The organism is Pseudooceanicola aestuarii, from assembly GCF_010614805.1.
Taxonomy (GTDB): Bacteria; Pseudomonadota; Alphaproteobacteria; order Rhodobacterales; family Rhodobacteraceae; genus Pseudooceanicola; species Pseudooceanicola aestuarii.
In genome coordinates this window covers 453,000-510,397 of record NZ_JAAFZC010000002.1, presented here as the reverse complement: position 1 = coordinate 510,397, position 57,398 = coordinate 453,000, and the positions used below count along the sequence as shown (strand labels likewise).

General features: G+C 66.0%; 50 protein-coding genes (2 of these 50 cut by a window edge). 26 read left to right on the top strand and 24 right to left on the bottom strand.

Annotated features, from left to right (window positions below):
• The 3 genes from G5A46_RS15320 to G5A46_RS15310 form a co-directional block, all read right to left on the bottom strand.
• A protein-coding gene (locus G5A46_RS15320) for a glycosyltransferase (protein ID WP_163850760.1) crosses the window boundary here: on the bottom strand, positions 1–18 show its 5' portion. Its footprint begins 1,140 nt before the window's first position; the window shows 18 of its 1,158 coding nt (coding positions 1–18); the start codon lies at positions 16–18; its stop codon lies off the left edge, out of view.
• A gap of 1 nt (position 19) precedes the next feature.
• Positions 20–2,410: a GumC family protein gene (locus tag G5A46_RS15315; RefSeq protein WP_163850758.1), complete on the bottom strand. Its 2,391-nt coding sequence runs from the start codon at positions 2,408–2,410 to the stop codon at positions 20–22.
• A 267-nt stretch (positions 2,411–2,677) separates the two neighbouring features.
• Entirely contained in the window at positions 2,678–4,114 is a 1,437-nt protein-coding gene (locus tag G5A46_RS15310) for a hypothetical protein (RefSeq protein ID WP_163850756.1), read from the bottom strand.
• A 203-nt stretch (positions 4,115–4,317) separates the two neighbouring features.
• Here G5A46_RS15310 and G5A46_RS15305 point away from each other — a divergent pair, with 203 nt between their 5' ends.
• A complete protein-coding gene (locus G5A46_RS15305; RefSeq protein WP_163850754.1) occupies positions 4,318–6,090 on the top strand; it encodes a hypothetical protein in 1,773 nt (590 codons plus the stop codon).
• On the opposite strand, the gene G5A46_RS15300 is transcribed toward G5A46_RS15305, so the two are convergent.
• Positions 6,053–7,306: a polysaccharide pyruvyl transferase family protein gene (locus G5A46_RS15300; RefSeq protein WP_163850752.1), complete on the bottom strand. Its 1,254-nt coding sequence runs from the start codon at positions 7,304–7,306 to the stop codon at positions 6,053–6,055. The genes G5A46_RS15305 and G5A46_RS15300 overlap by 38 nt on opposite strands.
• 64 nt (positions 7,307–7,370) lie before the next feature.
• A complete protein-coding gene (locus G5A46_RS15295; protein WP_163850750.1) occupies positions 7,371–8,237 on the bottom strand; it encodes a MurR/RpiR family transcriptional regulator in 867 nt (288 codons plus the stop codon).
• Positions 8,238–8,321: 84 nt separating this feature from the next.
• On the opposite strand from G5A46_RS15295, the gene G5A46_RS15290 reads away from it, so the two are divergent.
• The 7 genes from G5A46_RS15290 (at position 8,322) to G5A46_RS15260 (ending at position 16,424) form a co-directional block, all read left to right on the top strand.
• The gene (locus G5A46_RS15290; RefSeq protein ID WP_239520969.1) at positions 8,322–9,119 is read left to right on the top strand and encodes an N-formylglutamate amidohydrolase; all 798 of its coding nucleotides are present in this window, start codon (positions 8,322–8,324) and stop codon (positions 9,117–9,119) included.
• Positions 9,116–9,661 (top strand): TRAP transporter small permease subunit, encoded by a 546-nt coding sequence (locus G5A46_RS15285; RefSeq protein WP_163850748.1) that lies wholly within the window; start codon positions 9,116–9,118, stop codon positions 9,659–9,661. The genes G5A46_RS15290 and G5A46_RS15285 overlap by 4 nt, the downstream gene beginning before the upstream one ends.
• On the top strand, positions 9,651–10,979 hold the full coding sequence (locus G5A46_RS15280) for a TRAP transporter large permease (RefSeq protein ID WP_163850746.1): 1,329 nt from the start codon (positions 9,651–9,653) through the stop codon (positions 10,977–10,979). The genes G5A46_RS15285 and G5A46_RS15280 overlap by 11 nt, the downstream gene beginning before the upstream one ends.
• 68 nt (positions 10,980–11,047) lie before the next feature.
• A complete protein-coding gene (locus G5A46_RS15275; protein WP_163850744.1) occupies positions 11,048–12,085 on the top strand; it encodes a TRAP transporter substrate-binding protein in 1,038 nt (345 codons plus the stop codon).
• Between the two features lie 75 nt (positions 12,086–12,160).
• Positions 12,161–13,525: a glutamine synthetase family protein gene (locus G5A46_RS15270; protein WP_163850742.1), complete on the top strand. Its 1,365-nt coding sequence runs from the start codon at positions 12,161–12,163 to the stop codon at positions 13,523–13,525.
• Between the two features lie 374 nt (positions 13,526–13,899).
• On the top strand, positions 13,900–15,282 hold the full coding sequence (locus G5A46_RS15265; protein ID WP_163850740.1) for an aldehyde dehydrogenase family protein: 1,383 nt from the start codon (positions 13,900–13,902) through the stop codon (positions 15,280–15,282).
• The gene (locus tag G5A46_RS15260) at positions 15,279–16,424 is read left to right on the top strand and encodes an iron-containing alcohol dehydrogenase (protein WP_163850737.1); all 1,146 of its coding nucleotides are present in this window, start codon (positions 15,279–15,281) and stop codon (positions 16,422–16,424) included. The genes G5A46_RS15265 and G5A46_RS15260 overlap by 4 nt, the downstream gene beginning before the upstream one ends.
• A 71-nt stretch (positions 16,425–16,495) precedes the next feature.
• Here the strand turns inward: G5A46_RS15260 and G5A46_RS15255 are convergent, their stop codons facing one another.
• Positions 16,496–18,139 (bottom strand): FAD-binding dehydrogenase, encoded by a 1,644-nt coding sequence (locus G5A46_RS15255; RefSeq protein WP_163850735.1) that lies wholly within the window; start codon positions 18,137–18,139, stop codon positions 16,496–16,498.
• A gap of 153 nt (positions 18,140–18,292) precedes the next feature.
• Between G5A46_RS15255 and G5A46_RS15250 the strand changes: the two genes are divergently transcribed.
• From G5A46_RS15250 to G5A46_RS15215, 8 genes are all read left to right on the top strand, one after another.
• On the top strand, positions 18,293–19,189 hold the full coding sequence (locus G5A46_RS15250; RefSeq protein ID WP_163850733.1) for a LysR family transcriptional regulator: 897 nt from the start codon (positions 18,293–18,295) through the stop codon (positions 19,187–19,189).
• Between the two features lie 79 nt (positions 19,190–19,268).
• A complete protein-coding gene (locus tag G5A46_RS15245) occupies positions 19,269–19,745 on the top strand; it encodes a formate dehydrogenase subunit gamma (protein ID WP_163850731.1) in 477 nt (158 codons plus the stop codon).
• Between the two features lie 14 nt (positions 19,746–19,759).
• Entirely contained in the window at positions 19,760–21,277 is a 1,518-nt protein-coding gene (locus tag G5A46_RS15240) for a formate dehydrogenase beta subunit (RefSeq protein WP_163851190.1), read from the top strand.
• Between the two features lie 31 nt (positions 21,278–21,308).
• Positions 21,309–24,224: a formate dehydrogenase subunit alpha gene (gene fdhF / locus G5A46_RS15235; RefSeq protein ID WP_163850729.1), complete on the top strand. Its 2,916-nt coding sequence runs from the start codon at positions 21,309–21,311 to the stop codon at positions 24,222–24,224.
• Position 24,225: 1 nt separating this feature from the next.
• A complete protein-coding gene (gene fdhD, locus G5A46_RS15230) occupies positions 24,226–25,047 on the top strand; it encodes a formate dehydrogenase accessory sulfurtransferase FdhD (protein ID WP_163850727.1) in 822 nt (273 codons plus the stop codon).
• Entirely contained in the window at positions 25,037–25,240 is a 204-nt protein-coding gene (locus G5A46_RS15225; protein ID WP_163850725.1) for a formate dehydrogenase subunit delta, read from the top strand. Before fdhD ends, G5A46_RS15225 begins: the two co-directional genes overlap by 11 nt.
• 124 nt (positions 25,241–25,364) lie before the next feature.
• A complete protein-coding gene (locus G5A46_RS15220) occupies positions 25,365–25,871 on the top strand; it encodes a peptidylprolyl isomerase (protein ID WP_163850723.1) in 507 nt (168 codons plus the stop codon).
• Positions 25,864–26,418 (top strand): peptidylprolyl isomerase, encoded by a 555-nt coding sequence (locus G5A46_RS15215; RefSeq protein ID WP_163850721.1) that lies wholly within the window; start codon positions 25,864–25,866, stop codon positions 26,416–26,418. The genes G5A46_RS15220 and G5A46_RS15215 overlap by 8 nt, the downstream gene beginning before the upstream one ends.
• Positions 26,419–26,554: 136 nt before the next feature.
• On the opposite strand, the gene G5A46_RS15210 is transcribed toward G5A46_RS15215, so the two are convergent.
• Together G5A46_RS15210 and G5A46_RS15205 are read right to left on the bottom strand one after the other, a co-directional pair.
• Positions 26,555–27,370, bottom strand: a complete 816-nt coding sequence (locus G5A46_RS15210) for an isocitrate lyase/PEP mutase family protein (protein WP_163850719.1) — start codon at positions 27,368–27,370, stop codon at positions 26,555–26,557.
• A gap of 138 nt (positions 27,371–27,508) precedes the next feature.
• Positions 27,509–27,850, bottom strand: a complete 342-nt coding sequence (locus tag G5A46_RS15205; protein WP_163850717.1) for an MmcQ/YjbR family DNA-binding protein — start codon at positions 27,848–27,850, stop codon at positions 27,509–27,511.
• A gap of 202 nt (positions 27,851–28,052) precedes the next feature.
• On the opposite strand from G5A46_RS15205, the gene cysS reads away from it, so the two are divergent.
• The 4 genes from cysS (at position 28,053) to G5A46_RS15185 (ending at position 33,192) form a co-directional block, all read left to right on the top strand.
• On the top strand, positions 28,053–29,417 hold the full coding sequence (gene cysS / locus G5A46_RS15200) for a cysteine--tRNA ligase (RefSeq protein WP_163850715.1): 1,365 nt from the start codon (positions 28,053–28,055) through the stop codon (positions 29,415–29,417).
• A gap of 69 nt (positions 29,418–29,486) precedes the next feature.
• Entirely contained in the window at positions 29,487–31,112 is a 1,626-nt protein-coding gene (gene cimA, locus G5A46_RS15195; protein WP_163850713.1) for a citramalate synthase, read from the top strand.
• Between the two features lie 327 nt (positions 31,113–31,439).
• Entirely contained in the window at positions 31,440–32,417 is a 978-nt protein-coding gene (locus G5A46_RS15190; RefSeq protein ID WP_163850711.1) for an alpha/beta hydrolase, read from the top strand.
• A complete protein-coding gene (locus G5A46_RS15185; protein WP_163850709.1) occupies positions 32,407–33,192 on the top strand; it encodes a squalene/phytoene synthase family protein in 786 nt (261 codons plus the stop codon). The genes G5A46_RS15190 and G5A46_RS15185 overlap by 11 nt, the downstream gene beginning before the upstream one ends.
• Positions 33,193–33,254: 62 nt before the next feature.
• On the opposite strand, the gene G5A46_RS15180 is transcribed toward G5A46_RS15185, so the two are convergent.
• Genes G5A46_RS15180 through cobA form a run of 3 tightly spaced genes read right to left on the bottom strand, consistent with a single transcriptional unit; the run spans position 33,255 to position 36,694 of the window.
• A complete protein-coding gene (locus G5A46_RS15180) occupies positions 33,255–34,481 on the bottom strand; it encodes an MFS transporter (protein WP_163850707.1) in 1,227 nt (408 codons plus the stop codon).
• A gap of 57 nt (positions 34,482–34,538) precedes the next feature.
• Positions 34,539–35,849, bottom strand: coding sequence for a cobyrinic acid a,c-diamide synthase CobB (locus tag G5A46_RS15175; protein WP_163850705.1), 1,311 nt, complete (start codon positions 35,847–35,849; stop codon positions 34,539–34,541).
• Entirely contained in the window at positions 35,846–36,694 is an 849-nt protein-coding gene (cobA, locus tag G5A46_RS15170) for a uroporphyrinogen-III C-methyltransferase (RefSeq protein WP_163850703.1), read from the bottom strand. The genes G5A46_RS15175 and cobA overlap by 4 nt, the downstream gene beginning before the upstream one ends.
• 251 nt (positions 36,695–36,945) lie before the next feature.
• Between cobA and G5A46_RS15165 the strand changes: the two genes are divergently transcribed.
• Genes G5A46_RS15165 through G5A46_RS15150 form a run of 4 tightly spaced genes read left to right on the top strand, consistent with a single transcriptional unit; the run spans position 36,946 to position 40,028 of the window.
• Positions 36,946–38,001, top strand: coding sequence for a cobalt-precorrin-5B (C(1))-methyltransferase (locus tag G5A46_RS15165; protein ID WP_163850701.1), 1,056 nt, complete (start codon positions 36,946–36,948; stop codon positions 37,999–38,001).
• On the top strand, positions 37,998–38,747 hold the full coding sequence (locus G5A46_RS15160; RefSeq protein ID WP_163850699.1) for a cobalt-precorrin-6A reductase: 750 nt from the start codon (positions 37,998–38,000) through the stop codon (positions 38,745–38,747). Before G5A46_RS15165 ends, G5A46_RS15160 begins: the two co-directional genes overlap by 4 nt.
• A complete protein-coding gene (locus tag G5A46_RS15155) occupies positions 38,740–39,366 on the top strand; it encodes a DNA-3-methyladenine glycosylase family protein (protein WP_163850697.1) in 627 nt (208 codons plus the stop codon). Before G5A46_RS15160 ends, G5A46_RS15155 begins: the two co-directional genes overlap by 8 nt.
• Positions 39,363–40,028 (top strand): alpha/beta hydrolase, encoded by a 666-nt coding sequence (locus tag G5A46_RS15150; protein ID WP_163850695.1) that lies wholly within the window; start codon positions 39,363–39,365, stop codon positions 40,026–40,028. Before G5A46_RS15155 ends, G5A46_RS15150 begins: the two co-directional genes overlap by 4 nt.
• Before the next feature lie 65 nt (positions 40,029–40,093).
• Here the strand turns inward: G5A46_RS15150 and G5A46_RS15145 are convergent, their stop codons facing one another.
• A complete protein-coding gene (locus tag G5A46_RS15145; RefSeq protein ID WP_163850694.1) occupies positions 40,094–40,537 on the bottom strand; it encodes a VOC family protein in 444 nt (147 codons plus the stop codon).
• 230 nt (positions 40,538–40,767) lie between these two features.
• On the opposite strand from G5A46_RS15145, the gene G5A46_RS15140 reads away from it, so the two are divergent.
• A complete protein-coding gene (locus G5A46_RS15140; RefSeq protein ID WP_163850692.1) occupies positions 40,768–41,352 on the top strand; it encodes an HNH endonuclease in 585 nt (194 codons plus the stop codon).
• A gap of 251 nt (positions 41,353–41,603) precedes the next feature.
• On the opposite strand, the gene G5A46_RS15135 is transcribed toward G5A46_RS15140, so the two are convergent.
• From G5A46_RS15135 to G5A46_RS15120, 4 genes are all read right to left on the bottom strand, one after another.
• Positions 41,604–42,110 (bottom strand): bactofilin family protein, encoded by a 507-nt coding sequence (locus G5A46_RS15135; protein ID WP_163850689.1) that lies wholly within the window; start codon positions 42,108–42,110, stop codon positions 41,604–41,606.
• Positions 42,100–43,464, bottom strand: coding sequence for a M23 family metallopeptidase (locus tag G5A46_RS15130; protein WP_204318767.1), 1,365 nt, complete (start codon positions 43,462–43,464; stop codon positions 42,100–42,102). The genes G5A46_RS15135 and G5A46_RS15130 overlap by 11 nt, the downstream gene beginning before the upstream one ends.
• 258 nt (positions 43,465–43,722) lie before the next feature.
• Positions 43,723–44,535: a ferritin-like domain-containing protein gene (locus G5A46_RS15125; RefSeq protein ID WP_163850688.1), complete on the bottom strand. Its 813-nt coding sequence runs from the start codon at positions 44,533–44,535 to the stop codon at positions 43,723–43,725.
• 44 nt (positions 44,536–44,579) lie between these two features.
• Positions 44,580–45,056 (bottom strand): peroxiredoxin, encoded by a 477-nt coding sequence (locus G5A46_RS15120; protein ID WP_239520967.1) that lies wholly within the window; start codon positions 45,054–45,056, stop codon positions 44,580–44,582.
• 108 nt (positions 45,057–45,164) lie between these two features.
• Here G5A46_RS15120 and G5A46_RS15115 point away from each other — a divergent pair, with 108 nt between their 5' ends.
• The gene (locus G5A46_RS15115; RefSeq protein WP_163850686.1) at positions 45,165–48,593 is read left to right on the top strand and encodes an AsmA-like C-terminal region-containing protein; all 3,429 of its coding nucleotides are present in this window, start codon (positions 45,165–45,167) and stop codon (positions 48,591–48,593) included.
• 11 nt (positions 48,594–48,604) lie between these two features.
• On the opposite strand, the gene sctU is transcribed toward G5A46_RS15115, so the two are convergent.
• The 8 genes from sctU to G5A46_RS15075 all read right to left on the bottom strand — a co-directional run.
• Complete coding sequence (gene sctU / locus G5A46_RS15110) at positions 48,605–49,735, bottom strand: type III secretion system export apparatus subunit SctU (RefSeq protein ID WP_163850684.1); 1,131 nt, start codon at positions 49,733–49,735, stop codon at positions 48,605–48,607.
• A 71-nt stretch (positions 49,736–49,806) separates the two neighbouring features.
• A complete protein-coding gene (locus G5A46_RS15105) occupies positions 49,807–51,129 on the bottom strand; it encodes a hypothetical protein (RefSeq protein ID WP_163850682.1) in 1,323 nt (440 codons plus the stop codon).
• A 21-nt stretch (positions 51,130–51,150) separates the two neighbouring features.
• Entirely contained in the window at positions 51,151–51,606 is a 456-nt protein-coding gene (locus tag G5A46_RS15100) for a type III secretion system chaperone (protein WP_163850681.1), read from the bottom strand.
• 60 nt (positions 51,607–51,666) lie between these two features.
• The gene (locus G5A46_RS15095; RefSeq protein WP_163850679.1) at positions 51,667–52,116 is read right to left on the bottom strand and encodes a type III secretion system chaperone; all 450 of its coding nucleotides are present in this window, start codon (positions 52,114–52,116) and stop codon (positions 51,667–51,669) included.
• A 16-nt stretch (positions 52,117–52,132) separates the two neighbouring features.
• The gene (locus G5A46_RS15090) at positions 52,133–53,767 is read right to left on the bottom strand and encodes a hypothetical protein (protein WP_163850677.1); all 1,635 of its coding nucleotides are present in this window, start codon (positions 53,765–53,767) and stop codon (positions 52,133–52,135) included.
• 3 nt (positions 53,768–53,770) lie between these two features.
• Positions 53,771–55,651: a hypothetical protein gene (locus G5A46_RS15085; protein WP_163850675.1), complete on the bottom strand. Its 1,881-nt coding sequence runs from the start codon at positions 55,649–55,651 to the stop codon at positions 53,771–53,773.
• An 11-nt stretch (positions 55,652–55,662) separates the two neighbouring features.
• Positions 55,663–56,271, bottom strand: coding sequence for a hypothetical protein (locus G5A46_RS15080; RefSeq protein WP_163850673.1), 609 nt, complete (start codon positions 56,269–56,271; stop codon positions 55,663–55,665).
• A 5-nt stretch (positions 56,272–56,276) separates the two neighbouring features.
• Positions 56,277–57,398, bottom strand: partial view of a hypothetical protein gene (locus G5A46_RS15075; RefSeq protein WP_163850671.1) — the 3' portion only. The gene runs 30 nt beyond the window's last position; the window shows 1,122 of its 1,152 coding nt (coding positions 31–1,152); the start codon falls outside the window, past its right edge — the gene reads right to left on this strand; the stop codon is at positions 56,277–56,279.

The window sequence follows — 57,398 nt, the reverse complement described above, 5'->3', positions numbered from 1 at the left end:
GATCGGGGTTTGCAACATGTCAGCGTGCCTCCTGAAGCGGGCTGCCGTAATCATAGAGATAGGTGTCGCGCAGGGTCAGCGGATCGACCTGGGTCAGGACGATGCCGTCCAGGTCCAGCCCGTTGCCCGACAGCCGTTGCAGGCAACGCGCGACCGCCTGGCGGGGGGTGTGGTCGTGCTGGACCACGAAGACGCGGCGATCGACGGCGCGGGCGATCACCATCGCCTCGGCGGCGGGCAGCATGGCGGGGGCATTGACCAGCACGAGGTCGTAGTAATCCTTCAGCTCGTCCAGGGTGCGGCGCAGCCAGCCGGTGGACAGCATGTCTGCTGCGCCCGTCTCCGCGTTGCGCGCGGCCAGCAGGTCAAAGCCCAGCCCGGTTTCGGTGAAGACCGCTTCCAACAGATCGCATTTGCCCCGGATCAGGTCCGGCAGGTCATAGCCGATTGGGAATTGGAACTGGCCCTGGATCGAGGATTGTCGCAGGTCGCAATCCACCACGCAGACCAGTTTGTCGGAGGCTTCAGCCATGCGGGCCAACAGGGCGGTGGTGGTGGTCTTGCCCTCCCCCGGCAGGGCCGACAGGAACGCCAGGCTTTGCGGCGCCGCGCCGTCATCGCCCAGATCCAGCGCGGTGCGGATACCGCGCATCGCCTCTGCGATCTCCCCTCGCGGTTGCAGTGCCAGTTCGCGCATCGCCTGTACCGGGCTGGACCAGTTGCGGGCGGGCACCACCGACAGGACCGGGCGGCCCGTTTCGGCCTCCAGATCGGCGACGTTGCGATAGGTGGTGGGGGTCAATTCGCGCAAAAGCACCAGCGCGGCCCCGACCGTCATGCCAAAGAGCAGCCCCAGCAGGGTCATCAACTTGGGCCGCGGAGCGGAGGGCGCACCGGGAATCGTGGCGCGTTCGATGATCCGCGCATCGGCCTGTTGCAGGTTCTCCTGGGTTCGGGTCTCGGCAAAGCGGGACAGCAGATCCTCGTAGGCGGTGCGGGCCGCGCCGGCTTCCCTCTCCAGCTGGCGCAGACCGATATTGGCGCGGGAGACCGACAGGAATTCCTGCTCCACCTCGTCCAGGCTTTGCCGCAGGGTACGTTCGCCGATACGGGCGATCTCCAGCTCGTTGCGCTGCGCGTCCAGCTCCCGTCCGAATTCGAAACGCAGGGCGCGGTTGACCTCGTCCAGCTCTCCGCGCAGGCGCTGCCGCCGGGGATTCGTCTCATCGAACCCCTGGGCCCATTGCGCATCCTCGCCCAGCAGGGCGATACGGCGGGTGTTCAGTTCCTCGATCGTGTCCGAGTTCAGCATGTTGCCCAGGGCCTCGAACCCGCCGTTGTCGATCAGGCGGGCCATCTCGGTGATCCGGGCCTCGCCGGCGACGCGGGTGACACGGGCCTGAACCAGCTGCTCATTCAGGGAAACCATGCGCTGCTGGATGATCGCCATGGACGATCCGTTGTCGACCAGCGAACGGGCGCGATAATCCTCTACCGCGTCTTCCGCCTGTTCGACCTGGCGGCGCAGATCGTCGATGCGCTGTTCGATCCAGCGGGTCGCCTGACTGGCCGATTGCCGCCGTCCGGACAGCTGTTCGCCGATATAGGTCTCGGCGATGGTACCGGCCAGCGCGGCGGACAGGGCGGGATCTTCGGTTTCGGCGGCGATGGAGATGACATAGCTGTCGCCGTCGCGCCAGATATCAACCACGCGGCGGATCGCCCAGGTCAGCCGCTCCACCCGATACCGCGCCTGCGCTTCGGGGTCTGTCGGCGTTTGGTCGTCGGCGCCCAGCAGCTCCTTGATCGCCGTCTTCGCACGGTCGGGCAGGGAGGGCGCTTGCGCCGCGCTGTCCAGAGGGTCCAGCAGGCCGGGGCGGGTGCTGTCCAACTGCGCGATCACGGCGGCGATCAGCACGTTGGAGCGCAGGATCGACATCTCGCTGGCAACCACCTGGTCGTTCAATTTCAGATCCGAGACGACCTGTTCGTCGGTCAGGATCCGCCGCTCGCGCGGATCCAGCAGCACTTGCGACAGCGCGGAATAGCGAGGCGTGACTTGCGATACCAGGACAAAGGCCAGCCCGGCGCACAGCAGCGCGGCGCCCAGCACCGTCCGCCGCCCGCGCCACAACGCCGCCAGCAGCGCGCGCGGATCGACGGCATCGGCATCCGCCACGGCACCGGGAGCGCCCCGGGGCCGGCGACCCATGGGTCCGCGTTCGAATGGCGTGGCAAGCTCCGCTTTCATACGGCTGAAAAGATCCCCGGTCCGATGTTTCGACGGTGCGACAGGCCCGGTGGAATGCAGGGAATGGCGCGCCAAGGGCACGGCGCGCAGGCTCTGCCACAGGCTGCGGGCAGACCTTCCAAGCTGCGCCGAACGCGGCGCATTTTCCAACAATCCCATGGGACGGCCCCCTGGCCCTTCGGCGAAACCGAAGGTGATACGTCCCCACCCGCTGGCACTATCTGGCGGGGCGCTGTGGGCGGTCAAGCAAAGGCCAATCTTTTGCCCGATTTGCGCTTTATTGCCGCCGCAAAGGCGACAGTCGCGCGGCGCGCGGGAAATTGTTGATGACTGACGCGCCTTGACGACAGGTCCGTAGATGCGCCTTGGCGGCAGAAGGCGGGGCCAGGGCGCGGGCGGCGGAGGGTGGCGTGGAATGGCGTCGTTTCAGGGGGATGGGCCGATTTGCGTGGCCGGAATGACGGGCGTTGCCCGTCCGGGTGCCCCATGTGTGACGCCGCCCCGCGTCAGGCCCGCAGCCAACCCGGCAAAGGCAAAGAAGGCGAGCCCCAGATCCGGTGTCGCCTGGGTCAGCATCGCCGACAAAAGCAGCGCCAGACAGGCCGCGCGCAGGGACCGGACCACCACGGCGCGCTGCGGGTCGCCGCCCTGTTCGACCGGACCGGTCAGTACCCCGGCCAGCAATCGCAGGTAGAGCACGGCGCCCACAACTCCCAGGCTGGCCAGCACCGCCACGCCCCAGGACGAGGCGCGCACCGATCCCAGCCCGGCGCCCAGCCCCAGCGTGTCGACGAAATTGTGCCAGGCCTGGGCGTTCCAACTCATCCGTTCCACGCCGGAGGCGCCCGCCAGCTTGTTGAACAATGCCCGGTCCAGAAAGGCCTGCACCGGCTGCACCAGCTCGTAGGCTGCGAACAGCCCCAGCAAGGCCAGCCACCCCGTCAGCAATGCCGCCACCGCGATCGCCGCGCCGCGCCGGGCCACGCGGGCCCGCAGGCGCAGCACCAGCGTGACCAGCCCGAAGGTCACCAGAAACGCCGCCAGCGCCACATAGGCGGCGGAGGAGGTCGACCGCAGCACCGCGATACCGGACAGCACCAGCATCCACCGCGCCATCCGCGACCCCGGCGTGCCGATCCAGAATTGCAGCCAGAACGCGAACAGCCCGATCGCGTAATAGCCGAATGCGCTGGCTTCGGGAAATCCGCCGATCATCCGTTTCAGCCCGGCCATGCGGACCTCCGACAGGATGGCGTAGTTGGCGCTGCGCAGCGGCTCCAGCAACCCGGACAGGCCAGCCGCCGCCGCACCGACGTCCAGCCAGCCCAAGGCGACGTTGATCCCCGTGGCGGCGGCGATGGCGCGCTGCACCGTCGCGGCCTCGGGGCGCAGGCGGAACACGGTGGCCAGCGCCAGGAAGGTCGCGGCGCCCAGGATCATGCGAAACAGCTGTGTCAGGTTGCCGGTGCCGGGGCGCAGCGGAACGGTCACGATGCCGGTTTCGTTGGCGCGGCGGGCAATGGCAAAGACCTCGGTCTGGCCGCGAAAAACGGTGGGAAACAGCAACGTCGCGGCCACCGACCACAGCAGCAGCAGCAACATCCAGTACCCCGGCTGCCCGTGCCGCATCGTGCCCGCCATCATCCGCACCCCGCCGGGATGCAACAGCACCAACCCGCACATCGCCAGCGCGGTGACATCCGCCACCAGGATGGAGGCCCCGCCCGCCGCCGGCAGGTTCACCGCCGCCGCCGCTCCCAGCGGCGTCGTCGCCAGGAACACCCAGAGCCCCCGAAAAGGCCCCTTGACCAGAAGCGCCGCCACCACGAGCAGCGCCAGAAAGGAACTGGCGACGATCTCCATCCCTTGGTGATGACAGAGCCCCCGACAGGGTCAAGCGCCCTGTGCCGCGCCCCGGCCATCGTGCCCCGCGCGGCGACAAAACGCGGCGCGCCGGGGCATCGTTTCCGTCGGACGCGGCAATGGCTTGGCGCAGGCGGGCGGTGGGGCAGGGGACTTGCCAGCGCGGGCGCGGCGGCGGCAAGGTCGGGTGAAAGGGGGGCGCCATGGGACGCGCATTTTCCATCCGCACGATGAGGGCGGCCAGCTTCGTTCTGATCTGTACCGCGCTGCCCGGCACCGCGTTTCTGGGCGCGGGGGGCGTCTTGTTGGCGGGGGCGGCTGCCGGGGCGGCCGACCTGCCGGACGGCCCGGTGCCATCGAAGGTTGCGGCGACGGCGCTGCCACAGCGGGGCCCGGCGCTGGCGGCGGCCTCGAATTTCGGGCAGGGCATGCAGGCCGGGATGATGGGTGCCGCGCTGGCGCTGCCGGTGCGCGATTTCCGCGATGCGGTCTATTGGGCGCTGGTGGCCCGCGACGGGGCCGTGCGTTTCGACACCGCGCGCAGCACCTGGCCGGATCTGCTGTCGCCCGACGGCGCGGCGGCCAGCCTGACGGTGAACAACGGCCATCCCGATCACGACAACGGTGCCACGCCGCATTCGCCCGCCGCCATCCGCGCCTTTGGTCGCCATGCCGCGGAGATCGCGGCGCGCTTTCCCGCGGTGGAGGCGATCGAGGTCGGCAATGAGTTCAACAGCGCCAATTTCGTCAGCGGCCCCCTGCGCGATCTGGACGACGCGGGACGGGCGCGGGGCTATGCGGCGTTGCTGTCGTCGGTCGTGGAACAGGTACGGGCGGTGCGCCCCTCGGTACGGATCGTCGGAGGCGGGGTGCATTCGGTGCCCACCGGCTACCTGGCCAAGCTGGCGGCAACGGGCGTGGTGGAGCGAATGGATGCGCTGGCACTGCATCCTTATGACACCGCGCCGGAACAGCTGGCCCGCCAGATCGCGGTGCTGCGCCGTCAGCCCGCCTGGGCGCGAATGCCGATCGAGCTGACGGAGATCGGCACCCGTGACAGTGCCGCCGCGCCGGGGCTGTTGCTGCGCATGTATTGCCAGGCGGCGCTGTCGGGGGTGACGCGGCTGGCGTGGTATCCGCTGAACCCGCGCGGCGATGGCTATGCGCCGCTGATCGGGGCGGATCTTCAGGTGGCGCCGGTGGGTCGGGCGTTTCGCCGCCTGGGCGCCCTGGCCGAGGGGAGGGCGGTGCGCGACATTGGCCGGGATGCGCAAACCTATGGCTGCCTGTTCGGTGATCGGATGGCGGTGCTTTGGGGGATGCCTCGCGGCTTGCGGGTGGCGCCGCATGTGGTGGTGCGCGATGCGCTGGGCGCCGTGCAGACGGGCGGGGCACTGGCTCTGTCCGAAACCGCGCCCCTGACGCTGGAGGCACCGGGCCTGTCTCCGGCCGATTGGCGTCTGGCCCCGCAGCGGGTGCTGGCCGACAGTCGCCATGGCTATGCCTATCCGGGCGGTATTCCGGGCAATGCCGGAGAAACGGACAGCGGGTTTTCCCGGTTGGCGCGGCGGGGCGGGCGCGACGTGGCGCTGATCACCCGGCCGGGGCAATCGGGGTCGGTCACCCCCTGGGTGCCCTGGCTGGGACTTCCCGACGATCCGGGCCCGCGCCTGTTGCCCGATCTTCTGGTGCCGGGAGCGGGGGTGGAGATCCTGCACCGTTTCACCGCGCCTCAGGCGATGCAGGTGCAGCTGCGGGCGCGCGTGCAGGTGGCAGCGCGCAGCACAGATGGCGTGGCGGTCACGGTGCAGGCCGGGGACAGGCGCCTTGCGCATTGGCAGGGGCATGGCCCCTGGCGGCTGGATCGCACGGTGACGCTGGCGGCGGGCCAGGTGCTGGAGATCGCCATCGGTGCCAATGGCAGTGCCAGGGGCGATGTCACGGAATTCCGGCTGACGGTTCTGTCCCTGTCCTGAAGGGCGCAGGCCCGGCGCCGACCTGGGCCAGCGTAGCGGCCAGCGCGGTGCGGGCGGCGTTGGCCAGGGGGGCGGGGTCGGGGCGCGTGCGCAAGGCGGCCTCCAGCCGGGGGGCAATGCTGGCGCCGGTGGCGCCGGCCTCCGTCACCAGATGATCGCCCGCGCCCGCCTGGTCCAGGAATCCCGCCAGCTTCTTGTCCCAGCTCAGGCCGAGGACGGGCAAGCCGTAGGAATGCGCCACGATGCAGGCATGCAGACGATGCGCCACCACCGCGTCACAGCGGGCGATCAGATGGGCCAGTGCGCGGGGCGTCGTGGGTTGGTTCGGCACGGCCAGGCGCCCGTCGCGCAATGGCCCTGCCAGTCCGGGAAGCGCCGCGACGCGGGTCAGCAGGGCGGTATCCTCGGCCGCGCCATTGCTGAACAGGGTCACGCGGTGGCCCAAATCCAGCGCGGCATCGACGACCCCGGCGTAGAACGGCTCTGCCCCCGTGCGCTGGCCGGTGACAGGGCTGTCGGCATGGTGGCGCAGCAGGGCGAAATCGGTGACGCACAGCCCGATCCCGCCAGAGCGCCGGCCAGCCGTGCCGTCGGGGGCGCAGTCGGGGGGGCTGTCGGGCAGACCGTAGCATTCCGCAGCCAACAGGCCCGGATCGGGGCAGAGCACGGGGGCAGGCGCGTTCGGCATCTGCGCGGTCCAGGCGGCCATGGACCCGGCATCGCGCAGCCCCACCCGCCGCAGGTCACAGCGCAGCATCCCGGCGAACAGCGCCGTGCCCGCGCGCGACCAATTGGCCGATGCGCCAGCGCCATGGATCACCGACGGCACACCGGCCTGCGCGATCAGCGCGGCGGCGCGGGCCAGCTTGACAGGGAAGTTCAGATTGGCATCCGACAGGATCTGCCCGCCGCCGATCAACGCAAGGTCGGCCCCGGCCAGCGCGGCGCGCCATTCCTCGGCCACGCCGTCGATGACGCGATTCAGCTTCCACCGGGCAAGGGGCTGGCGCAGCGATCGGGGCAACCGGTCCAGCATCGCCAGCAGCGCAGCGCGATGCGCGATGGTCACCGCACCCCGGTGCCGGCGCCCGGCCAGGTCGATGCACAGCACCTGCGCGCCGGGATGCAGTTCGCGCAGCCCGTGGGCGAGGCAATCGGCTATGATCCCGTCGCCAAGGTTGGGGGAATGGCACAGGCCGAACTGGACGATCTTCACCGGCACCTCCGGGTTGGGTGACCCACCATGGCCGCGCGGGGGAGCGCGGGAAAGGGGGCCTTGATCAATTGCCGCGAAAGATCCGCGATTCCCCGATCATCTGCTCCAGCGCGTCGATCCGTTCGGCGCTGGACGCGCTGCTGCGGCTTTGCACCTCGGCGACCAGCGCCTCCACCATCAGGTTGATCGCAAGGGTGCTGTCCCAACTGGAAGGGACCTCCACCATAGCGCGAAAGGTACAGGTGGCGTGGCGTTCGATGGGCGATCCCCAGGCGTCGGTGAACAGAACGATATCCACCCCCTGCGCCACCGCCAGCCGGGCGAGCTTTTCCAGCTCCTTCTCGTAGCGGCGGATGTCGAACACCACCAGCGTGGCGCGGTGATCCATGTCCAGCAGCGATTGCGGCCAGACGGAGGGGGAGCTGTCGAGCAGGAACACCTGTGGCCGGATGATCTGCAAATGGTTGAAGAAGTAATGCGCGTTGGACCGGGTGATCCGCCCGCCCAGCAGGTAAAGCCGCCGGTCGGGGTCGGACAGCAGCCCGGCGGCGCGGTCGAATTCGTCCAGGTCCAGCCGGTCCAGCGTGCGGTTGATGTTCTCCGAGACCGCCTCCACGAAACGGGAGACGATGTGATCACGGGGCGCGTCGGGGCGCCCTGTCTCCAGCTTGGCCAGCGGTTGCTTCATCCGGGCGGCGACCTCCTCGCGGATGGCGTTTTGCAGAGCGGAATAGCCGTCGAACCCCAATTTGCGCGCCAGTCGGATGATCGTCGGGGTGGAGACCTGCGCATTCTCCGCCAGTCGGGTGATGGATTGCAGCCCGGCCACAAGTGAATCGTCCAGCAACACGGCACTGAGCTTGCGTTCGGCGGCGGTCAGCTCGGCCTGCCGTTCGCGCAAAAGATCCCGGATCAGGGGGGTGTCGTCCACGAAACGTTCCTTTTGCTACAAACCCGGCGGTGATGAACTAAAGATTACAGAAACAAACTTGACATGCCACAAAAACCTGTAGTGATGATGACACCGAAAGGAACGGGTGACGACGTGACGCCAGACGGCTGGACATCGACAGAGATCGCGGGTGGCACGGGGCAGGGTGGCGCCGTTTTGGTATGCGAACATGCGGGTGCCGAAATTCCGACGGATTTGCAGGGGCTTGGATTGGAAGCTGCCGCCAGAACGTCGCATGCGGCCTGGGATATCGGGGCGCGGGACATGGCGGTTGAACTGGCGCGGTTGATGAATGCCCCGCTGGTGGCGGGGCGCCTGTCGCGGCTGGTTTATGACCTGAACCGCCCGCTGGAAGCCGCCGATTGCATCCCCGCCCGCAGCGAGGTGCACGAGGTTCCCGGCAATCGCGACCTGTCGCAGACGCAGCGCCGCGCGCGGTTTGACCGGGTGCACACACCGTTTCACGACGCCCTGACCGAGGTGATCGACCGCGCCGCGCCCTCGGCCTTGATCACGCTGCACAGTTTTACCCCGATCTACAACGGCGCGCGCCGCGCAGTGGAAATCGGCTACCTCTATCATTCCGACGCTGCGCTGGCCTGCGCTGCGCTGGCGGTCGAAGCGGCGCGCGGCCGGTACCGCTGTGCCCTGAACGAACCCTATGCGGCCAGCGATGGCGTGACCTATACGCTACGCCGCCATGGCGAGGCGCGTGGCCTGCCCGCGGTGATGGTGGAGGTGCGCAACGACCTGATCGACACCCTGCAGAGCGCACGGGCCATGGCAACGCATCTGCATGGGGTCCTGACCGAGGCGCTGGCGGAACTGGACGCAGCGGACCGGGCGGAGTCGGCGCGATGAACGCGCTGCGCCGCTTTTCCCAGGTGGTGGACCGGTTCAACTATCGGCTGGGCCGGTTGATGATGTTCGGCATTTTCGTCCTGATGGGCGTGCTGATGTGGTCCACGATCTCCAAGGTGGCGTTCTCCCCCTCCATGTGGACGCTGGAAATGGCGCAGTTCATCATGGTGGGCTATTACATCCTGGGCGGCCCCTACGCGATGCAGATGGGGGCCAACGTGCGGATGGACCTGTTCTACGGCGAATTCACACCGCGCAAGAAGGCCTGGTTCGATTGCTTCACCGTGGCCTTCCTGCTGGTCTACCTGGGAATTCTGCTGTGGGGCGGGATCGAGTCGACGAATTATGCCTTCAAATACGGCGGTGAGCGCAGCCCCTCTGTCTGGCGCCCCTATATCTGGCCGATCAAGGTGGTGATGTGCATCGGGATCTTCCTGATGCTGCTTCAGGCGCTGAGCGAGCTGGCCAAGGATATCCTGTTCCTGAAAACCGGCGCACCGCGTCGCGACGACACCCAGCAGGAGCCCGGCGATGCCCTATGAACTGATCGCGATCCTGATGTTCTCCACCATGATGGTGATGCTGTTCACGGGGCAACGGGTGTTCGGCGCCATCGGTTTTGTCGCGGTGATCGCGGCGGTTCTGCTGTGGGGAGACAGGGGTGGCTACGACATCGGGTTTTCCGCCGCGATCAAGCTGATGCGCTGGTACCCGCTGCTGACCCTGCCGATGTTCATCTTCATGGGCTACGTGATGTCGGAGTCCAAGATTGCCGACGATCTTTACAAGATGTTCCATGTCTGGATGGGCGGGCTGTCCGGCGGGCTGGCGATCGGCACCATCGGGCTGATGGTCCTGATCTCGGCGATGAACGGGCTGTCGGTGGCGGGCATGGCCATCGGGGCCACCATCGCGCTGCCCGAACTGCTGAAACGCAATTACGACAAGATCATGGTGACCGGGGTGATCCAGGCGGGGTCGTCCCTGGGGATCCTGGTGCCGCCCTCGGTGGTGCTGGTCCTTTATGCGATGATCGCGCGGCAGCCGGTGGGGCAGCTTTGGCTGGCCGGTGCGGTGCCGGGGCTGATGATGGCCGTGCTGTTCATCATCTACATCGCGCTGCGCTGTCGGATGAACCCGGCGCTGGGCCCGGCCCTCCCGCAAGAGGAGTTGGCCCAATACACCCGTGCCGAGAAGATGCGCCTGCTGCGCGCCGGCATCCTGCCGCTGGTGATCTTCGCGGTGATGATGGTCCCTTTCGTCAAGGGCTGGACGTCGCTGGTGGAAAGCTCCGCAGTGGGGGCCTTGGCGGCCTTCCTGGCGGCGGTGCTGAAGGGGCGGATGACGCGACAGGTGTTCGAAACCTGCCTGCGCCAGACCCTGGGCATCACTTGCATGTTCATGTGGATCATCCTGGCGGCGCTGGCCTTTGGCGCGGTGTTCGACGGGCTGGGCGCGGTGAAGGCGATCGAGAATCTGTTTACCGAGCGGCTGGGCCTGAACCCCTGGGTGATCCTGATCCTGATGCAGCTGTCGTTCCTGGTGATGGGCACATTTCTGGATGATACGGCCATGCTGGTCATCGTCGCGCCACTTTACGTGCCGCTGGTGGGCGAACTTGGCTTTGACCTGGTGTGGTATGGCGTGCTCTACACGATCACCTGCCAGATCGCCTACATGACGCCGCCCTTCGGCTATAACCTGTTCCTGATGCGCGCCATGGCGCCGCCGGAAATCGGGCTGCGCGATATCTATGTCTCCATCATTCCGTTCGTCGGTGTCATGGTGGTGGCGCTGATGCTGGTGATGATCTTCCCGCAGATCGCGCTGTGGCTGCCCGACCTGATCTACAACAGATGACTTCCGAAATCGCGAACAGAGGCCGGACAAACCGGCCCGAGACCCCAACCAACAGGAGAGAGAGTAAGATGACAACCAGACGCGGATTTATCAAAGGGGCGGCCCTGGCGGCCCCCGCGGCGCTGGCCACCCCGGCCATCGTCAAGGCGCAGGACACGATCAAGTGGCGGTTCCAGACCTATGCCGGCGCGGCCCTGGGCGAACAGGTGACCAAACCGATCATCGACTATATCAACAAGGCCGCCAACGGTCAGTTGGAGATCGAATTGTTCTACGCCGACCAGATCGTCCCAACCGGGGAGCTGTTCCAGGCGTTGCAGCGCGGCACCATCGATGGCGTGCATTCCGATGACGATTCCATGGCTTCCCCCACGCCGCTGCGCATGTTCGGCGGCTATTTCCCCTTTGCGACCAAGCATATCCTGGACGTGCCGGTGCTGTTCAACCAATACGGCCTGGCCGAGATCTGGGACGAGGAATACGCCAAGGTCGGGGTCAAATGGTTGTCGGCCGCGGGCCAGGATCCCTGTAACTTCAACACCACCAAGGAAATCAAGTCGGTCGACGATCTGGACGGGCTGAAGCTCTATACCTTCCCGACAGCCGGACGGTTCCTGTCGCAATTCGGCGTCGTACCGGTGAACATCCCCTACGAGGATGCGGAAGTCGCCGTGCAGACCGGCGAACTGGACGGCATGGCCTGGTCCGGCATCACCGAGGATTACACCGTCGGCTGGGCCAACGTCACCGACTACTTCCTGACCAACAACATCTCCGGCGCCTGGATCGGCTCCTTCTTCGTCAACCAGGAACGTTGGGCGGAACTGCCGGAGCATCTGCAATCGCTGGTCATGGCCGCGATCGAGGCCGGGCACACCTATCGCAACCAGTGGTACTGGGGCGGCGAGGCGCGCCTGCGCGCCACCGGCGACAAGTTGGCGCTGCGCACCGTTCCGGCCGATGAATGGGCTCAGGTCGAAGAGGCGGCAGTGAAATTCTGGGACGAAATCGCCGAGGAAGGCGAAGTCCACCAGAAGATCGTCGACATCTTCCGCGATTACAACCAGACCATCAATCGCGCAGGCCCGCCCTACACCAACGGGTGATCTGCCACGCAACACGAACCGGGTGGCCCGCATCGCCGGGCCATCCCCAGATTTGGCCACCACCGGGAGGGCACAATGCCGGGCAACCTGTCTCTGGACGAATTGAAGAAACTGGCCGCCAGCGGCGAGGTCGATACCGTGCTGGTCGCGTTGGTGGACATGCAGGGCCGCCTGATGGGAAAGCGGTTCCACGTCTCCAACTTCCTCGATCATTCGGTGAAGGAAACCCATTGCTGCAACTACCTGCTGGCCACCGACCTGGTGATGTCCACGCCGGAGGGGTACAAGGCCACCTCCTGGGAGCAGGGCTACGGCGATTACGTGCTGCGCCCCGACCTGTCGACCCTGCGCCGGGTGCCCTGGCTGGAGGGCACGGTGCTGGTGCTGGGCGACGTGCTGGACCACCACACCCACGCGCCGGTGCCCCATTCCCCGCGCCAGATGCTGCAAGGTCAGATCGCCCGGCTGGCGGCGATGGGCTACCAGGCGATGATGGCGACGGAGCTGGAATTCTTCGTTTTCGAGAAGGATTATCGCAGTCTTCAGAAGGAAGGGTATCGCAACCTCGTCACGCTGAATGGCCATAACGAGGATTACAACCTCTTCCAGACCACCAAGGAAGAGCCCTTTCTCCGGCCGTTGCGCAACCACCTGATCGGTGCCGGCATTCCGGTGGAAAACACCAAGGGCGAGGCAGAGCTGGGCCAGCAGGAGCTGAACATCCGCTATGCCGAGGCTCTCGATTGCGCCGATCACCACACGATCGCCAAGCATGCGACCAAGGAAATCGCCTGGGCCCAAGGGGTTGCGGCAAGTTTCCTGCCCAAGTGGTCATCCTCCATGGTGGGGTCTTCCTCGCATGTGCACATGTCGCTGTGGCAGGATGGCGAAGCGGCGTTCTTCGACGCTTCCGACGATCTGGGCATGTCGCAGGTGATGAAGCACTTTACCGCCGGGATCATCAAATATGCCCGCGATTACACCGTGTTCCTCGCGCCTTACGTGAATTCCTACAAGCGTTTCGCCAAAGGCACCTTTGCCCCCACACGCATGGTGTGGTCGGTGGACAACCGCACAGCCGCCTTTCGCCTGTGCGGAGACGGGACCAGGGGCGTGCGCATCGAATGCCGCATCGGCGGATCCGACATGAACCCCTACCTGGCGCAGGCCGCGCTGCTGGCCGCCGGTATCAAGGGGATCGAGGATCAGCTTGACCTTCAGCCTGCCACCCGGGGTGACGCCTACGAAACCGCCGACACGCCCGAAATTCCCGGCACCCTGCGGGAGGCGACGCAGACCCTGACAACCTCCGCCATGCTGCGGCAGGCTTTCGGGGAGGAGGTGATCGACCATTACACCCGCGCCGCCACCTGGGAGCAGGAGGAGTTTGACAAGGCCGTCACGGATTGGGAGATCGCCCGCGGGTTCGAACAGGCCTGACCCGCACCGGTTCCGCCCGCCAGGCCCGATGCCTGGCGCCGGGGTGTGGCGCCTGAGGGCCCGCGCTTGCCCGGTAAACCCGCGCTGCCGGGCTGGGCCAGGGCGGCGCGGGAAATCTGCGCATTCGGCGGTGGCCGCACCCCTTGGCGCATTCCCCCCTTGTCGCGTGCGGCACCGTTGCCGGCCGCGCGGCAGGACCGGCGGGGCCTTCCGGCGGGGGGTGCGCAACCCTCTGGACAGGGGGGCGCGCCAATGACATCTGCCTGGTCGCGGCCCGCACCGCGTCAGGCTTGATCCGCCAGGGAACGCCCGCCGCGACGTTCCCGTTCCGAGTTGACCCGGGCGCCGCCCGGACAGGTACCGAAGGCACAGACATGACCAGGACACTCAATTGCATTTCTCCCATCGACGGGTCGATTTTTGCCAGCCGGCCCGTACTGCCCCTGGAAGAGTCCCGCGCCGCCGTGGCCAGCGCGCGCGCGGCCCAGGCGGCATGGGCCGCGCGCCCGCTTGCTGAGCGGATCGATCTGGTCCGACAAGGTATCGCCGCCGTTGGTGCAATGAATGACGATATCGTGCCGGAACTTGCCCGCATGATGGGCCGGCCTGTTCGTTACGGCGGGGAATTCGGCGGGTTCAACGAGCGCGGCAGCCATATGGCGGACATCGCCGCCGACGCGCTTGCCGATATCGTGGTGGGCGAAGACGAGTCATTCCGCCGCTATATCCGTCGGGTACCCTGGGGTGTGGTCTACGTGGTGGCGCCATGGAATTATCCTTATATGACAGCGATCAACACCGTTGCGCCGGCACTGATCGCTGGAAATGCCGTGATGCTCAAACATGCCACGCAAACCTTGCTGGTTGGTGAACGACTGGCCGAAGCCTTCCATTCTGTCGGAATTCCCGAAGATATTTTTCAGAACATTTTTCTGGATCACGAGACCTCCGACAGGTTGATTCAGGAAAAGTCGTTCGATTTCATAAACTTCACGGGATCCGTCGGGGGCGGTCAGGCGATGGAGCGTGCGGCGGCCGGCACTTTTGTTCCGGTTTCCACCGAATTGGGCGGCAAGGATCCGGGCTATGTCATGGAAGACGCCGATATCGACGCGGCAGTGGCCACGCTGATGGACGGGGCGCTGTTCAACTCCGGGCAATGCTGCTGCGGCATCGAACGTATCTACGTGCAGCAAAGCCGGTTTGACGAATTCCTGGAAAAGGCCATCGCCTTTGCCAATGATCTGAAACTCGGCAACCCGCTGGACCCTGACACCAGCATGGGTCCGATGGCGCATGCGCGTTTCGCAAAAGTGGTGCGCGATCAAATAGATGCTGCCGTGGCCGCCGGTGCCACGGCGCATATTCCCATTGATCCCGCCGATGATGGCGGGGCCTATCTGGGCCCGCAGATTCTGACCGGCGTCACCCATGAGATGGAGGTGATGCGCGAGGAGAGCTTTGGCCCCGTCGTCGGCATCATGCCTGTGAAGGATGACGACGAAGCCCTGCGCCTGATGAATGACAGCCGCTTCGGACTGACCGCCTCTCTCTGGACACGGGACGTGGACCGCGCAGCCACGATCGGGGACCGGATCGAGACCGGCACCGTCTTTCTCAACCGCGCCGATTATCTGGATCCGGGGCTATGCTGGACCGGGTGCAAGGATACCGGGCGCGGCGGTGGCCTGTCGGTGATCGGCTACCATAACCTGACCCGTCCGAAATCCTACCATCTGAAAAAGGTGACGTCATGAGCCCGACCGCAAACTGGTCCTATCCCACTGCCATCCGCTTTGGTGCCGGGCGGATTTCCGAATTGCCGGAGGCCTGCATCGCCGCCGGTATCACGCGGCCGCTATTGGTCACCGATCGGGGCCTGGCACCGATGGAGATCACGACCCGCGCGCTGGACATCCTGGACGCGGCCGGGCTGGGCCGGGGATTGTTCGCGGAAGTTGACCCCAATCCGTCCGAAATCAACTTGGAAGCGGGGCTGAAAGTCTACCGCGAGGGGGGGCACGACGGGGTCATCGCCTTTGGGGGCGGTTCTGGCCTGGACTTGGGCAAGATGGTTGCCTTCATGTCCGGCCAGTCGCGCCCGGTCTGGGATTTCGAGGATATCGGAGATTGGTGGACCCGTGCCGACCCGATGGGCATCGCACCGATCATTGCCGTGCCGACCACGGCCGGGACCGGATCCGAGGTCGGGCGGGCCAGCGTTATCACCAATTCGCAAACCCATGTAAAGAAAATCATCTTTCATCCCAAGGTTTTGCCCGAAGTCGTGATCTGCGATCCCGAGCTGACGGTGGGAATGCCGCGCCACATTACCGCCGGCACCGGGCTGGATGCTTTTGCCCATTGCGTGGAGGCGTTTTCCAGCCCGCATTACCACCCGATGAGCCAGGGGATCGCTCTCGAAGGGATGCGCCTCGTGATCGAAAACCTGCCGCGCGCCTATGCGGACGGCACCGACATCACCGCGCGCGCCAACATGATGTCAGCCGCGGCAATGGGGGCCACGGCCTTTCAGAAGGGCCTGGGTGCCATTCACGCGATGAGCCATCCCATCGGCGCGGTCTACGGGACACATCATGGCACCACGAATGCTGTCTGCATGCCTGCGGTGCTGGATCTTAACGCGGACCTGATCCGCGACCGGTTCGATCGTGCCTCCGGCTACCTGGGGATCGCAGGTGGATATGACGGGTTCCGCAGTTTTGTTCAGCAGTTCAATGATGATCTGGGTATTCCCCGAAAATTGTCCGACTTGGGTGTGGGGTCGGACCGGATAGAGGAATTGGTTGCCATGGCGCTTGAGGATCCTTCCTGTGGCGGTAACCCGGTAGAGTTGACCGCCACCAACCTCAAGGCGCTGTTCCTCGCGACGATCTGATCCTGTGCTGTTCCGATCCGGGCGTCCCTGTCAGGGATGCCCGGGCATTCTGCTTTGGCGGACAGGAAGGGTCATGCGTTCCGCCCGGCCGCGCGGCCGGAGAAGATACACCCGCCCAGGAACGTCCCCTCCAGCGCGTTGTATCCGTGATAGCCGCCCCCGCCGAAACCGGCAGCTTCGCCGCAGGCAAAGAGGCCGGGGATCGGCGCGCTGTCCTGGCCTATGACCTGCGATTTCAGATCTGCCTCGATCCCGCCGAGGGTCTTGCGGGTCAGGATGTGCAGACGCACGGCGATCAGCGGTCCGGCCTTGGGGTCTAGAAGGCGATGCGGTTTGGCGGTGCGCATCAGCTTGTCCCCAAGATAGGCGCGAGCCTGTCGCAAGGCGATGATTTGCGCGTCCTTGGCAAAGGGATTGGTCAATTCCCGGTCGCGCGCCTCCACCTGGTGGCGGAGATCCGCAGGGTCGATCGGGTGATCACCCAGGGTGGACATGCCTTGAGCCAGGGTCTCCAGATCCTTGGCTACGACGAAGTCCTCTCCTTTCTCCTTGAATGCCTCAACAGGCGGGGTAGCACCTTGCCCCAAGCGGCTTTTGAGGAGCAATTTCCAATCCTTCCCGGTCAGGTCCGGGTTCTGTTCCGAGCCGGACAGAGCGAATTCCTTCTCGATGATCTTCTGGGTCGTGACGAACCAGGAATGTCGATGCCCTGCCTGACACAGATATTTCAACGTGCCCAGGCTATCGAAGCCGGGCAGACAGGGGGCGGGCAGGCGATTGCCTTCCGCATCCAGCCAGAGCGACGAAGGCCCCGGCAAAATCCGGATTCCGTGACGCGGCCAGATCGGGTCCCAATTCTTGATCCCCTCGACGTAGTGCCACATCCGGTCCTCGTTGATGACCCGCGCCCCGGCGCGGGCGGAGTGGCCAATCATCAGCCCGTCCACATGAGCGGGGACACCGCAGACCATCTGATCCGGGGCAGGGCCCAGCCGCTCCGTTGGCCAGACGCGCCGCACCTCCGCCTCGTTCGCGCCAATGCCGCCGGAGGCGACGATGACGCTCTCGGCCGCGATTTCGAAGGCCCCGGTGACCTCGCGGTTGGTCGGGGCGCCACGGGGGGCGGTGTCCTCCGCCAGAACATCGCCTTGAACGCCGGTGACGGCTGTTGTGCCCCCCAGCAACCCGTTCACCCGATGACGGAACCGCAGATCTATCCGGCCTTCCTGCTCTGCCGCCAGCACACGGTTGACGAAGGGCTCCAGCACACCCGGTCCTGTACCCCAGGTCAGGTGAAACCGCGGTACCGAATTGCCATGGCCGGTGGCCAGCCCGCCGCCACGTTCGGCCCAGCCCACGACGGGGAACCAGCGCATTCCCATCCTGTACAACCAGGACCGCATTTCCCCGGCGGCGAAGTCCAGGTAGGCATCGGCCCAGGCCCGAGGCCAATGATCCTCTGCCCGGTCGAATCCGGCGGATCCCATCCAATCCTGCCGCGCCAGTTCACGGCTGTCCCGTATGCGGAACCGGCGTTGTTCCGGTGTGTCGATCATGAACAGCCCGCCCAGGGACCAGAAGGCCTGACCGCCGAGATTCTGCCGCGGCTCCTGGTCCAGAAGGGTGACGCGCCGCCCCCGGTCCAGCAATTCGCATGCCGCCACCAGCCCGGCCAGCCCGCCGCCGATGACGATGACATCTGTCGTGTCGCCCATGATCGTCTCCTCACCTCTATTGCAGGAAAGTCTGACCAAAACATTTACACATGCCAGAAATTTCCCCCCCGACGTTGCGTGAGACTCCCCAAGGTACCGACCTTTTTGTTAGATATGCTCAATCAAATTGACAGAACTTGATCGGAATTCTCCATGATGGACAAGCTGGAGATGTTTCTCGCCGTTGCCAAAGAGGGGCATTTCGGCCGCGCAGCCACCACGCTGGGCATCACGCAGCCAACGCTTTCGGCCGGGATCAAGCAGTTGGAAGAACAGCTTGGCGTGCAACTGATCTTTCGCGGGTCACGGTATGGTGGGCTGACCCCCGAGGGGCAAAGCGCCTTGACCTGGGCGCGGCGGATTGTCGGGGACACACGCCAATTGCGCGAGGAAATGCGCTTCAAGCGGCACGGGTTGGCGGGGCAGTTGCGCATCGCGGTGATCCCCACGGCACTGACCTGGGCGGCGCGGCTGTCGTCCGAATTCAGCACGAAACATCCCAATGTGCGATTCACGATTCTGTCGCGCACCTCCAGCGAGATCCTGTCGCTGATCGAAAATCTCGACGTTGATGCGGGGCTCTCCTACCTCGACAATGAACCGATGGGCCGGTTGAGCAGCGAGGCGCTGTACGAGGAACGCTACATGTTGGTGTGCGGACATGATTCGGACCTGGCCGGGCGGGCGTCAGTCGGATGGTCCGACCTGGACGGCAGACGGCTCTGTCTCCTGACCCCGGATATGCAGAACCGGCGCATCATCAACAAGAATTTTGCGGATTTCGGCGTCACGCCCGAAGCGCGGATCGAAAGCAATTCGACCGTGGTCCTGGTGGCGAATGTGCTGGCGGGGGGCTGGGTGACGGTGCTGCCAGCCGATCTGGCGGAATTTCTGTGTCTTGGTAAGTCTTTGAAAATCATACCATTGGACGGCGATGTTAAAGCGAATCGTGTTGGTTTGATCGCCCCGTGGCGGGAACCGCACACACCAGTTCTGAGCGCGCTGCTGGCCGAAGCGCGACGGTTGTCCTCCGTGGCCGATAGAAATTAACGATCAAGCAACGAATATACGATATTGATTCCCGATGTTGGCGGCTGTGATCTGTGCGCGGATCAGGGAAAGGCCAGCCATGACGCAGACCCCGCCAGCGCCCTCGAGGACTGAAATAGATGCCTTGATCGCCGGGCATCTCCATCTGAAAGGGCCGTTGCTGCCGATTTTGCATGCGATGCAGACGGCATTCGGCCACGTGCCAGAGGCGGCTTTCCAGCCGTTGGCCGATGCGTTGAACGTCACACGGGCAGAGGTGCATGGCGTGGTCAGTTTCTATCACGACTTCCGCCTTGTGCCGGCGGGGCGTCACGTGATCCGGATTTGCCGTGCCGAAGCGTGTCAGAGCATGGGCGGCGCGGATCTGGCGGCGGAGACCCTGGCCAAGCTGGGGGTGGAATGGCACGGCACGACGCCGGATGGCCGCATCACGGTGGAGCCGGTCTATTGTCTGGGCCTGTGCGCCTGTGCGCCCGCGGTAATGGTGGGTGACCGCCCGCAAGGGCGCGTTGATACCGCTCGCATGGATGCCCTTCTGGCGGAGGCGCGGGCATGAGCGGGCAAAGGACGATCCGGATCTACGTGCCCCGCGATTCCGCAGCGCGGGCTCTGGGCGCGGATGCCGTCGCGGCGGAGTTCGCCAGCCAGGCTGCGCGGCGCGGTCTGCCGGTGGAGATCGTCCGGAACGGCAGTCGCGGCATGATCTGGCTGGAACCTTTGGTGGAGCTGGACCGGGGCGCGGGCCGGCACGGGTTCGGTGCGGTGACGCCGGATGATGTGACGGCGATCCTTGATGGCACGGCGGGGGGGCTGGGGCTGGTAGAAGACCTGCCTTTTCTGAAGCGCCAAACGCGGCTGACCTTTGCCCGTTGCGGCGTGATTGATCCGCTGAACCTTGCGGAATACGAAGCGCTTGGCGGGCTGACCGGGTTGCGCCGCGCGTTGGAAATGGCTCCGGCGGCGGTGGTGGAGGAGGTCACTACCTCAGGTCTGCGCGGACGCGGCGGCGCAGGATTTCCGACCGGGGTGAAATGGCAGACTGTTCTGAATGCGCAGGCGGAACAGAAATATATCGTCTGCAACGCCGATGAGGGCGACAGCGGCACCTTTGCCGACCGGATGTTGATGGAGGGCGACCCCTTCTGCCTGATCGAGGGGATGGTCATCGCCGGGCTGGCCGTGGGCGCCACCCATGGGTTCATCTACATCCGCTCTGAATATCCTGACGCCATCGGGACCATGCAGGCCGCGATCGATGTGGCGCGGGCAGGCGGAATGTTGGGCGCGGGGGTGCTGGGCCATGAACGCCGGTTCGACATGGAGGTCCGGGTGGGGGCGGGCGCCTATGTCTGCGGGGAGGAGACATCGCTGCTCAATTCCCTGGAGGGCAAGCGCGGTGTGGTGCGGGCCAAGCCGCCGCTGCCCGCCTTGCAAGGCGCTTTCGGGATGCCGACGGTGGTCAACAACGTGATCTCCCTGGCCTCGGTCCCGGTGATCCTGGCGAAGGGCGCGGCGTATTACGCCAGCTTTGGCCTGGGCCGGTCGCGCGGGACGATCCCGGTTCAGATCGCGGGTAACGTGAAATACGGCGGCCTGTTCGAGGCAGGGTTCGGCATGACCCTGGGCACCCTGGTGGAAGAGATCGGCGGTGGCACGGCCAGCGGACGGCCGGTGAAGGCGGTGCAGGTGGGCGGACCGCTGGGCGCCTATTTCAGCCCGGAGCTGTTCGAGACGCCGTTTGGATACGAGGAATTCGACGGGCAGGGCGGGCTGATCGGCCATGCCGGTCTGGTCGTTTTCGACGACAGCGCGGACATGCGGGGGCTGGCGCGGTTCGCCATGGAATTCTGCGCGGTCGAAAGTTGTGGCAAATGCACCCCTTGCCGGATCGGTGCGGTGCGCGGGGTGGAGACGATCGACCGCATTGCCCAGGGGGACGGTGCGGCGGTGGAGCTGTTGACCGACCTTTGCGAGACGATGCGCGACGGGTCGCTCTGCGCCTTGGGCGGGTTCACGCCCTATCCGGTGCTGTCGGCGCTGCGCCTTTTCCCCGAAGAGTTCGGCCCTGTACGGCAGGCCGCGGAATGAACCGCAACCCCACCATCATGGAGGCACCGCGATGAAGGATTTCGTGATCCCCTGGGACAGCCGCGACATGGGCACCCCTGCCGCCGACGGCGCGCCCGTCACGCTTACCATCGACGGTATGGCGGTGACGGTGCCGGCGGGCACATCCGTCATGCGCGCGGCGGCGGAGGCGGGGATTTCCGTCCCAAAGCTGTGCGCCACGGACAATGTGGACGCCTTCGGCTCCTGCCGGCTCTGTGTGGTGGAAATCGCCGGGCGTCGGGGCACCCCGGCCTCCTGCACCACGCCGGTAGCGGAGGGGATGGAGGTCAGTACCGTCTCGCAAAAGGTGCGCAAGATCCGGCGCGGGGTGATGGAGCTTTATATCTCCGACCACCCGCTGGATTGCCTGACCTGCGCGGCCAACGGGGATTGCGAATTGCAGGACATGGCCGGCGCGGTCGGGCTGCGCGACGTGCGCTATATGCCCGGTGACAACCATTTCGACCCGACCGGCACCGGCGCGCTGTCTATGGCCGACGCCAGATTGCGCGGCGGCGGGGACAATCACCGCTATATCCCCAAGGACGAGAGCAACCCCTATTTTACCTATGATCCTTCGAAATGCATCGTCTGTTCGCGCTGCGTCCGCGCCTGTGAGGAAGTGCAGGGTACCTTTGCCCTGACGATCGAGGGGCGCGGGTTCGACAGTCGCGTCTCCGCCGGGGCGGCGGGGGACGATTTCCTGTCGTCGGATTGCGTCAGCTGCGGCGCCTGCGTGCAGGCCTGCCCGACCGCGACCTTGCAGGAGAAATCCGTGATCGAGAAGGGCACGCCCGATCGTGCCGTCGTGACCACCTGCGCCTATTGCGGGGTCGGCTGCTCCTTCAAGGCGGAAATGCAGGGGGATGAGCTGGTTCGCATGGTTCCTTGGAAGGACGGCAAGGCCAATCGCGGCCATTCCTGCGTCAAGGGGCGCTTCGCCTATGGCTATGCCAATCACGCTGACCGCATCCTGAACCCCATGATCCGCGAGCGGGTCGAAGACCCCTGGCGGGAGGTCAGCTGGCAGGAGGCGCTGACTTTCGCCGCCGACAAGATGCGCGGCATCCAGCAGGTGCATGGGGCAAAATCCATCGGGGTCATCACCTCCAGCCGCTGCACCAACGAAGAGACGTTCCTGGTGCAGAAACTGGCCCGCGCCGTCTTTGGCAACAACAACACCGACACCTGCGCGCGGGTCTGCCATTCGCCCACGGGTTACGGGTTGGGGCAGGCGTTCGGCACCTCTGCCGGAACGCAGGATTTCGATTCCGTGGAGCAGAGCGACGTTGTCATCGTCATCGGCGCCAATCCGACGGACGGGCATCCGGTCTTTGCCTCGCGGCTGAAGAAACGGCTGCGCGCCGGGGCGAAGCTGATCGTGATCGACCCGCGCCGGATCGACCTGGTGAAATCCGCCCATGTCACGGCGGCGCATCACCTGCCGCTGCGGCCGGGCACCAATGTGGCCGTCGTCACGGCGCTGGCCCATGTCATCGTGACCGAGGGGCTGATGGATGAAGATTTCATCAGAACCCGTTGTGACTGGGAGGAATTCCAGGAATATGCGGCCTTTGTCTCGAACGTGCGGCACGCCCCGGAATCCACTGCGCTGTTGACCGGTGTGCCGGCGCAGGAACTGCGCGCGGCGGCCCGGCTGTTTGCCCGTGGCGGCAACGGAGCGATCTATTACGGGCTGGGTGTGACGGAACATTCCCAAGGTTCGACCACCGTCATGGCAATTGCCAACCTGGCGATGCTGACCGGCAATATCGGCAGGCCCGGCGTTGGCGTGAACCCGCTGCGCGGCCAGAACAACGTGCAGGGCAGTTGCGACATGGGGTCGTTCCCGCATGAACTGCCGGGCTATCGCCATGTGAAGAACCAGGAGGTGCGGGAGATCTTCGAACGCGCCTGGGGCGTGGAGATTGATCCCGAACCGGGGCTGCGCATTCCCAACATGCTGGACGCCGCCGTCGACGGCACATTCCGGGGTCTGTATTGCCAGGGCGAGGATATCCTGCAATCCGACCCGGACACCCGCCATGTCGCCGCCGGATTGGCGGCGATGGATTGCGTGATCGTGCATGACCTGTTCCTGAACGAGACGGCGAATTACGCCCATGTCTTCCTGCCCGGATCGACATTTCTGGAGAAGGACGGCACCTTTACCAATGCGGAACGGCGGATCAACCGTGTGCGCCGGGTGATGGCGCCGCGCAACGGCTATGCCGATTGGGAGGTGACGCAGCTCCTGGCCAATGCGATGGGCGCGGCGTGGGATTACGCGCATCCCTCGCAGATCATGGCGGAGATCGCGGCCACGACGCCCAGCTTTGCCAATGTCACCTATGACTTGCTGGAGGAACACGGATCCGTCCAGTGGCCCTGCAACGACGCCGCGCCGGAGGGCACGCCACTGATGCATGTCGACGGCTTCGTGCGAGGCCGGGGGCGGTTCATCATCACGGAATACGTGGCCACCGACGAACGCACCGGCCCGCGCTTTCCGCTGCTTTTGACCACCGGCCGCACGCTAAGCCAATACAACGTGGGCGCCCAGACCCGGCGCACCGAAAATACCGTCTGGCATCAGGAAGATGTGTTGGAAATTCACCCCCATGACGCCGAAAATCGCGGGCTGAAAAGCGGCGATTGGGTCAGGCTGGCCTCCCGCTCCGGTGAGACGACGCTGCGCGCAGAGGTGACCGACCGGGTGTCGCCCGGCGTGGTCTACACCACCTTTCACCACCCCGACACGCAGGCCAATGTGGTGACGACGGATTATTCCGACTGGGCTACAAACTGCCCGGAATACAAGGTCACGGCGGTACAGGTCGGGGCCTCCAACGGGCCTACCGACTGGCAGGAGGATTACGCCGCCCAAGCCGCACGCGCCCGCCAGATCCTGCCCGCGGCCGAGTAGCATGGCGCAATCGCCCGCTCAATCTCGCTCCGGTCAGGCACATCGGGGCGGGCGGGTGCAGGCCCTGCGCCGCGCCCTGCCGGAGGAAACGCCGGTGGCCCTGTGTTTCGACGGCACGACCCTGGCGGTGATGATGGCCAGCCCGTCCGACATCTCGGATTTCGCTCATGGTTTCGCCCTGGGCGAAGGGGTCATCACCAGTCTGGACCAGGTGTCGGGTTTCGAGGCCGTCGCCCATGACACCGGAATCGAAGCGCGGTTCTGGCTGTCCTCCGATCGCGGCGCGGCGCTGGCTGCGCGGCGGCGGGCGATGATGGGACCGGTGGGCTGCGGCCTGTGCGGTATCGATTCGCTGGCGGCGGCGCTGCGCGACCTGCCGCGCGTGACAGCGCCGGCGGGCTATCTGGCAGCGGCGGATGTGGCCGGGGCCAGCGAAGCGTTGCGCGCCTTGCAGCCGCTGCACGACAAGACCCGCGCCGTTCATGCCGCCGGTTTTCTTCTTCCCGGTCAAGGGGTTGTCCTGGCACGTGAAGATGTCGGCCGGCATAACGCGCTGGACAAGTTGATCGGCGCCATGGCCCGCCAGGGGATCGCCCCCGAAGGCGGCGCCGTGGTCATGACCTCCCGCATCTCGGTGGAGCTGGTGCAGAAATGTGCCCTCGCCGGCATTGCCTGCCTGATCGCCGTCTCCGCCCCCACCGCCCTTGCGCTGCGCATGGCCGAGACGGCGGGGATCACCATCGCGGCCTTTGCCCGTGACGACAGCTTTGAACTCTTTTCCCACCCTGACCGCATCTCCGACGAGGCTCCGCATGTCGCCTGACAAGATGGTCCGCATGGCCAACCAGATCGCCACCTTTTTCCTGACCCAGCCGGGGCAGGACCAGCCGGAGCGTATCGCAGATCACCTGCGCGATTTCTGGGAGCCGCGGATGCGGGCCCAGTTGCAGGCCCATGTCGCGACCGGGGGCGCCGGGCTGGATCCCGCCGTGCGCGCCGCTGTCCGTCTGCTGTAACCGGCCGCCCGCCCGGATCGGCAAACGCCCGCATCTGACGCGGCTGTGAGGGGCAGCCGCGACCTCCATGCTTGGCAATTGCCGCGCCGCGCCCTATTGCTGGGCCAAACCCAAGGAGAGACATATGGCCGAGATCAAGGACCCCGAAAACACCATCCTGATGCAGCTGGAAGGCGGCACCGTCACGATCGAGCTTCTGCCCGACGTCGCGCCCGAACATTCCGCCCGGATGAAGGAACTGGCCCGCGCCGGCGCCTATGACAACGTGGCCTTTCACCGCGTGATCGACGGTTTCATGGCGCAGACCGGCGACGTGAAGCACGGCAATATGGAAGCCGATTTCGACCTGCGCATGGCGGGCACCGGCGGCTCCGACCTGCCGAACCTGCCGGCCGAATTCTCCAAGCTGCCGCATGATCGGGGCACCCTGGGGGCGGCCCGGTCGCAGAACCCGAATTCGGCCAACAGCCAGTTCTTCATCAATTTCGGCGACAACCATTTCCTGAACGGCCAATATACCGTCTACGGTCGGGTGATCGAGGGCATGGAACATGTCGACGCCATCACCCGTGGCGAGCCGCCCGCAAGCCCCGATCGCATGATCAGCGTCAAGGTGGCCGCCGATGCGTAACCTGGCACTGGCCACGGTCCTGGCGGGGGCGCTGGCCGCCCCGGCCCTGGCCACCGGCCTGGATATCGAGATCGCGGGCGAGGCCAATGGCACGATCCACGTCGACCTGTTCGAAGACGTGGCCCCCGGCCATGTAGAGCGGATCACCACGCTGGCCGAACGTGGCGATTACGACGGCGTCTGGTTTCATCGCGTGATCGACGGCTTCATGGCCCAGACAGGCGATGTGCAATTCGCCCGCGAAGGCGGCGACATGCGGCGCGCCGGGATGGGGGGATCGGATCTGCCCGACCTCAAGGCCGAGTTCTCCGACCGGGATTTCGGGCGCGGCGTTCTGGGCATGGCCCGCTCGCAAAGCCCCGACAGCGCGAATTCACAGTTCTTCATCATGTTCGCCCCGGCCTCGCATCTGAACGGCGCCTACACCGTCATTGGTGAAGTGACCGAAGGCATGGACATCGTCGATGCGATCAAGCGCGGCGAGGGCGCTAACGGTGCCGTTATCGGCGCGCCGGACCGCATGGTCTCCGTTACCGTGACGGAGTGATCGCCGTTTGAGGGTTCGCGGCGCACCGGCCTTTCGGTGCGTCGCCGATTGTCCTGCGCCATGGCAGCACCGACCTATAGCAGCGACACGCTGATCAGGCCGAAGATCCGTCGCAGGCTGTCATGACGCCTGACGTTCATGCGCCGCGGTCCAGCAGATTGTCGATCTCCGCCCCGGAGATGGAATGTTTCAACAAGGAAAACGCCCCGTCTTCCAGGATCTCCGCCGCCGCATCCAGCAGCGCGCGCTGCGTTACCCGTGCCAGCGCCGACCCCAGAGAGATCCGCGCCGCACCGATCCGGGCGAAATCTTCCCGCGTGTAGCTGGCATAGGAACCGGCCGCCAGGACGTTGACCGGCAACCGCGTGGCGGCACAGATCGCGGTCAGATCCTCGAACGCGGGTGGCAAAGGTGCATAGAGGCAATCAGCGCCGGCGGCCTCGTAGCCGGCAAGACGGGCCTGTGCCTCCGCCAGGTCATAGGCGCCAGTCATCATGCCGTCGGCCCGCGCCACCAGGACAAAATCGCGGGGCAGGGCGCGGGCGGCGCTGGCGGCGGCGCGGATCCGTTCGATCGCCAGATCACGATCATAGGCGCCGGTCCCGGGCAGGTCCGTATCCTCCAGGCTGATCCCCGCCAACCCGGCCTCGGCCGCCAGGCGCACGGTCTCGGCGCAGGTGTCCGGGGACGGGCCATAACCGTTCTCGAAATCTCCTGAGACGGGCAGCGGCGTGGCCGCGACCAATGCTTGCGCATTGGCCAGGGCCTCGTCTCGGGTCAGGGTGCCATCGGCCTTGCCCAGGGTAAAGGCCGCGGCCGCCGAGGACGTCCCGATCGCCTGCGCGCCCATTGCCGCCAACATCCGGGCCGACCCGGCGTCCCAGGCATTGGCCAGGATAAATGGCGTGCCGGGGCGGTGCAGCGTACGAAATGCGGGGCCGGGATCATGCATGAGGGTCTCCTCTCGGTTGCCCGGAGGGTCCGGTGTTTACGCCAGTGAGGCAAGGGGTTTCTGTTCACCTTCTGCCCGGTCGCCGCATGGCGCCGGCGCTTTCGCCGCAGGCCGGGGCCGGGGCACATGGCAGGCCGCCTAGCGCTTGGGCAATGTGGCCTGAACCTTCTTCGTCAGCGCGGCACGAATGATGTCGTAAGAGATTTCCAGCCGCGCCCGGATCAGTTCCTGCGGCGCGGACCAGGGCAATTGCACCCAGCTGCGATGCAAATAGGGCGCGCGCCGCGCCTCGCCGCTCTCGATCATCATGGCGGCGAACTCGGGATCCGAGGTCTTGACCGAAACGCCATCGTCGCGCCCGCCCACGATGGCAAACATCTTGCCACCCACTTTCCAGACATCGTGATCGGGTCCAAACGAGTGGGTCAGTTCGACCCCCGGCAGGGGCGCACAGATCTGGCGGACAATATCGCGGCTCATCGCGTGATCCTGCGCGGGCTGCGGGTGGAAAACAAGTCTTGGCAGCCCGGCCGCGCAACGCTATGCAAGGGCCATGGCGACGACGCGCAACATTATCTGCTGCATCATTCCCTGCTGAGACAACTCCGCGGGCCGCTTCTTCGTTACCTTTCCAGACGATCTTGCCAAGCCGCCCGCGGGCCGACCCGCGAAGGATAGCATCATGGCCCGCATCAGGCTGACCAACACGAAGACCCGGACGAAGGAAGATTTCGCCGCTATCGACCCCCGGAACGTGCGCATGTATGTCTGCGGGCCCACGGTGTACGACCGCGCGCATCTGGGCAACGCCCGTCCGGTGGTGGTGTTCGACACGCTCTACCGCCTGCTGCGCCATGTCTACGGTGCGGGACATGTGACATATGTCCGCAATTTCACCGACGTCGATGACAAGATCAACGCCCGCGCCGCCCGCGACGGGCGCGACATCAGCGCCATCACGGACGAGACAATCGCCTGGTACCACGAGGATATGGCAGCCCTCGGCGCCCTGCGGCCCGATCACGAACCCCGCGCCACCGCTCATATCCCGCAGATGATCGCCCTGTGCGAAACGTTGATCGCGCGCGGTCATGCCTATGCGGCGGAGGGGCACGTATTGTTCCGGGTCCGATCCTACCCCGGCTACGGCGCCCTGTCGGGCCGGTCGGTGGATGACATGATCGCCGGCGCCCGGGTGGAGGTCGCACCTTACAAGGAAGATCCTATGGATTTCGTCCTGTGGAAACCTTCCACCCAGGCGCAACCGGGATGGCCCAGCCCCTGGGGCCGGGGGCGCCCGGGGTGGCATATCGAATGCTCCGCCATGGCGCGGGAATTGCTGGGCGACACATTCGATATTCACGGCGGGGGGATCGATTTGCAGTTCCCCCACCATGAGAACGAGATTGCGCAAAGCTGCTGCGCCCATCCCGAAGGCGATTTCGCCCGCTTCTGGATGCATAACGAGATGTTGCAGGTGGAAGGGAAGAAGATGTCCAAATCCCTGGGCAATTTCTTCACTGTCCGGGATCTTCTGGACCAGGGCGTCCCGGGGGAGGTGATCCGCATGGTGTTCATGGGTACCCATTACACCCGACCCATGGACTGGACGGAGAAGAAGCGCGCAGAAGCCGAGGCCACCCTGCGCAGCTGGCGCGACCTGGTCGCGGGGCACACCCCCGGCGCCCCCGATGCCGAGGTCGTCGCGGCGCTGAGCGACGATCTGAATACTGCCGGGGCCATCGCGCGCCTGCATCAGCTGGCCCGGACCGATCCGCCCGCGCTTCTCGCCTCTGCCCGGATGATGGGGCTGCTGGCCGAAGGGCTGGGCGACTGGGCGCAGGCCCCGGATGTTGATCTGTCGGCGCTGGAGGGGCGGTTGCTTGCCGCGCGCCGAACTGCCATGGAAACCAAGGACTTCACCGAGGTTGACCGGTTGAAAAGCGCCTTGACCGACGCAGGTGTCGAGGTGCGGATGTCCAGGAATGGTGTGGAATTGGTCGCCGGCCCCGGGTTTGATCCCGCCGTGCTTGACGAGCTGAGCTGAGAGGGCGGGCACCGGGGCGCCGCTCCGGGAGCTGGCATATTCGAGGATAGATGAGGGGGAGGCGCGGCAATGACGGACCGGCTGTTTCTTTACGACACGACGCTGCGCGACGGGCAGCAGACGCAAGGTGTACAATTTTCCACCGCCGAAAAAATCCGTATTGCCGGAATGCTGGACGCCCTTGGTCTCGACTATATCGAGGGCGGCTGGCCGGGTGCCAACCCCACCGATAGCGCCTTTTTCGACGCCGCGCCGCAGACACGCGCCACCATGGCGGCCTTTGGCATGACCAAGCGCACGGGCATCAGCGCGGAAAATGATGATGTCCTGGCCGCAGTTTTGAACGCGAACACCCCCGCGGTCTGCCTGGTCGGCAAGACCCATGATTTTCATGTAGAGCGGGCTTTGGGCATTACGTTGGCGGAAAACCGGGAGAATATCCACCGCTCGGTCGCGCATCTCGTGGCTCAAGGACGCGAAGCGCTGTTCGATGCGGAACATTTCTTTGACGGTTGGAAAGCGAACCGGGACTATGCCCTGAGCTGTCTGCATGCCGCGCTGGAGGGAGATGCCCGCTGGATCGTGCTTTGCGATACCAATGGCGGTACCTTGCCGGTTCAGATCGGTGAGATCGTGGCGGATGTGATCGCTGCCGGCGTCCCGGGCGACCGGCTGGGCATCCATACCCATAACGATACCGCCAATGCGGTTGCGGGCAGCCTGGCCGCCGTGGATGCGGGCGCGCGACAGATCCAGGGCACGCTGAACGGGCTGGGGGAGCGTTGCGGCAATGCCAACCTGGTAACCCTGATCCCGACGCTGCTGCTGAAGGAGCCTTATGCCAGCCTCTATCAGACCGGCGTCGATCGCGCTGCGTTGACCGGGTTGACCGCATTGTCGCGGCGGCTGGATGAGATCCTGAACCGTGTGCCGGTGAAGCAGGCGCCGTTTGTCGGTGCTTCGGCGTTTGCGCACAAGGCCGGGCTGCATGCTTCTGCAATTCTCAAGGACCCGTCGACCTATGAACATGTCGACCCGGCGGTAGTGGGCAACGCACGGGTGATCCCGATGTCCAACCAGGCCGGTCAATCCAATCTGCGCCGCCGCCTGTCGGATGCGGGACTGGAGGTTGCCAAGGGCGACCCGGCCCTTGCGGACATTCTGCGCCAGGTCAAGGAGCGCGAGGATCGCGGCTACACCTATGACAGTGCCCAGGCAAGCTTCGAGGTTCTGGCGCGGCAGGTGCTGGGCCGAATGCCGGATTTCTTCGAGGTCAAGCGCTATCGCGTAGCGGTTGAGAGGCGGAAGAACAAGTATGATGAGATGGTCTCCCTTTCCGAGGCGGTGGTGGTTCTGAAGGTGGACGGGGAAAAGCGGTTGTCTGTCTCCGAAAGCCTGGATGAAACCGGCTCTGATCGCGGGCCTGTCAATGCGTTGGCGACGGCCTTGGCGAAGGATCTGGGGCAATACCAGGACGCGATTGCCGATATGAGGCTCGTCGATTTCAAGGTCCGCATCACCCAGGGCGGCACGGAGGCGGTAACCCGCGTGATCATCGACAGCGAAGACGCCAGCGGCCGCCGCTGGTCCACCGTTGGCGTGTCACCCAACATTGTCGACGCCAGTTTCGAGGCGTTGTTGGACGCTGTGCGATGGAAATTGTTGCGGGAGGTGGAGCGGGCGCCGCTCCCCTGATGCCCGCGCGGCGCAGGGATGTGGCTGGCCGGTGCAACCAATGCCAGCTGACCGCTATGAATATTGCGATGGTGTTCCACATGGAGCGCATTGGTTCAGGTCCGTGGGTTCCGTTGTGCGACCAGGGTAGGCCTGAAAAGATTACCAATCTGTCAACGCGTGTCAGGTTTCCGGTTTTCGATTTTCCCTGAGCCATTAGTCTTTTGTTCAGATCCAGGTGGCATGAATGGCAGCACGGGTTGGTGACGTTGGCCGGCCGACCCCCTTGCCACACCCGGTTCCATCGGCGAGTAACCGGGGCAGTGTGGCGGACGGCTGGGGGATGACATGCTGACGAGACTTATCACCATCGCGGGGATCGCGCTGACCGTGACGGCGGTTCTGCCATTTGCGCTGATCCTGTCGCAACCGGTCCGGGCAAGCCTGCCGGAAACCGGGGGGCTGGACTTCTCCAGGCAGATCGCACGCGGGGCGGCGCCGCTTGGGGTGGAAAGGATTACGATGCGGGACGGGCTCGCTCTGCCCGTACGGCGGGTTGCCGGGCCGAACGGGGCGCCCTTGCTCGTTCTCGTGCACGGATCGGGCTGGCACGGTGGGCAATTCGATGGGCTGGCGCGACGGATGGCGGAGCATGCGAATGTCGTGGTTCCCGATCTGCGCGGGCACGGCGCTTCCGAAGGACGGTCGGGCGACGTGGACCATATCGGCCAGCTGGAGGAGGACCTGGCAGACCTGATCGCGGCAGAGGCGGCGCCCGGGCAAAAGGTCGTGCTTGCCGGGCATTCCTCCGGGGGCGGGTTGGTGGTGCGGTTCGCCGGTGGGGGTAACGCAGCGCTGATCGATGGGGCCATCCTGCTGGCCCCATTCCTCAAATACAATGCCCCCACCGCGCGGGACAACTCCGGGGGCTGGGCGCACCCTTTGACCCGCCGGATCGTCGGGCTGTCCATGCTGAACAAGGTCGGCATTCACGCCTTGGACCATCTGACGGTGATGCAATTCGCAATGCCGCAAGAGGTGCTGAAGGGGCCGCAGGGCCACTTGGCACGAACCGAATATTCCTGGCGGATGAACACATCCTATGCGCCGAGAGGGGATTACCTGTCAGATGTCGCCGCTCTGCCGCCGTTTCTCCTTGTCGCCGGGGCGCGGGACGAGGCGTTTCGCGCCGATCAATATGAGCCCGTGATGTCGGCGGCCACGCCGAACGGGCGGTATGTGCTGCTTCCGGGCGTATCGCATCTGGACGTGGTGGATGCACCCGAAACGACTCGAAAGATGGCGGAGTTTTTGGATGAACTCTGACTTCGATGACGATCTGACGGCCTGCGCCCGGCTGGTGGAACGCGGTGACCCGGATCGGTTCCGGGCGGTGATGGCGGCTCCGGTCGCGGCGCGGCGGGGATTGTTTCCGCTTTATGCGTTCAACCTGGAAGTCGCGCGCGCGCCTTGGGTCACGCAGGAGCCGATGATCGCGCAGATGCGATTGCAATGGTGGCGCGATGCCCTGGCGGAGATCGCTGCCGGTGGTCCTGTACGACGGCATGAGGTGGTCACGCCCCTAGCCCTGGTTCTGGACGGGGAGGCCGCGCATCTTCTGGACGCGCTGATCGTGGCCCGGCATCGCGATCTGGAAAAGACGATGTTCGAAGATGAGACGGCGCTTTGGTCCTATCTTGAGAACACCAGCGGCCGTCTACTGGACGTGGCCGCGCGGATCCTGGGCAGGCCGCTGCCGGCGGGTCTGGCGGCGGATGCCGGGGCGGCGTTTGGTTTGGCGCGTTGGTTTCTCGCCATTCCCGAGCTGGAGGAGGCCGGGCGCGCACCGCTTCCCGATGGACGATCGGCGGCCGTTGCCGATCTGGCAGGCCGGGGCCTGGAACGTCTCGCCAATGCGCGTCGGGTGGCGCCGGCCCTTGCAGCGGCACAACGACCGGCGCTTTATCCGCTGGCGGGGACGGGAGCGATCCTGTCGCGGGTGGCCCGGAGGCCAGGTCGTGTGGCAGCGGGGGAGGCCCGGCCGGGCCAGCTGCGCGATCGCGTGGCGTTGATGCGCATGGCGCTGACCGGCAGGTTCTGAGGGGCGCCGCACCTCGGGCAGGGCCGGGGGGCAGGCCGGGAGGACCAGGGCAGCCTGCGATCCTAGGCTGGGCGCGGGCGCATCACCAGCCAGATCAGCGCGCCACCGGCCAGCACCAGGAACGGCGCCATCGCCAGGTTCACGGCGGTCCAGCCCTCTTGCGCGGTTCCGCCCGCGCAATTCATCAACCCGCCGGAGGAGAGGGAGGCCAAGGTCACGCCGCCAAAGACGATCATGTCGTTCAAGCCCTGCATTCGCCCACGTTCATGCGCGGCATGGGCACCGGCCAGCATCGTCGTCGCCCCGATGAAACCGAAGTTCCAGCCCAGCCCCAACAGGATCAACGCGCCAAAGAAGTTCTCCAGCTGCACACCCTGCAATGCCACGGCCCCGGCACCGGCCAGGATCAGCAGGCCGGCGGCGACGACCTTCTCGACCCCGAACCGCGCGATCAGGTGGCCGGTGAAGAAGCTGGGGGCATACATTGCCAGGACGTGAAAGGTGACGACATCGGCCGCATCGCCCTTGTCGAAGCCGCAGCCGACCACGGCCAACGGCGTCGAGGTCATCACCAGGTTCATCAAGGCATAGGACACCATGGCGCAGATCACGGCGACCGCGATGCGCGGGGTTTTCAGCATCTCCCACCGAGTCCGGCCACGCGGCGCGTCTTGGGCGGGGACTGGCGGACGGGGAATGTCCAACAGAAGAAACAGAAGCGATCCCAGAACGTTGACCCCGATCACGGCCAGGTAGGTGCCGAGGAACGGCACTACCATCGCATCCGCCGTCACCTTCACGATCTGCGGCCCGATCACGGCAGAGGCAAGGCCCCCGGCCATGACATATGCGATCGCCTTGGGTCGGAACCCTTCCGACGCGGTGTCGGCGGCGGCGAAACGGTAAAAGCCCTGTGCCGACATGTAGATGCCGGTCAGGAAAGACCCCGCCAGGAACACCGGGAACGACGCCAGGTACAACCCATAGGCCCCGATCAGACCGCCGACCGCACCGCCGGCAGCCCCCAGGAAAAACCCCGCCCGGCGGCCAAAGCGTTGCATGACCGCCGACATCGGCGTGGCCGCGCACATGCTGCCCAGCACGATCATGGAAATCGGCAGAGTCGCCAGACAGGCATTGGCGGCCAGCGATTGCCCGGCCAGCCCGCCGATGGTGAAAATCATCGGCATCTGGGCGCCCAGGATCGCCTGGGCCAGGACCAGAATCCAGACATTGCGCCGGGCGCGGCGGTCATCGGGGGCGGGGGCGGAAATGGAGGACTCTGTCATGCAATTTCCGTACCCCCTCCGGCTGAGGGGGGCAAGATGGCAGATGCGGCGCGGTGTTCAGGCCCGGTCGATCAGGTGGGCAAAGCTGCCCATCACGGGGCCGTCGCGCAGGCCCATGTCGGGCAGGGCGGTGCCTTCGGCGTCGCGCGCGGTGAACAGCGGAGTGCCGCGCGCGGCCAACGTCGTGGCGTAATGGAATTCATGTGCACGCCATGCTCCGGTCAAGGGGCCGTGCGTCGCCTCCACCCGGCGGTAACCCAGGTGCCGGCGCCGGGTGGCAAAGGATGTTTCCACTCCCAATAGCCCGGCCATGGCGTGGCGCTGGCCTTCTGCATCGACCAAACCCTGGCCCAGCACCATGTATCCGCCGCATTCACCATAGACCGGGGCGCGGGTGGCGTGTTGGCGCAGGCTGTTCAGAAAACGTGCGGCCCCGGCCAGGCGTCCGGCGTGGAGTTCGGGGTAACCGCCAGGAAGATAACAGAAATCCGCATCCGGTACCGGCGCGTCTTCCAGAGGAGAGAAGAGCAGGATCTCGGCTCCGGCAGCACGCCAATCGGCCAGCAGATGCGGATAGGCAAAGGCGAAGGCCCGGTCCTGCGCAACCGCGATCCGTTGGCCGGGAGGGGCGAGACGCGGCGCCAGCGCCGGTGCGGCAGGGCGCCGCAACGGCCGGGCATGGGAAAGGATCCCCCGCGCGGTAAGGGTCGGGCCGCCGGGCACGCCCGTGGCCAGCGCATCGGCGGCGCGGGTCAGCAGCGCGTCCAGATCCGCGGTTTCCTCGGCCTGGACCAGGCCCAGGTGGCGCGAGGGCAAGGCGATCGTGGCGTCGCGGGGCAGGGCCGCAAGCACCGGGATCGCCACCTGGTCCAGCGCGGCCTGCAACATCGCCATGTGCCGGAGAGAGCCGACGTTGTTCAGGATCACCCCGGCCATCCGCAAGGTCGGGTCCAGGCCGGCGAAGCCCACCGCAAGTGCCGCCACCGATTGGGCCATCCGGCCGGCGTCGATCACCAGAATTACGGGTGCATCCAGGTGCCGGGCCAATTCCGCCGCCGACCCGGCGCCGTCGGGGAAAGCGCCGTCGAACAGGCCCATCGCGCCCTCGATCACCAACAGCTCGGCCGGGGCGCCGGCGGGGTCATTCGCGGCCAGTTGGCGCAGCCGGTCGGGCCGCATCGCCCAGGCATCCAGATTGACCGAAGGCAGCCCGCATGCAGCCTGGTGAAAGCGGGGGTCGATGTAGTCCGGCCCGCTTTTGGCGCCGCGCACCGCAACGCCCTGTCGCGCCAACAGCCGCAACAGGGCCAGCGTCACCGTCGTCTTGCCCGCGCCGGAGGAGGGCGCGGCGATCATCAGCGCCTTCACGAAACCTCCGCCGGGCGCCCCCGGCCCAAGGGGTCGAGATCGCGCGGAGGTTGCCCGGCCAGCAGGCCCTGCCAGTCCAGAACCTGCCGCATCAGCACCGACCGGCCGATGCACAGGATCGCGGGCGGAGCCAGTTCGGCGGCGGCGATGTCGGCGGACATGCGGCCCAGCGTGGTTTCCAGTACGCGTTGGCGCGGGGTTGTCGCTTCGGTTACCACGGCGGCGGGTTCCTCGGCGGGGCGGCCGGCGTCCAGCAGGGCGGTTGCGATCTGGTCGACATGTTTCATGCCCATGTAGATCACCAGCACTTGCGCACCCTCGGCAATCGCCTTCCAGTTGAGAGATCCGGGCGTGTCGCCGGATTGGTCATGGCCAGTGACAAAAGTGACGGATTGGTTCACGTCGCGGTGGGTGACGGGGATGCCGGCATAGGCCAGCCCGCCGATTCCGGCGCTGATCCCGGGGATGATCCGCACGCCGACGCCGTGCTGGATCAGGGTCTGCGCCTCTTCACCGCCACGGCCAAAGACGAAGGGATCGCCACCCTTCAGCCGCAGCACGCGCTTGCCGTCCCGCGCCAGGTCGACCAGCTTCAGGGAGATGTCGCGCTGCCGGGCGGAGGGTTTGCCGCCGCGTTTGCCTGCGTAAAGATGCTCGGCCCGGGGCGCCCAGTCGAGGATCGAGGGCTCCACCAACGCGTCGTAGACCACGACATCGGCCTGCCGCAGCGCGTTCAGCGCATGCAACGTCAGCAGGCCCGGATCGCCGGGCCCCGCACCGCAAAGCCAGACCCAGCCGGGCAGCAGTTCCGGCCAATCGTGAGGGGGAAGAGAAGAGTCGCGCATCCCTGCAATATGCGCCTTTGCCCGGCGGCGGGAAAGAGGGGCGCGCGGGAAAGGGAGCGCACCGAAGCGGAGCGTTGAATTTCGGGAAAATGTCCCATTCCGTACCTTCATCCATGGGCCGGAATTCCATCTTTTGGGAAATACTCTTGGTGTAGGTGGAATACCGTTCACCCTCGCGTCCCCCGTCGGACAGCGTCCAACCCCTGCCTTTTCCCATGGCGCCCGCCGCCCGCGCAGGTAAGATCGCGGGGATGAGCCGCAGCACTGAAACACCGCAGACCGAACAGCCGTCACTGCGCCGGGGATGGACCACCGGCGCCTGTGCTGCTGCGGCACTCAGGGCGGCGTTGATGATCCTCTGGGGGGAGGGGCGGCCCGAGCGGGTGCGCATTACCTTGCCGCGCGGCGAACGTCCGGTCTTTGCCGTGGCGGAAGGGGCAGGCGGCGACAATTGGGCGCAAGCCGGGGTGATCAAGGATGCGGGCGACGATCCCGACGTGACCCATGGCGCGCTGATCCGGGTCCGGGTGGAGCCGGCGTCGGCCCTGTGTTTCGCAGCCGGTCCGGGGGTCGGCACGGTGACCAGACCCGGATTGCCCATCCCGCCGGGAGAGCCGGCGATCAACCCCGTCCCCCGCCAGATGATGCGCGACACGGTGGCGGAGATGGCGGACCGGCTGGGTCGTGATCCGGCCCTGCGCATCACCGTTTCGGTTCGCGACGGCGCGGCGCTGGCGGCAAAGACCTGGAACCCCCGATTGGGTATCCTGGGCGGGCTGTCGATCCTGGGCACCACCGGGATCGTGCGTCCTTTCTCCTGCGCGGCCTGGATCGCCTCCATCCACCGGGGGGTGGATGTGGCCCGGGCTACGGGGCTCACCCATGTGGCGGGCTGCACCGGGGCGACATCGGAACGGGTGGTGCAGGGGCTTCATGGGTTGCCGGATCAGGCGATGCTGGACATGGGCGATTTCGTCGGCGGGCTGGTGAAATACCTGGGTCGCCACCCGGTGGCACGGCTGACCATTGGCGGCGGCATTGGCAAGATGACCAAGTTGGCGCAGGGGGCCGTCGATCTGCATTCCGGCCGCAGCCAGGTCGACTTCGCGGCACTGGCGCAGGTGCTGGGCCGGGCAGAGGTGGCGCGGATGAATACCGCGCTGGAAGTCTTTGAAACTGTTGGCGAACCCATGGCTGTCTGGGTGGCGCAACAGGCGGTGGCCAGGCTGCGCGCGCGGCTGCCGGAGGGGATCGCCGTGGATGTCGTGGTGATCGACCGCGCCGGCCAGATCCTGGCGCGCGCATGACGCTGCTGATCCTGGGCGGCACGGCAGAGGCTCGCGCTCTGGCAGGGAGGCTGGCGGAGCAGGGACCGCCAGCAATCCTGTCGCTGGCCGGGGCCACACGCCATCCGGCGCCGCAAGGCCTGCCCACGCGGCACGGTGGCTTTGGCGGGGCGGCGGGGTTTCGCGACTACCTGCGCGCACAGGATATCAGCGCCGTGGTGGATGCCACTCATCCCTTCGCCGCGCGGATCACCGCGCGCACGGGGGCTGTCTGCGCGGCGGTGGGCCTGCCCTATTGCCGCCTGTCGCGCCCGGCCTGGGAACCCGGCCCCGGCGATCACTGGACCGGGATCGCGGCGGAGGAAGAGGCTGCCCGCCATATCCCCGCCGGAGCGCATGTCTTTCTGGCGACGGGGCGGCAGGGGGTGGCGCGCTTTGCCAATCTGGCGGGGCGGCGGGTGACCTGCCGGGTGCTGGATCCGGCCCGCGCACCGTTCCCCTTTGCCGGCGGTCGCTACATGGTGGCTCATCCGCCCTTCACCGTGGCGGATGAGGCGGCCCTGTTCACCTTGATCGGCGTCGATTGGCTGGTGGTGAAGAACGCGGGCGGCTCGGCCAGTCGACCAAAACTGGACGCCGCGCGGCAGCTGGGCCTGCCGGTCCTGATGCTGCGCCGCCCGCCCGATCCCGCCACTGGCGCACGGGTCGCGGATGTGGCCGGGGCGCTGGACTGGATCGTGGCGCAAGGCAGGGCACCCCATGGTTGAGATCGACAGCCCCGCCCGCCTTGCCGAGGGCATGGCCTGGCTGGCCGCGCAGGATGCCGGGCTGGCTCGTGCCATCGCCGCCGCGGACGAACCGCCGCCGTTGCGCCGCAGGCCGCAGGGCTTTGCCACGCTGTTGCAGGCGATCGTGGGGCAACAGGTCTCGACCGCCAGCGCGGCGGCGATCTGGGCGCGGGTGGAGGCGGCGGGCCTGCTGACCCCCGGCGCCGTTCTGCGCGCGGGGGAGGACGGGCTGCGCCGCTGCGGGTTTTCCCGGCCCAAGATCCGCTATGCCCTGGGTGTGGCGGCGGCAGGGCTGGACTACGCCGCGCTGGCCGGACTGCCCGACGACGCAGCCATCGCCCGTCTTGTCGCCCTGCCGGGGATCGGCCGCTGGACGGCGGAGATCTACGCCCTGACGGCCCTGGGCCGGGCGGATGTGTTCCCGGCGGGCGATCTGGCCTTGCAGGAGGCCGCCCGCCTCCTTTACGGCTGGGACGCGCGCCCGCGCGAGGCCGAATTCCGGCAGATCGCGACCGCATGGTCCCCCTGGCGGGGGGTGGCGGCGCGGGTGTTGTGGCAATATTACCGTTTGGCCAAGGGCAGAGAGGGCATGACATGACACGGGTTCTGAAAGCGGAACGCAGGGAGCCGCAATCGGGCGATTTGCGCTCCATCGTCGTCTTTCTGCACGGCTATGGCGCCAATGGCGCCGATCTGCTGGGGCTGGCCGACGTGCTGGGCGAACACCTGCCCGACACGCTGTTCGTGGCGCCCGATGCGCCCGAACAGATCCCCGGCGCGCCGTTCGGCTATCAATGGTTCCCGATCCCCTGGCTGGATGGCTCCTCGGAGGAGGAGGCGGAGCGCGGCATGATGCAGGCGACGCAGGATCTGGACGCCTTTCTGGATGCGCTGATGGTGGACGAGGACGTGCTGCCCGAACAGGTGGTCCTGTTCGGCTTCTCCCAGGGCACGATGATGTCCCTGCATGTCGCCCCCCGGCGCGAGGACGAGGTGGCGGGCATTGTCGGCTTCTCGGGCCGGTTGATGAAGCCGGAGTTGCTGGAGGACGAGGTGATCAGCCGCCCACCCGTGCTTCTGGTGCATGGCGATCAGGATGATGTGGTCCCGCCGCAAAGTCTGCCGCAGACGGCGGAGGCGCTGCAAGGCGCGGGTTGGAAGGAAGTCTATGCCCATGTCATGAAGGGCACCGCCCATGGCATCGCGCCCGACGGGCTGTCCGTGGCGCTGGCCTTCATGCGGGACAAGCTGGGGTTGTGATCCCGGCGAGCTGACGGGCGGGATTGGGAGTTGCGGCAGGGGGCCGACCGTTGCGTTGGCCCTGCTCAGCCCCCGGTGCTGTCGTTGAACCACAGCCGTGGTTCCGCCATCTCCAGAGAATTGCCGGCAGGGTCGCGGAAATAGATCGACCGGGCGCCATTGGGCCAGGTGAAATCGGCCTCCACAGCCTGGCCGGCGGCGGCCAGGCGGCGCGCCCATTGATCCATCTGTTCCGGCGTGGCGGAGAAGCACAGGTGCCCCTGGCCGCGTGCGCCGTGGGTTGGCACCGGGAGGTCGGGATTGCCCGACGGTTCCACGGTGCGCGCAGGGTTGAAAATCAGCAGCACCATGTCCCCGACACGGTAGAAGACATGCCGCCCCGCGACGCGGGCGATCTGCGTCAGACCCAGAACGCCGCCGTAAAACGCCTCTGCCGCGTCCAGGTCGGGGGCGTAGAGTGCGGCCTCCAGCAGGCCGGTGAGGGGCGGGGGGGTGTCGGTTTCGCGCATGAGGCCAGCCTAACGTGGATTGCCGGCGCTGCCACCCCCCCGCCACTGCCATTCCCCTGATGCTGCCTGTCATTTGCGCGTTACGTGCTGGGGATATCTCTGGCCGGGCAACTGCATATCGTGGGGCTTGCCCCGCGCGGGCCGCGATATATAGTCAATGCAGAAGCTGGGGCGGGGTGTCCCGCTCTGGTGCCGAACGACGGGCAGACAGGGCGAGGATCGAGTCGCAGATGGACGGAGACTTCAGAACCGAATTCGTGCGGGAACCGGCGGCGTTGAAACAGCACCCGGCCTTGGTGCTGAACGCGGATTACCGGCCGCTTTCCTATTATCCCCTCAGCCTCTGGCCCTGGCAGGAGGCGGTCAAGGCGGCCTGGCTGCACCGGGTCGATATCGTGGCGGAATACGATCACGTGGTCCGAAGCCCCAGTACGGAGATCAGGATCCCCTCCGTCGTTGTCCTGAAAGATTATGTCAAACCTCAGAAGCGCGTGGCCTTCACGCGCTTCAATCTTTTTCTGAGGGACGAATTTTCCTGTCAGTATTGCGGTGCGCGTGGCGATCTGACCTTTGATCACGTCGTGCCCCGCGCGGCGGGCGGAATCACGAGTTGGGAAAACGTGGTAGCGGCCTGTTCGCCCTGCAACCTGCGCAAGGGGTCGAAAAGCCTGCGCCGCGCCGGGATGCACCTGCGCAAATCGCCCCGCCCGCCAGCGGCGGAAGAGCTGCGCAACATGGGGCGCCGCTTTCCACCCAATTACCTGCACGACAGCTGGCTGGACTTTCTTTACTGGGATGCCGAGCTGGAAGCCTGACCTGATTGCCTGGCCTGTGGTCCCGAAAAGGGGCCGCCTGACCCGGCCCCGGGGCGCGCAACGGGCAGCCTGCCGGTGCGTGCAGGACAGGGCGCGCACCGCGCTTGTTCTGGTGCCAGGGGCCGTTGCCCGGCCATCCGGCCGGCCCTGGAGATTACCGCCCAAACCCGCATCAGCCAATACCGGCAAACGCAAACCCCCCGGTGCGGGGCGCCGCACCGGGGGGTGTCATCCTTGCGATGGGGGTCGGGTCAGCTGCTGACCTTGGCCGTCGCGGTGGCGGTGGTGGCATTGCCACCCTTGCCGCTGCTCAGCGGATCGTCCTGACGCTGAACGGAGCCTTCGAAATGGGCGCCACTCTCTATGGCGATGGTCTTGTGGATGATGTCCCCTTCGACCCGCGCGGTAGAGGTCAGGCGGACCTTCAGGCCGCGGACCCGGCCGACGATCCGGCCGTTGATGACGACGTCGTCGGCGGTGATTTCGCCGCGAATGGTCGCGCCTTCGCCAACGGTCAGGAGATGGGCGCGGATATCACCCTCGACAGTGCCTTCCACCTGGACGTCGCCAGTGGTTTTGACATTGCCGGTGATATGAAGATCAGAGGACAACACGGACGCTGGCGGCTTCGCTTTGGGCGCGGTCGGCTTGTACTCACCACCGGTCGCGGGTTTCGGGGACGGAGCTTCGGAGCTCGGCGACGGGCCGGTATCCGAGGTCTTGGGGCCGGGCTCGTTGATTTTGCTCTTAGAAAACATTGTTCGCAGCCTTGATGTAGGTCATGGGATTCACGGCCTTTCCGCCAACGCGCACTTCGTAGTGCAGATGCGGGCCGGTCACGCGTCCGGATGCTCCCATATCACCGATCCGATCCCCGCGCGAGACCCTTTGTCCGACCTTGACGGAAATGCGCGACATATGGGCATAGCGGGTTTCGATGCCGAACTCGTGCTTGATCTTGACCAGGCGGCCATAGCCCGAGGACCAGCCGGCATGGACGACCTTGCCGTCGGCGGTGGAGTAGAGCGGCGTGCCGACCGGTCCGGCCATGTCGATGCCGGAATGCATCCGGCGGCCGCCGGTCTTGGGGTCACGGCGATTGCCGAAAGGCGACGTGAAACGATAGGCGCTTTTCACCGGGGTGGCAAAGGGGGCCTTGGCCGCCGCGATCCGATAGAGGTTCAGCTGGTCCATCTGGTCCAGGATCGCATTGGCGCGGGCGGCGTCAGGCGACAGGTCTTCGCCCATCGTGGACAGGGAAATCGGCGTCAGCGGGCCGCCCTGGCCGGAATAGCCGCGCTTGACCTGGTTGATGATGTTGTCGGTATCCATGCCGGCGGCGCGGAACATCTTGTGCAGCGGCGCGACGGAGACGGTCATCGCCTCTTCGAGCTGGCGGAAGATGGCGTCGTTCTGCTCTTCCATAAGGGCGATCTGGGTTGCCATCTCGTCGGCATGAAGCAGCGCATCCTGCGCATCGGTGGAAATCTTGTCGCGCTCGCGGGCGGTATCGGCCAGCGCGGCGGTCAGGATGCCCATCGTCGCCTCGGCGGATTGGCTGCGCGCGGCGGCGGTGACGGCGCCGGACCCGTCGCCGGCCTCGCCTTGCAGACGCGCGATCTCGGTCTCGGCGGCGGTGCGTTCCTTCATGGTGCGGCGCAAGGTGGTCTGGATCACGCCAATCCCGGTTTCCAATTCGCGGCGCCGGTTTTCCGAGCGCAGCAATTCGGTCTGCATGACCGAAATCCGTTCCAGCGCGGTGTTGAACCGGGTCTGCGCGGCCAGGGCCTCTTCGGCGCGGGCGTCACGCTCGTCCGCCATGGCGTTCAGCCGTTCCTGGAATGTCTGCTGGTCGCGTTTGGCCTGCTCCCGGAAATTGCCGGAGCCGATGGAATCCATCAGCAGGATGGCCGTGGCGATGATGGCCCAGGCGACGATGGCGGCGCCACCGGCAAATGCCACCAATTGTGTCGCCGGACGCAGGCGAATGAATCGCGTGTCCGTTTCCGAACGCAGGAAAAGCCGACGTTCCGGAAAATGCCGCTCCAATAGAGCATGCAGGCGGATAGTGAACCCTTTCTTCACCTCAAGAAGCCCCTCTGTTCCCTTCATCGCGCCCGTATTCTGGTCCCCACCGTCGGACGTCCCGAATGTGTTACCGGCTGTGTGGAATCGGGGCAACACTTTTGACCAAACTTGCCCGCCCGGCTGGGGGAATCTCGCCGAATTGGCGGAAAATCGCCGAAAAATGTGCGGAAATTTCGAGGGTTAACGGACCACTGTACATTGCCGGGCCCCGGCACCGTAGTGGATCATCCGCCTGTGGATACCATACCTAGTTGGGCCGTCAGTGTTACACTGGCGCGGCCCTCATTTCCCGGCCAGCGGCCAGTAGAAATCGGGCGGCAGGCCGGCCTCGGCGCGTTTTTCCTCGTTGAAGGGCGGTTTCAGGGGGCCGTGGAAATAGCGCTGCACCAATTCGTGAAACAATGGCTTGGGATCCTGCTCATTTCGTCCGCACAGGTAATGAAACCACTTTGAGCCATAGGCGACGTGGCCGACCTCCTCTGCGTAGATGACGTTCAAGGCGGCAACGGCATCGTCCAGGCCTGCCCTTGAAAAAATCTCGATCATGCCGGGGGTCACGTCCAGCCCGCGTGCCTCCAGCACCATGGGCACCACGGCCAGCCGGCCCATGATGTCCTGCGCCGTGTCCTCGGCCGCGCGCCACATGCCGGCATGGGCCGGCAGGGCACCGTAATGGCTGCCCATCGCTTCAAGACAGTCGCACATCAGGTTGAAATGCCTGGATTCCTCGTCCGCGGCTTTCACCCAGTCGTCATAATAGCCCGCCGGCATGGCGATATCGCCGAACCGGGCGATCAGATCCCAGTGCAGGTCGACGGCGTTCAGTTCGATATGCGCGACGGCGTGCAGGATCGCCAGCTGCCCCTGCGGCGATCCCGGTCGGCGGCGCGGCACATCGCGCGGGTTCAGCAGCTCGGGCCGTTCCGGACGGGCCGGGCGGGGCGGCGGGCAGGCGCGGCCCACCGGGATCGGCGTGGCACCCGGTTCGCGCGAGGCCCGCCAGCGCGCGGCATGGGCATGGCTGAGCGCGGTCTTCGCCCGACCGTCGGCGGTGGTCAGAACCTCCACCGCCATCTGTGCAAGGGTGGTCGTCATCGGTCTCTCCGGTATTCGGACAGGTGGGGACAAAGGGGGCGGGGTCAGAGCGCGCGCAGCGCCTCCAGAACCTCCGCCGCGTGGCCGGCGACCTTCACCTTGTCCCAGCTGCGGGCGACGGTGCCATCCGCCGCGATCAGGAAGGTCGCGCGGGTGATGCCCATGAAAGTCTTGCCGTACATCTTCTTTTCGCGCCAGACGCCGTAGCGTTCGCAGACATCGCTGTCGGCATCCGACAACAGGATGGTGCGCAGCCCGTGCTTGTCCCGGAATTTGCCATGCTTGGCCAGGCTGTCCTTGCTGACGCCAAGGATACGGGCCCCGGCGGCGGTGAAGTCATCGCTCAGCTCCGTGAAATCGCGGTTCTCGGTGGTGCAGCCGGGTGTATCATCGCGCGGATAGAAGAACAGGACAACCGGCGCGCCCCGCAGCGCCGACAGGGTGATGGGGTCGCCATCGTCCCGGGGCAGGGTGAAATCCGGCGCGGTTTCGCCGGCGGAGGGCATCACGGGGTCGGTCATGTCGCGGCCTTTCTTGCGGGGACCATTCGGGTTTCATATTAGTCCTCAACGGCGAAGATGAAAGCGCCGGATCCCATCCGTCCGCCGCATCCGCCCGGAGGCCCTCGCGTGACCACAGACAGGACCAAGGACAGCGCCCCCGGCGCCGCCACGCCGGACCCCGCGCCAGCGTCGCCGGACGCCGTGCGGCCCGGCCCTGGCGCGCCCGCCCCGGTGCCGGAAGGGGCCGCCGCCAGACGACGGCGCGGGGGGTGGTGGCGCGGTCTGCGCGCCCTGGGTTGGGCCTGTGCGATCGGCGTGCTGCTGCTGGCGCTGAGCCTGGGGGCGCTGTTCGCCACGCTGACGGCGCTGGATTGGGAGGTCACGGTACCCGAATGGGCCGCAGAGCGGGTGGAGGCGCGGCTGAACACCTCCCTGCCGGGATACCAGGTCGATTTCCGCGATTTGTCCATCCGGCTGGAAGACCGCTGGGTGCCGCGGCTGGCGCTGCGCGACGTCGATCTGCGCGCGACGACCGGCCCGATGCGCCTGATCCTGGCCGATGTCGAAGGCACGCTGGCGCTGCGCCCGGCGCTGCGCGGGCAGTTGCAACCGCAGGCGATCTATATCAACGGCGTGCACCTGCGCTTGCGTCGGGATGCGGCGGGGCAGTTCGATCTGGCCGCCGTGGATGATGCCGCGCCCGGCGGGTTGGCCGCCGAGGGGCGCGAGCTGGGCGAGGTGATGGCCCAGCTGGACACCCTGCTGGAGCGGCCCGAAATGCGCGCCCTGCGCCGGATCGAGGGGCGCGCCCTGACCGTGCGCTATGAAGACGCCCGCGCGGGCCGGGGCTGGACCATGGACGGCGGCCGCGTCGTGCTGGCCCGCGACGGTGACGACCTGCGGCTGCGCGCCGACCTGGCACTGTTGGCCGGGCGCGCCTATGCCACAGTGATCGATGCCAGCTATGCAACCCGGATCGGCGATGCGGCGGGCAGCTTTGCCATGTCGTTCCGCGACGCCCCCGCCGCCGACCTGGCGACGCAATCCGCCGCGCTGGCCTGGCTGTCGGTGCTGGATGCGCCGCTGTCGGGCTCGCTTCGGGTGGCGGTGGATTCCGCCGGGCGGCTGGGTCCGCTGAACGCCGCCTTGCAGATCGGCGCGGGCGCGATCCAGCCGCGCAGCGAGACGGCGCCGATCCCCTTTGATGCCGTGTCGGCCTATTTCACCTTTGATCCCGACAGCGCCATGCTGCGGTTCAGCGAATTGTCCCTCGCCTCCCGTTGGGTCGCGTTGCAGGGCGAGGGGGTGGTGCAATTGACCGACCTTGCCGCCGGGATGCCCACCGGCATGGTCGGTCAGTTCAGTCTCAGCGAGGTGTCGACCAATCCCGGTGATGTCTACGCCGCCCCGATCACATTGTCGGGCGCACGCATGGACATGCGGATGGAGCTGGACCCCTTTCGCCTGACCATCGGGGAGCTCAGCCTGGGCCTGGCGGGCGACACGGCGGTGTTCAGCGGCGATTTCCTGGCCCGCGCGGAGGGCTGGGACGTCACGCTGGAGGGGCGGATGGGCCGGATCGGGGCGGAGGACGTCCTGACCCTGTGGCCTGCCGGAGTGGCGTCCAAGACCCGCGACTGGATCTCGCGCAATGTGTTGCAGGCGCGGTTGCATGACTTGCAGCTGGGTCTGCGCTCCTTGCCCGGCAGTCGGCCGGAGGGGATGCTGGGCTTTGAGTTCTCCCGCTTTACCGGGACGTTCATGGAAACGATGCCGCCGATCCGCAACGGGCATGGCCACGCCACGCTGCTGCGGGACCGGTTCGTGGTCACCGCCGATGGCGGCGAGGTCACGGCCCCCGATGGCGGGGTTGCCCAGATCGCGGGCACCAGTTTCATCGTGCCCGATGTGCGTATCAAGAAGGGACCGGCACAGATCCGCCTGGCACTGGATGCGCCGATTCCGGCGGTGCTGTCCCTTCTGGATCAGGAGCCGTTCCGCATCATGACCAAGGCGGGGCGCCCGACCGACCTGGCGACGGGCCGGGCGCAGGCGCGCGGCGTGATCGACCTGCGGCTGGTCAAGGGCCTGCCCCCGGAGGAGATCGCCTTTGATTTCGCCGGTACGGTCAGCGATGTGGCCAGCACGCAGATCGTCCCCGGACGCACACTGACCGCCGCGCGGCTTTCCGTCACAGCCAATGCGCAGCAGGTCCAGCTGTCCGGGCGCGGAAAGCTGGGGCGCGTCGCCTTCGATGGCAGCTGGACCGCGCCGCTGCGCCCGGGTGGTGGGGGGGGCGCCGACGCAGAAGCCGCCCCGGAAGGCCGCAGCGAGGTCAGCGCCGATATCACGCTGTCCAATGCGTTCATGGAGGAATTCCGCATCGCCCTGCCAGACGACGCGGTGTCCGGCACGGGGCGCGCCCGGCTGCGGGTCGCGCTGGAAAAAGGCCAGGAACCGGAGTTCCGCCTGACCTCAGACCTGGCGGGGATCGGGCTGCGGCTGGATGCGCTGGACTGGGCGATGAGCCGCGCCGCCACCGGCACGCTGGAGATCGGCGGCCGGCTGGGCACGCCCCCGTCCGTGGATCGCCTGCGGATCGAGGCGCCGGGGCTGCTGGCCCAGGGAGCATTGTCGCTGTCTGACGATGGCAGCCTGCAACGGGCGGAGTTCTCCCGTGTGCGGGTCGGCGGCTGGCTGGACGGTCCCGTCACCCTGACCGGGCGCGGCCCGGGCGTGCCTGCGGCTGCCACGGTACAGGGCGGCACCGTCGATCTGCGTCAGGCGGAATTCGCGGGATCCGGCGCGGGGGGCGGCCCGGTGGCGCTGCGGCTCGACCGCTTGCAGATCACCGACGGGCTGCACCTTGAGGGGTTCCGCGGCGATTTCACCACCGCCGGTGGCATGTCGGGGCAGTTCACCGGCCGGTTGAACGGCGGGCCTGTCGTCTCGGGCCAGTTGGTGCCGCGCGACGGGGGCAGCGTGGTGCGGGTACAGGCGGACAACGCGGGCGCGGTCTTTGCGGCGACGGATCTGCTGAAACAGGCGCGTGGCGGATCGCTGGACCTGACGCTGGTGCCGACCGGGGGGCGGAAAGGCGTCTACGACGGCCGCCTGAACGTCGCCGATATCGCCATCCAGGACGCCCCGGCCATGGCAGGCCTGCTGTCGGCGATCAGCGTCGTCGGCCTGCTGGAGCAGATGACCAGCGGCGGCATCGTCTTCAACGACGTGGATGCGGCGTTCCGCCTGACGCCCGATCGGCTGATCCTCACCGAAAGCAGCGCGGTCGGCGCATCCATGGGGTTGTCGATGGACGGCTACTACGATTTCGCGCAGGGGGCGATGGACATGCAAGGCGTGATCTCGCCGCTATACCTGCTGAACGGGATCGGCCAGATCCTCACCCGCAAGGGGGAGGGGCTGATCGGCTTCAACTTCACCCTGACCGGCGCCGCCGGCAAGCCGCGCGTCGCGGTCAACCCGCTGTCGCTGCTGACCCCCGGCATGTTCCGCGAGATCTTCCGCCGTCCCGCGCCCCGACTGGACCAGTAGCGCCGCCGCGCTCAGCTCGCTGGTGCGCGGCTGGGCCGGTGATCGCCGCGTTCCATGTCGATGTCGCCACGCTCCAGCCGTCCAGCATAAAGCCCGTCCTCGTGACGGGCCACCCAGGCGAGGATCTCGGCGATGACGTCGAACAGCTCATCGGGGACGAAATCCCCCGGCACAGTTTCCGCGAACAGGTGCCGGGCCAGTGGCGGATTGCGAAAGATCGGGACGCCGGCGCGCTCTGCCTCGGCGCGCATCTCGTGGGCCATGGCGTTGCGGCCGCGCGCGGTGATCATCGGCAACGGCGTGTCGTCCTTGCGATAGCGGATGGAGACGGCGAAATGCGTCGGGTTCACCACCAGCGCGGTGGCCTTGCCGGCCTGCTTGGGTGCATCGCCCATCAGGATTTCCTGCGCGAACTGCTTGCGTTGGCCCTTCACGATGGGGTCGCCCTCGGATTCCTTGTATTCGCGCTTCACCTCGTCCTTGCTCATCATCAGGCTCTTGGTGTGAGAGTGGCGCTGGTAGACAAAATCGAACCCCGCCACGATGACAAAGGCCAACGCGGAGAAGGCCAGCACCTTGATCATCATCGAATTCGTCACCGTCGCCAGGCAGGGCAGCCCGCAATTGATCGCCGAGACATAGGGCCCGATTGCATCGCGGATGACGATATACAGCAGCAGCGACAGGAACAGGATCTTGAAGATGGATTTCAACAGCTCCACCACCTGTTTCATCGAGAAGATGCGCTTGAACCCCTTGCCGATGGAGATCTTTTCCAGCTTGGGCTGAATGGATTGAAAGGAGAACAGGCTGCCCACCTGCACGTAGTTCGCCGCGATCCCCAGGAACAGGGTCACGCCGATCACCGGCAACATCAGCGTGACGCCGGTTTCCCAGGCGATGGCGATCCCGGTATGCAAGGTCGTGGTGCCGGGATTGGCGGCCAGCATCGCCACCTGATCCATCAACGCCACCAGCCGGGCCCATATGAAATCGCCCGTGGCCATGATCACGGCGATGGTTCCGAACAGCGAAATCGTCGTGACCACCTCCTGAGAGCGCGCGACCTGACCCTTTTGCCGGGCATCGCGCTCTTTCTTCGGGGTCGGCTGTTCGGTCTTTTCGCCGGAGGACTGGCTCATCTGGCGGCCCTTTCAGCCGGCCGCGCCCCGCTGGTATCGGAGGCGCGGCGCAAGGGAACGGTCAGGCCGGGTCAGTCGACCTGCGGCATGCCGTAGGCGGTGTAGACGGCGACCAGCATCTGCTGCACGTCGTCGACCAGTTGGTTGAACGCCTCCTGGATCGCCACCGGCCGATCGCCGGCATACTTTTCCAGGTAGCCTTCGTTCCCGTTAGCTGCCGCTTGATAGAGCTTCAGCACATCCATCATCGCGAGATCCGCGCCGTCGCCGGTCTTGTTCATGGCGATGTCGATCGCCAGCGGGCCAGCAAATTCGCGAAGGTTGATGTCGTTGTAATGGGTGAGGATGGCTTGCTGACGGTCTTCATCCGACAATCCGGGAGCGTCGAAATCCCGGATAGTGAGGGCATCCTCACTCAGAGCATCGGTATAGGCCGGGTTCGCGTCCAGCGCTGCGCCGATGAAATGCGGGCTGTCCATATCAAGAAAAGCCTGGGCCATTTCAGCGGTCTTCTCGAAAAATGCCAGCACTTGATCGTCGGACAGTGCCTCGCCCTCGATCCTGGGCGGAGGGCTCCCCTCTACGAATTGGTCATATTTGGGCAGATCGGCGTAGAACTGAGCCATTTCGCCCAATTTGCCATCGGTATAGCCTTTGCCAACCTGGAGGAAGTCATCCTTGTTCGCCGTCTCGCCCAACAATTTCGAATGCGGGGAATTGCCACGCATGAAGCTACCAAGCGGGTTGCCATCCATGGTCAGTGCTTCCAGATGCGGTTCCAGCGCCTCCCGGCGCATCGCCGCCGGGTCCAGCGCGTCCAGGAAACTGTCACGGAGCGCCAGGACATCCTGTGGCGCGTCATCCGGGATCTGCGCCAGCATCTGGGTGAGCGCTGCGCGGTTCTCTCCCATCGGCATCTTCGCCGGGTGGCCCGCGAACTTCGTTCCGTTGGCCGCCGCTTCGACGGAACCGTCTGCGTTGTCCAGGATCTGTTGCAGCGCGGTCTGCATCTGTTCAGGCGTGCCACGGGTGGCGATGTCGGTCAGCTGCTTGGGCGCGTTGCCCATGGTGGCTTCTGCATTGGGCTGCCAGGGCTGACCCTGCGCCTGTCGGGGGGGGGGATTGAGCAACGCCTTGATGCTGTTGCCGATCGCCTTGAAACCGTTGCCGATGGCCTTGAAGAAATTGCCGATTTTGCGGCCCAGCTCCTTCAGGCCGCCGCCGCCGCGGCGGGGGGCATCGTCGGCTTCGACCATCACGGTATTATCGTCTCCGATGCTGATCGTGGCCAGGTCTTCGAAACGGGCGGTCTGGACGCCGGCGTTGGTCTCCGTCTGCGTCTGCCCCTGGATCGTGTTGGTGGGAGGAAGGCTCCCCGGACCAATCTTGCTCATGTTTGCAACCTTTCCTGTGGGTCAGACCCGAATGACGGTCTCTTGCGATGTGGCGAGCGCGGCCTGTCGGCTGGCCCGGTCCTTCGCATCCAGACGGGCCAGATCGGCGACACCGTCGGTCAGCCAATAGGCGGCAAAGACGAGGAATTCGCCCAGCCGCTCCTCCAGCGCCGCGGCATCCAGCGGACCGGGGTCGAAGCGGTCCAGCAGAAGGGCGGTGGTGTTTTCCAGCGCCAGCCGGCCATGGCCGCTGCCCGTACCGAAGAGATTTGCCTCCAAAAGGCCGCGCATCAGGTCCGGCCCGGTGACAGCCACGTCGGGAAGGCGGCAGCGCAACGCGATACTGTCCGCGTATTCCTGCACCTCCACCGGGACGTCGTGGTCGATGTTGAAGGTGAAATTTCCGTCGTCATCGAGAATGAGCGACGTCATTCCCGCAAGAACGATAATCTGGTCTGCCGCGTCGGATGGTGTCATGTGTCGGCCTTCTGTATTGACTCAACTTGCCTGCCCTCGGGCCTGCGAGACGAAGATCCCTCAGATGCGGATCATGTCTGCGATGGCCTGCTCGGACGGACGGCTGTCCTGGTGCGACAGGTTTCCGGCGCCGGAGTTTTCACAGGCCGCGACCGCATGGACGAAATCGTCCAGCACCGTCTTCAACCCGGCCGGGTCAAACTGGGTGACAGCCACTCTCCGTCCCAGCACCGTGCCGCCCGTTTCCGGATCGAGTGAGATCCGTTCCGGGCCGTCGTGCGTGGCGTTCCAGGAGAGAAGCGCCCTAGCCTGTTCGGCGCCAACCGAACCGCCAGACAAGGTTAGCCGGGATGACAGTTCCAGTTGTGTTTCGTTCATCACATGCAGGTTGACGTTCAACAGATTGCCGACACGGATCGCGGCCGTGTCTTCGGCATCGGTGTTCAGCACGGGCACGCCAATAAGATCGGCGATCGATTGAAGGGCCTCGCGGCAATCCTTGAGCATCATAATGTCTCCTTCTTTATCAATAGGTTATGGCGCGAAGAATGTCCGCCATCTTGTTCAGCGCATTGCTGGCCATGTCGTAGTGGCGGTTTTTCTGACGGTTCAGCGCGTTGATCTCATCCATCTTCAGCTGGGTGTCCTGGTTGATCAGTTTCGTCGCCTCCGCGATGTTGACGGCCAGGGTGTCCCAGGTGGATTTCGTGTAACTTTCGAAGCCGGTGCCGCTGACGATCCGTTCCGTGGGCCTGGTCAGGCTCTGCAAGGTCTCGATCGGGTGATAGGTGTTGGCGGCATAGGTGGGCGGCCCGCCGGTGGCGGAGGCGACGCTGTCGAACATGGCGATGGCCCGGCGCTCTGCCTCGGTGAAGTCCGACAGGCTGGAATAGGCATTGGTGCCGGCGTCGTAATTCGCGCCCTTCAGGCCCAGTTCCTCCGGGTCTTCGCTGTCGTCGCCTTCTTCGCTGGCGGCCAGCTTGACCGGGTCATAGGCCTGCAACGTGGTGTTCAGCAGCCGCTGAAAGGCGGTGTAGGAGGACAGCAGCGAATTGTACTGGTTGAGCTCCTCCGACAGCACGCGGGCCAGGTTCTCGTTGCGGTAGTTCTGGAAGGTCTGCAACAGGAAGGTCATGGTCGGCGTGTCCAGTCGCTTGCCCTCGAACGTGCCGGTGCGCGAGATCTCCTGCGAGTTGCGCTGAAGCCCCAGCAGGGTCAGTTCGGCACCGATGAGCAGTCCCGCCGCCGCATCGATGGAGGCCAGCTCATCGTCGGAATTCGTGGCATGGGCATAACCGGAATAGGCCGCGTCAGAATGGACATCGACCGGGCGGGTGACGGTCTTCAACGCATCCACCCGCTCGAACCTTTCGAACAGTGCCGCATTCTGCTGCAACAACGTGTCGGCGTGAAAAATCGCCATGCCGTCCAGCTGTTCCTGCAGGATCTGCAACTGCTCGATGAACAGGTAGTGGTAATGGGTCTCACGCCGGGCGGGATCGGCGGCGAAATAATCCTCGGGCGTGGTGCCCGTGGGAACGGGCAGGAACCCCGGTGTCGCCGCAATGCTGTCGATGCTGGTCTGTAGCACCGCCTTCAGCCCCTCCCGCGCGGAATGGGCGGTGGCGGTGCCGCCTGCGGGATCCAGATCGAAGGGCACGGCAATCAGGCTGGCAAAGGCGGGCAGGGTGGACAGCGCGCGCTGATCCGCCAGCGGCAGGGCTGCGATATCCGCGAATTGCAGGTCGTTGACGGTGATCACCTCGCGTCCATCGGCGCTGAGCAGGATGTGCAGGTTCTGTGCGGGATCGGTGGCCGTGCCGATCGTGGCATGAGTGACCGGCAGGCTGCCGTCCCCGTCGTTGCGCAACTCCTGCGTGCCATGCAGGCGCAGGTATTCCAGCTGGTGCGCGGAATGCCAATTGGTGAAATCCTCGATCGCGGGGTTCGCAAAATTGGCCGGCTGGATAGGCAGGCTATGGGTCTCGCCATCGAAGTAGGGGAACAGGCTGCGCGCGTCGTCGAGCAGCGCAGGGTTGATCTGATCCGCATCCGGCGTGTCCAACAAGTTGACATAGGGGATATCCAGCGCGTCGCCCGGCGTGGGCCGCAGGACCGGCACGGCAGGGGATTGTCCTGAGCTGTTCCAGTAATCCGACATGGATCAGATCCGTCCGATGGTCATCAGCATGTCGTTCATCTTGCGCAGCGCGTTGTTGCCCAGCTCGAAATGACGGTTCTGCGCCTTGGAGGCGTTCTCGATCTCGTTCTGCTTGATCTGATTGCGCTGGTTCAGCAGCGTCACCGTATCCGCCAGTTGGGTGGAGAACTGCTCCCAATACCCCTTGCGTTCAAGAACCAGCGACCCGACGCCTTCGTCGGTCTCGTCCAGGAATTTCTGCTTGGGCCGTTCCAGCCCGTCATACAGCACCTCGATCGGGTGTTCCTCGTTGAAATATTCACCGAAGGAATCGCCGCTGAACATCATGATGACGTTCATTTCCTGCTGCGACAGGAAGACATATTCCGTTTCGCGATTGTCCAGATGATCGGTCCAGTAGCCGCGCGCGCCGTTGTCTGTCCAGTCGTTGTGAATCGCCTCCTCGTCATCGCGATGCCACCCGGAGGCCGACCCGTAGACGCCGGTCAGCAGCGCCAGCGGATAGCGCGCGGTATCCTCGTGGCGCAGGCTGTTCTTGGTGCCGGGAAGGGTATAGGAATATGTGCTGCTGGCTGTTTGCTGGGTGCCGTCGTTGTTGGTGCCATAATAGTCGAACTTGGTCCCCAGATCGTAGCCGTTCAGCGTCTGGTCGGTATTGACGCCGCCATCGGCGCGCCCGCCGAGGTTCATGAACCGCCGTTCCTCCTCGGGTTTTGAGAAGTCGTAGAACTTCAGTTGTTCGTTCACCAGCCGCTGCATGATCCCGTAATCCTGCAACAGCTTGTGCAGCTGGCGAATTTCCTCGGTGCCGCTGTCTGCGATCCCTTCGGCCTGACCCTGGTAGAGAAGTTGCAGCCGAAAGATCAGGTTCGGCACGTCAAGCTTGGGATCGTTGCGCAGGCTGGTGCTGGTAATCGCTTCCCGCCTGTTCATCATGGTGAGAATGGCGCGTTCGGCGCGCATGAACTCCAGGTAACCGGAATCGACCGAGTTCAGCTTGCCGGTCGTGGAGGGGCCTTCCGAATTGTAGGACCAGAACTGCCCGAAGGGAGAGCCGTTGGTGTTGTCCAGGTCATCGGTGAACCGCAGCGTGTATTCGCGGGCATGGTCCACAGTGTTGTAATTCAGCTCCTTGATCGGCTCCGCCTTGCGCGGGTTGCGGAACGCCTTGGCGCGTTCGAACCGTTCCTGGATCTCGGCGACCTCCTGAAGGACGGTGTCCTGTGCCACCAGCCCGCCACTATTCACACGGCGGGTCAGCAGGTCCAGCTGATCGGTGAATACCTTGGCGTCGGCGGTGGGCATGTTGCGGTAGGGTTGCGAGAATTCACTGGTCGCGGCATTGATCGCATCGCGCAGCGCGGTGATTCCGGCCAGCACCGCCGTGGTGCTGGAGGCCAGGCCCAGGCGCTCGGCCACGCCAAGGCTGATCAGTTCGGCCTGGAACGCCGTTTTGTCGGCCTCGGGCAACATCGCGTAATCGGACAGCGTCAGTGCCATCAGGTTGACAGGGGTCGCGCCGTCGGAGGACAGCCTGAAATACGCGACTGTCTGCCCGCCCGAGGAGAAATTGGCCGCGCGGCCCGTGCCCCCGTTGTGCAGCCATTGCGCCTGGTGTGCGGAATGCCAGTTCAGGAAATCGTCCAGCGGCGGCGGGGTCTGCGCGAAATTGGCAGGCAGGTCGCCCGGCAGCACGTTGGAGACCCCATCGAAATGCGGATAGACGAAGCGCGCGGCTTCCGTGTAGGCGGTCGAAATGGCGCCCTGGGCATTCCCCGGAATGTGGGTCTGTGCCGCATCGTGCGTGTCGTAATAGGGGGGCTGCCCCATCACCGGCTGGGCGGGGGTCTGGTTCGACGTGGTCCAGTAGCTTTCGTCGGCCATGGCGGCTTCCCTTACAATCTCAACACGCTGCGGCGGCGTGGGGGGGGGCTGTCCGGTGCGGTGTCTTCGGGCGCGTCGGCATCGGCGGGCGAGGTGGTCGTTTCAGGGGGCGACGCCGGTTTCCCGGCGGGCGAGGGCGGCAGGTCGGGCAGGGCAAAATCGCTTCCCGAGGGGCCGAAGGCGGCCGCCATGCGTGTCGCCTCGCTGGAGGAGGGGGCGGACTGGCGCAGGCGCGGCCTATCCGGGTCGGGCTGTGCCTTGCCCTCCGCCGCGGCCTTCATCGCGGCGTGAAACGCCAGCTTGCCGCTGATGTATTCGGCCAGCGCATCGGTCCGCAGGTCGAATATTTCCAGGTCGGGCGCCCGCAGCATCCGGGCGACGCGTTGCTCGGCCTCCGCATCGCCGCGGATGAACGGGTGTTCGGCCAGCCGCGTGGCCAGCGTCGCCACCTGCCGGAACAGGGTCTGCCAATCCTCCGGCCGGGTGCGATTGCGCTCACGCTCCGCATCGGCGAGGCGCCGGCCCAGCTGGTTGATCTGCGCCTCTGTCTCGCGCAGGTTCGCCTCATCGTCGCGCATATCGCTCCGTTCGGAAGCGGGCTCCTCCTGGGGGGTGGGCATGGCATTCATACTGCCAGCCGCATCCGGGCAGAGCCGTCGCGAAATCCCGAGGCCGGTCCCGCCAACGTCCCGGTATCGGCATTGGCCAGCCCGCCGAGAGTGTCCAGAAGCGCCGACATTCCACCGACAAAGGCCAGCGCCAGGTTCGTCCCCGAGCCGGCATCGCCGCTGGCCATGCGTGACAGGATGCGCAGGTCGTTCATGTCCAGCCCCAGATCGGCCAGGGCGGTCTGAGATTCCTCGATCCGTTCACCGAAATTGTCCACGATACTGTCGGTTTCGCCCGATTCCCGCGCCGCCTCTCCCTTGGTCAGGGCCAGCACGGCGCTGAAGAACGGCAGGAAGGCGCGAACCAGGACATTCAGCAGGTCGACCATCGCGGTGATGGTGCGTTCGCTGGCGGCGATGGAGTCCTCGGCCTCGGCCTTCAGTTCGGCCAGCTTCTCCAACCGGGCGTTGATCGGGGCCAATTCCGCTTCCAGCTCACCGATGCGATTGCTGCCTGCGGTGATCTCGCCCTGCTTGGCGGTAATCGCCGCTTCCAGGGGGCCGAGCGCGGCCTGCAACTGCGATCTCCGCGCTTCCAGCGCGGGGCGGTCCTCGGGGTCGGCGACGGCGATCTGGGCGGTCAGCATGTCGATATCGCGCAGCAGCGCCACGCGGTCGCTGTTCAGCGACACCAGCTGGCCCTGATCGCTGACCAGCTCTGCCGAGACGGATGCCAACTCTGCCTCCAGCGGGGCCTTCTGTGCGACCAGCTCGGCGGTTTCCGCATCGTAGCCGGCGATTTTCTTCTGCTGTGCGCGGATGTTGTCGCTGTTCGCCTCGATCACTCCACCAACGCCGAACAGCCGGCCGATGACACTGGCAGCGCGGGCCAGTTCGGTGCGGCGGGCGGCGGATTCGGCCAGTTTCCGGTTGTCGTCGCCCTCGTTCCGGGTTTCGCCCAGCTTGGCCGCGATCTCCGCAAAGATCGCCTCCAGGTCGCCGAAATTGCCCGGCGCGGCCAGGCCCAGAGCCAGGGCCGGCCCCACTCCGGAGAAGGATTGCGTGTAAAGCGGCGGCGCTCCGGTGGCGCCGCTTGTCGCGGTGCCGGGGGTGGGGCCGCCCAGCGGTGTGGGCGTCGG

What these genes read in the sequence shown, in the direction of transcription:
- G5A46_RS15315 (WP_163850758.1), bottom strand. Translation starts at nt 2,410, where the DNA reads ATGGGATTGTTGGAAAATGCGCCGCGTTCGGCGCAGCTTGGAAGGTCT.
- G5A46_RS15310 (WP_163850756.1), bottom strand. Translation starts at nt 4,114, where the DNA reads ATGGAGATCGTCGCCAGTTCCTTTCTGGCGCTGCTCGTGGTGGCGGCG.
- G5A46_RS15305 (WP_163850754.1), top strand. Translation starts at nt 4,318, where the DNA reads ATGGGACGCGCATTTTCCATCCGCACGATGAGGGCGGCCAGCTTCGTT.
- G5A46_RS15290 (WP_239520969.1), top strand. Translation starts at nt 8,322, where the DNA reads ATGATGACACCGAAAGGAACGGGTGACGACGTGACGCCAGACGGCTGG.
- G5A46_RS15285 (WP_163850748.1), top strand. Translation starts at nt 9,116, where the DNA reads ATGAACGCGCTGCGCCGCTTTTCCCAGGTGGTGGACCGGTTCAACTAT.
- G5A46_RS15280 (WP_163850746.1), top strand. Translation starts at nt 9,651, where the DNA reads ATGCCCTATGAACTGATCGCGATCCTGATGTTCTCCACCATGATGGTG.
- G5A46_RS15275 (WP_163850744.1), top strand. Translation starts at nt 11,048, where the DNA reads ATGACAACCAGACGCGGATTTATCAAAGGGGCGGCCCTGGCGGCCCCC.
- G5A46_RS15270 (WP_163850742.1), top strand. Translation starts at nt 12,161, where the DNA reads ATGCCGGGCAACCTGTCTCTGGACGAATTGAAGAAACTGGCCGCCAGC.
- G5A46_RS15265 (WP_163850740.1), top strand. Translation starts at nt 13,900, where the DNA reads ATGACCAGGACACTCAATTGCATTTCTCCCATCGACGGGTCGATTTTT.
- G5A46_RS15260 (WP_163850737.1), top strand. Translation starts at nt 15,279, where the DNA reads ATGAGCCCGACCGCAAACTGGTCCTATCCCACTGCCATCCGCTTTGGT.
- G5A46_RS15255 (WP_163850735.1), bottom strand. Translation starts at nt 18,139, where the DNA reads ATGGGCGACACGACAGATGTCATCGTCATCGGCGGCGGGCTGGCCGGG.
- G5A46_RS15250 (WP_163850733.1), top strand. Translation starts at nt 18,293, where the DNA reads ATGATGGACAAGCTGGAGATGTTTCTCGCCGTTGCCAAAGAGGGGCAT.
- G5A46_RS15245 (WP_163850731.1), top strand. Translation starts at nt 19,269, where the DNA reads ATGACGCAGACCCCGCCAGCGCCCTCGAGGACTGAAATAGATGCCTTG.
- fdhF (WP_163850729.1), top strand. Translation starts at nt 21,309, where the DNA reads ATGAAGGATTTCGTGATCCCCTGGGACAGCCGCGACATGGGCACCCCT.
- fdhD (WP_163850727.1), top strand. Translation starts at nt 24,226, where the DNA reads ATGGCGCAATCGCCCGCTCAATCTCGCTCCGGTCAGGCACATCGGGGC.
- G5A46_RS15225 (WP_163850725.1), top strand. Translation starts at nt 25,037, where the DNA reads ATGTCGCCTGACAAGATGGTCCGCATGGCCAACCAGATCGCCACCTTT.
- G5A46_RS15220 (WP_163850723.1), top strand. Translation starts at nt 25,365, where the DNA reads ATGGCCGAGATCAAGGACCCCGAAAACACCATCCTGATGCAGCTGGAA.
- G5A46_RS15215 (WP_163850721.1), top strand. Translation starts at nt 25,864, where the DNA reads ATGCGTAACCTGGCACTGGCCACGGTCCTGGCGGGGGCGCTGGCCGCC.
- G5A46_RS15210 (WP_163850719.1), bottom strand. Translation starts at nt 27,370, where the DNA reads ATGCATGATCCCGGCCCCGCATTTCGTACGCTGCACCGCCCCGGCACG.
- G5A46_RS15205 (WP_163850717.1), bottom strand. Translation starts at nt 27,850, where the DNA reads ATGAGCCGCGATATTGTCCGCCAGATCTGTGCGCCCCTGCCGGGGGTC.
- cysS (WP_163850715.1), top strand. Translation starts at nt 28,053, where the DNA reads ATGGCCCGCATCAGGCTGACCAACACGAAGACCCGGACGAAGGAAGAT.
- cimA (WP_163850713.1), top strand. Translation starts at nt 29,487, where the DNA reads ATGACGGACCGGCTGTTTCTTTACGACACGACGCTGCGCGACGGGCAG.
- G5A46_RS15190 (WP_163850711.1), top strand. Translation starts at nt 31,440, where the DNA reads ATGCTGACGAGACTTATCACCATCGCGGGGATCGCGCTGACCGTGACG.
- G5A46_RS15185 (WP_163850709.1), top strand. Translation starts at nt 32,407, where the DNA reads ATGAACTCTGACTTCGATGACGATCTGACGGCCTGCGCCCGGCTGGTG.
- G5A46_RS15180 (WP_163850707.1), bottom strand. Translation starts at nt 34,481, where the DNA reads ATGACAGAGTCCTCCATTTCCGCCCCCGCCCCCGATGACCGCCGCGCC.
- cobA (WP_163850703.1), bottom strand. Translation starts at nt 36,694, where the DNA reads ATGCGCGACTCTTCTCTTCCCCCTCACGATTGGCCGGAACTGCTGCCC.
- G5A46_RS15165 (WP_163850701.1), top strand. Translation starts at nt 36,946, where the DNA reads ATGAGCCGCAGCACTGAAACACCGCAGACCGAACAGCCGTCACTGCGC.
- G5A46_RS15160 (WP_163850699.1), top strand. Translation starts at nt 37,998, where the DNA reads ATGACGCTGCTGATCCTGGGCGGCACGGCAGAGGCTCGCGCTCTGGCA.
- G5A46_RS15155 (WP_163850697.1), top strand. Translation starts at nt 38,740, where the DNA reads ATGGTTGAGATCGACAGCCCCGCCCGCCTTGCCGAGGGCATGGCCTGG.
- G5A46_RS15150 (WP_163850695.1), top strand. Translation starts at nt 39,363, where the DNA reads ATGACACGGGTTCTGAAAGCGGAACGCAGGGAGCCGCAATCGGGCGAT.
- G5A46_RS15145 (WP_163850694.1), bottom strand. Translation starts at nt 40,537, where the DNA reads ATGCGCGAAACCGACACCCCCCCGCCCCTCACCGGCCTGCTGGAGGCC.
- G5A46_RS15140 (WP_163850692.1), top strand. Translation starts at nt 40,768, where the DNA reads ATGGACGGAGACTTCAGAACCGAATTCGTGCGGGAACCGGCGGCGTTG.
- G5A46_RS15135 (WP_163850689.1), bottom strand. Translation starts at nt 42,110, where the DNA reads ATGTTTTCTAAGAGCAAAATCAACGAGCCCGGCCCCAAGACCTCGGAT.
- G5A46_RS15130 (WP_204318767.1), bottom strand. Translation starts at nt 43,464, where the DNA reads ATGAAGGGAACAGAGGGGCTTCTTGAGGTGAAGAAAGGGTTCACTATC.
- G5A46_RS15125 (WP_163850688.1), bottom strand. Translation starts at nt 44,535, where the DNA reads ATGACGACCACCCTTGCACAGATGGCGGTGGAGGTTCTGACCACCGCC.
- G5A46_RS15120 (WP_239520967.1), bottom strand. Translation starts at nt 45,056, where the DNA reads ATGACCGACCCCGTGATGCCCTCCGCCGGCGAAACCGCGCCGGATTTC.
- sctU (WP_163850684.1), bottom strand. Translation starts at nt 49,735, where the DNA reads ATGAGCCAGTCCTCCGGCGAAAAGACCGAACAGCCGACCCCGAAGAAA.
- G5A46_RS15105 (WP_163850682.1), bottom strand. Translation starts at nt 51,129, where the DNA reads ATGAGCAAGATTGGTCCGGGGAGCCTTCCTCCCACCAACACGATCCAG.
- G5A46_RS15100 (WP_163850681.1), bottom strand. Translation starts at nt 51,606, where the DNA reads ATGACACCATCCGACGCGGCAGACCAGATTATCGTTCTTGCGGGAATG.
- G5A46_RS15095 (WP_163850679.1), bottom strand. Translation starts at nt 52,116, where the DNA reads ATGATGCTCAAGGATTGCCGCGAGGCCCTTCAATCGATCGCCGATCTT.
- G5A46_RS15090 (WP_163850677.1), bottom strand. Translation starts at nt 53,767, where the DNA reads ATGTCGGATTACTGGAACAGCTCAGGACAATCCCCTGCCGTGCCGGTC.
- G5A46_RS15085 (WP_163850675.1), bottom strand. Translation starts at nt 55,651, where the DNA reads ATGGCCGACGAAAGCTACTGGACCACGTCGAACCAGACCCCCGCCCAG.
- G5A46_RS15080 (WP_163850673.1), bottom strand. Translation starts at nt 56,271, where the DNA reads ATGCCCACCCCCCAGGAGGAGCCCGCTTCCGAACGGAGCGATATGCGC.